This window comes from Rhizobium sp. BK602 (assembly GCF_014195095.1).
Taxonomy (GTDB): domain Bacteria; phylum Pseudomonadota; class Alphaproteobacteria; order Rhizobiales; family Rhizobiaceae; genus Rhizobium.
The window spans coordinates 111,671-165,607 of sequence record NZ_JACIBC010000009.1; the positions used below are offsets into that span (position 1 = coordinate 111,671).

The window sequence follows — 53,937 nt, forward strand, 5'->3', positions numbered from 1 at the left end:
AAGGCGGTGAAATCCCAGGTGAATTCAGGACCGGCATGAACGAAGACAATCCAGGCGGCGGAACGCGCAGTTTCCGCCTGCACAACAACGCGGTTCCCGCCCGTCCCCTCGAGCCGGCGCTCTATCTTGTCGCGACCCCGATCGGCAATCTCGGCGATATCACGCTCAGGGCGCTGGAAACCCTGGCGGGCGCCGATGTGCTCGCCTGCGAGGATACGCGCGTCACCCGCGTCCTGCTCGACCGCTACGGTATCCAGAACAAGCCTTTCGCCTATCATGAGCACAATGCCGACGAGGCCGGGCCGCGGCTGCTGCAGGCGTTGGAAGCTGGCCGCTCCGTGGCGCTGGTCTCCGATGCCGGCACGCCGCTGGTCTCCGATCCCGGCTATCGGCTGGCACAGCAGGCGATCGAGGCCGGATACCGCGTCGTGCCCATTCCCGGCGCTTCGGCACCGCTGGCGGCCCTCGTTGGTTCCGGCCTGCCGAACGACGCCTTCTTCTTCGCCGGTTTCCTGCCCGCCAAGGACAAGGGCAAGCGTGACCGTCTGGCGGAACTCGCGGCCGTCCCCGCGACCCTGATCTTCTTTGAATCGCCGCATCGCATCGCCGCGACGCTTGCCGCCGCCGCCGCTGTGCTCGGCGCCGACCGCCGTGGCGCCGTCGGCCGCGAGCTGACCAAGACCTTCGAGGAGTTCCGCCGCGGCACGCTTGCCGAACTCGCGGCCTTTTACGACACGGTCGACAACGTCAAGGGCGAGATCGTCTGGCTTGTGGGACCGCCGGCGGAAAGCGTCACGCCGGAGGCCGATATCGAGGCCATGCTCCGCGATCTCTCGAAAACCATGCCCACGGCCAAGGCTGCGGCGGAAGCTGCGCGCTTGACCGGCCTGCCGCGCAAGGATCTCTATCAGCGCTTGCTCGACATGAAGGCGCAGTCCGAGTGAGGCACTATGAGCGGTGAGACGGGCGGAAAGCTGAAGCGGCAGAAGGCCTGGCGGCGCGGCCATGTCTCGGAATATCTCGCCGCGGCTTTCCTGCTGCTCAAGGGCTACCGCATCGTCGCCATCCGGCACCGTACCAGGCTCGGCGAAATCGACATCATCGCCCGCAAGGGCGATCTCGCCGTCTTCGTCGAGGTCAAGGCCCGGCGCGGCGAGCAGGAGGCGCTCGATGCCGTCTCCTTTTCTGCGCAAAAACGCATCCGTGCCGCGAGCGACCTCTGGCTGGCCCGCCAGCCGGACTACGCCCAGCTATCGCAGCGCTACGACATCGTCGCCATCCTGCCCGGCCGCTGGCCCCGACATTTTCAGGATGCTTTTTGAGGCCGGTATCACGGAGCCGTCATGAAACGCGCCTATTGCCGGACGATCCGCGCCACGTCGCTCCAAGGCATCGGCGCATTATTCCATCTCGACAGGTTCCATCATGATCCGCGATACCGTTTCCACCTTCGCCGTCCCCTCGCAGGAAGAGCGTCGAAGCTTCATTTCCCTAGAAAAGACACCCGAGGTTCACGCCGCAACACTGGCGTCGCTTGCCTGCATGAACACGCTGCGCATCGGCGGCGCGACCGGCAGCGAACAGCCGCTGGCTTTCCCCTTCACCGTCGCGGCCTGGAACCTGGAGCGCTGCCTTTTCCCGCTCGAAGCCGCCGCCAAGCTCAAGGCAACCGGCGCGCCGCTGGTCCTGCTCTCGGAAATGGACGAGGGCATGGCCCGGACGGAGCAAGGCGACCCGACGGCCATCGTCGCCGGTGAACTCGGCATGAACTACGCCTATGGCGTCGAATTCCTCGAACTGAGCCTCGGCTCGGAAATCGAGCATTCTTTCTGCCGTGACGATGTGAACGAGAAGGGTTTTCACGGCAATGCGCTGATGGCCGCGACCGCGCTGAAGGACGTCTTCCTCTTCCGTCTGCCGGGCGAAGCCGTCTGGTTCAAGGACAGCAACGAACAGCCGCGCGTCGGCGAGCGCTGCGCCATCGGCGCCATCGTCGAGACCGAGGCCGGCCCCTTCGTCGCCGTTTCGGTGCATCTCGAAAGCGCTGCGACATCGGCCTATCGCGAGCGCCAGACGGCGGGGCTGATCGATGCCGTCGAGGCCTATGCCCCCGGCCTGCCGATCCTGATCGGCGGCGACCTCAACACCGGCAACCATACCGGCGGCGATTTCGAGACGGACACGCTCTTTGCCATGGCGGCGGCGCGCGGCTTCGAGCGCCATGGCGGTCCGCTCGAACAGGCGAGCACCCGCCCCAGCCTGATCACCCGCTTTCCCGACCGCGCCATGAAGCTCGACTGGTTCCTGAGCCGCGGCCTGCGGATCGGTGAAAGCCATCTCGTCTCCTCGCTGAACGAGGACGGCAAGCCGCTCTCCGACCATGACATGCTTGTCTGTACGGTCGAGGGTTTTGCGGCCTAAGTCCCCCAGCCGTTAAAATGCGTGGTTTTTCCTGAACCCGGCCGTTACCCCTTTCATGCCATCAAGTGCCCATTCGAATGGCATCGGGGGATTGCTATGGTTTGGAAATTGATGTTTGCGAGCGTCGCGGCCTTTACCGCGCGCGCCGTGCCGGCCGTATCGGCCTCGCCGGAGGCCCGGAATTTCGTCGCGGACGCGGCCGGCGCCCTGGAGCTGAAGCCGTCGCCGATCGAGCCCGCCTGGATCACCGCTGGTGCGCCCGTCGCGCGTCTGGCAGAACATTCGCGCGGTCGCGACGATGCGGCGATGACCGCCGTCTGGGATTGCACGGCGGGCGAATTCCGCTGGCATTTCGGCTGGGACGAAACCGTGATGATCCTCGAAGGCGAGGTGCATATCACCACCGAGGACGGCATCGAACGCCTGCTCGGCCCCGGCGATGTCGCCTATTTCGCCGGCGGCACATGGGCGACCTGGCGCGTCGACCGCTATGTCCGCAAGGTCGCCTTCTGCCGCAAGCCCTTCCCGAAGCCGCTGACCATCGCCTACCGCCTGCGCAATTTCATCCGGCAGGGCGGGGCGCAGGGTCTTGCCGCTTGACGCCATCAATAGCCGTTGCGTTTGAAGACGGGCCGACCTACATCTGTCGGCGAATTCGAGCGAGGGCAAATCATGGCGAAGATCAGGAATGTTGCGGTCCAGATGGACCATGTGAAGAGCATCAACATCGCGGGCGACTCGACTTTTGCCATGAGCCTGGAGGCCCAGAACCGCGGCTATAAGCTCTTTCACTATACGCCCGAGCGGCTGAGCATGCGCGACGGCAAGATCTATGCCTCCGTCGAGCCGATGATCCTTCGCGACGTCAAGGGCGACCATTTCGAGCTCGACGAGCCGGAGCGCGTCGATCTCTCGACCATGGATGTCGTCCTGCTGCGCCAGGACCCGCCCTTCGACATGGCCTATATCACCTCGACGCATCTGCTCGAGCGCATCCACCCGAAGACGCTGGTCGTCAACGATCCGGCCTGGGTGCGCAATTCGCCGGAAAAGATCTTCGTCACCGAATTCGCCGATCTGATGCCGAAGACGCTGATCACCCGCGATCCCGCCGAAATCCGCAGCTTCCGCGAGGAGATGGGCGACATCATCCTGAAGCCGCTCTACGGCAATGGCGGCGCCGGCGTCTTCCATTCGACCCGCGACGACCGCAATCTGTCCTCGCTGCTGGAAATGTTCGGCCAGATGTTCCGCGAGCCCTTCATTGCCCAGCAATATCTGCCCGACGTGCGCAAGGGCGACAAGCGCATCATCCTCGTCGACGGCGAGCCGGTCGGCGCGATCAACCGCGTGCCGGCCGAACATGACGCCCGCTCCAACATGCATGTCGGCGGCCGTGCCGAGGCGACCGAGCTGACGCCGCGCGAGCAGGAAATCTGCAAGCGCATCGGACCGGCGCTGAAAGAGCGCGGCTTCCTGCTCGTTGGCATCGACGTCATCGGCGATTATATGACGGAGATCAACGTCACCTCGCCGACCGGCATCCGCGAGGTCAAGCGTTTCGGCGGCGCCGATATCGCCAGCCTGCTCTGGGATGCGATCGAGACCAAGCGCGCCTGATCTGTTCTCAATTTCGGTTATGTAACAACTTGCTGATGCATGGCTGCACGCATCAGTAAGTTTGTTCGTTTATTGTTCTTGTTTTATTCTTTTTTCCGTGCAAGATTGCAACCTGCAATCCGCAAAAGCATGATCTCGTAGGGCGCAAAACGACTTTCGGAGGCATCGTGCTCGCCTGAAAATGGTGGCGGAAGGCAGGCGTAGGGGCTTTGCGGCGTGAGGGGATAGAGCATGGTGGCGCGCGTCAGCACGGTTGCGTTTCAGGGTATCGAGGGCGTTCCTGTCGAAGTGCAGGTGATGATCGCGCCCGGCAAGGTGCTGATGCATATCGTCGGCCTGCCCGACAAGGCGGTGGCCGAAAGCCGCGAGCGCGTGCAGGCCGCGCTGCATGCGTCCGGCCTGGCCCTGCCGCCGAAGAAGGTCACGGTCAATCTCGCGCCCGCCGACCTGCCGAAGGAAGGCAGTCATTTCGATCTTCCGATCGCGCTCGGGCTGATGGCGGCGCTGGGCGCCATTCCCGCCGACGCGCTGTCCGCCTATGCCGTTCTCGGCGAACTCAATCTCGACGGCACGATCGCTCCCGTCGCCGGCGCCCTGCCGGCCGCCATCGCTGCCAATGCCATGGGCAAAGGCCTGATCTGCCCGGCCGAAAGCGGGCCGGAAGCCGCCTGGGCAGGGTCCGATATCGATATTCTCGCCCCGCGCAGCCTGATCGCCCTCGCCAATCATTTCCGCGGCACCCAGGTCCTGTCGCGCCCCGAGCCGGCCGTGCGCGCAACAGCCGCGAATGTTCCCGATCTTGCCGACATCAAGGGCCAGGAAAGCGCGAAGCGGGCGCTGGAGGTGGCGGCGGCCGGAGGGCATAACCTGCTGTTCGTCGGTCCGCCCGGCTCCGGCAAGTCGATGCTGGCCTCGCGCCTGCCGTCGATCCTGCCGCCGCTGTCGACGGCGGAGCTGCTGGAAGTGTCGATGATCCATTCGGTCGCCGGACAGCTGTCCGGGGGCAAGCTCTCCGACCGCCGGCCCTATCGCACGCCGCATCATTCCGCCACCATGGCGGCGCTGGTCGGCGGCGGTCTGCGCGCCCGGCCCGGCGAGGCCTCGCTCGCCCATCACGGCATTCTCTTTCTCGACGAGCTGCCGGAGTTTTCGCCGCAGGCGCTGGATGCGCTGCGCCAGCCGCTGGAATCGGGCGAATGCATCATCGCCCGCGCCAATCATCGGGTTTCCTATCCCGCCAACATCCAGCTGGTCGCGGCCATGAACCCCTGCCGCTGCGGCATGGCCGGCGAGCCGGGCCATACCTGCGCCCGCGGCCCGCGTTGCGTCTCGGATTATCAGGGCCGCATTTCGGGGCCGCTGCTGGACCGCATCGATATCCGCATTGACGTGCCCGCCGTCTCCGCCGCCGATCTCATCCGGCCGGCGACGGCGGAAAAGAGCGCCGATGTCGCCCTGCGCGTCGCCCGCGCCCGCGAGCGGCAGCGCGAACGGTTCGAGGCGGCCGGCTTGAAAGGCATCTCCACCAATGCCCGCTGCTCGACATCGATGATCGAGGTCATCGCCGAACCGGATGCCGCCGGCCTGCAATTGCTGCGCGATGCGGCGGAAAAACTGAAATTCTCAGCGCGCGGCTACCATCGTGTCCTGAAGGTGGCGCGCACCCTTGCCGATCTCGACGACAAGCAGACGGTCGGCCGCATCCATCTCGCGGAAGCCATTTCCTACCGCATCGCCGGCGAGCGCCTGACCGCGGCGGCGTAGGATTGACGGCCCATCTTACCAGCCCCTTCGGCAAGCTCAGGAGGGCGAGATAGGGCTCCGCTTATAAGGCGTCCCGATTGCAAGGAAGTATAGGCTCTCAATAATAAAAAGGGGCGCTCGTGGCGCCCCTGGAATTTGTCCGGCTCAATATCCCGTCAGCCGCCCAGACCCTCGAACAGCGCCGTCGACAGATAACGTTCCGCAAAGGAGGGGATGATGACGACGATGGTCTTGCCTTCGCTTTCCGGGCGCTGGCCGATTTTGATCGCCGCTGTCAGCGCCGCGCCGGAGGAGATGCCGACCGGCACGCCTTCGAGCTTGGCGACCAGACGGGCCTGCTGAAAGGCCTCGTCATTGGTGACGGTGACCACCTCGTCATAGACATGGGTATCGAGGATCTTCGGCGCAAAGCCGGCGCCGATGCCCTGGATCTTGTGCGGGCCGGGATTGCCGCCGGACAGAACCGGCGAATCGGCCGGCTCGACGGCGATGACCTTGATGTCCGGCTTGCGGGCCTTCAACACCTGGCCGACGCCGGTGATCGTGCCGCCGGTGCCGATGCCGGAGACGAAGATGTCGACCTTGCCCTCGGTGTCGTTCCAGATTTCCTCGGCCGTGGTCTTGCGGTGGATTTCCGGATTGGCCGGGTTTTCGAACTGCTGCGGGATGATGGCGTCCGGCAGGGTCGCGGCCAGTTCCTCGGCCTTGGCGATCGCGCCCTTCATGCCCTTCGGCCCTTCCGTCAGCACCAGTTCGGCGCCGAGCAGCGCCAGCATCTTGCGGCGCTCGATCGACATGGTTTCCGGCATGGTGAGAATCAGCTTGTAGCCCTTGGCGGCGGCGGCGAAGGCGAGCGCGATGCCGGTATTGCCCGAGGTCGGCTCGATCAGCACGCTGCGGCCGGGGGTGATCTTGCCCTGGGCTTCCAGGCTCTCGATCATGGCGACGCCGATGCGGTCCTTGACGGAAGCGATCGGATTGAAGAACTCGAGCTTCGCCAAAAGGTTGGCCTTGACGCCCTTCTCCTTGGCCAGCTTGTCGAGACGGATGATCGGCGTGTCGCCGATGGTCTCGGTGATCGAGGCATAGACGCGGCCGCGGCCTGGTTTACGGGTGTCGGACATGGGTAGCTCTCCCTTTATTGGAATTGTGAAGGCACAATAGGATCAAACAGCGGCGGAAACCAGAGCGATCCCACGCCGGTCCTCGTCGACGCCTGGGAAATAAATCTCCCTAATGGCATCATCGCGAAAGGTTTTTTCAGGCCGCGCGGACGGCGATGAAGGCGGCCGTGCCGGCGAGGATGCCGGCGGCCGCCCGGTTCAGAACCTGCAGCGCTCTCGGCTTTTTCAGGAAGCTGCGCGCCCGCGAGGCGAGCAGCATATAGGGGATCAGCACCGCCAGCAGCACGACGAAGGTCGCGGCCAGCAGCAGGGCATAGTCTGGCAGGCCGATGCTGTCGAGATCGATCAATGTCGGCACCAGAGCCACGTAGAACAGCATGGTCTTCGGGTTGCCGAGCGTCACCAGCAGACCGGAGAGAAAGGACATGCCGGGGCTGGTCGATTTCTTGGCGCTGACATCGGTGGAGATCAGCCCGGCGGTCCAGAGCTTCCAGGCGATATAGCCGAGATAGAGCACGCCGGCGATCTTGATGGCGATGAAGATCTCGGTGAAGGTCTGCGCCACGAAGGCAAGGCCGAGAACGACGGCCGTCAGATAGGTCATATCGCCGAGCACCAGCCCGAGCCCCATGAAGAAGGTTTCGCGAAAGCCGGAACCGAGCGCGCGGGCGACGATTGCGGTAATTCCCGGACCGGGAATGGCGGCGGCGATGAAAAGCGCTCCGCTATAAGCAAGCAAGGCTGCCAGTGTCATGGCGACGTTCCTCCCGAGATAGAGGCTGCTCTATCGCACCGGTCTTGCCTTTTCAAGCAATTGCGCGAAAGACGCGAACATACTACCTAAAGGTTGATGCCCGTCGAACGATCTCGTCGAAACCCACGCTGCATAAGGCTCCCATGTCCTCCGCATTGCTCCTGATCGACCTTCAGAATGCCATTCTGGCCGGCCTCGGTTCGCCGGAACGCCAACCGGCGATCGATGCCGCCCTGGAAGGCGTCGTGTCTAGGCTCGCGGGCCTGAAGCGCGAGGCTCGTGCCGCCGGCATTCCCTCCTTCATCGTCCAGCATGACGGTCAGGGCACCCATCGTCTGGCCAAGCGCGGCGAGGGCTGGCAGTTGCGCCGTGAAATCGCGCCGGAAGCGGGCGATGTCGTGGTCCACAAGGCGAGCTGCGATTCTTTCTTCGAGACCGATCTCGAGACGCGGCTGCGCGCCCGCGGCATCACCCGTCTCGTCGTCGGCGGCTGCATGACGCAATTCTGCGTCGATACCACCGTTCGCCGGGCCGTCTCGCTCGGCTTCGACGTGACGCTGATCGCCGATGGCCACACGACCGCCGATATGGGCAGGCTGCCCTTCGATGCGATTGTCTCCCATCACAATATGCTGCTTGACGGTTTCGATGCCGGCGCGCATGAAATCAAGGTCATCCCGACAGCTCAGATCGCCTTCTGACATTCCCCCAGCCGGAGCCCCCGATGCCGCATCTCGCCAGCATGATCGCCTTTGCCTTGATCGCTCTCGGCATGGTGCTGACCCCTGGGCCGAACATGATCTATCTGGTGTCGCGATCGATCTCGCAGGGGCCTGTGGCCGGGCTGATCTCGCTCGGCGGCGTCGCTTGCGGCTTCGTCTTCTACATGCTGTCGGCCGCCTTCGGCATCACTGCTTTCGTCCTCGCGGTTCCCTTCGCCTATGATGCGCTGCGGCTGGCGGGTGCCGCCTATCTCGCCTGGCTTGCCTGGAACGCGCTGAAGCCCGGCGGCCGCTCGGCCTTCCATGTGCGCGAGCTGCCGAAGGACAGCACGCGCCGGCTGTTCAGCATGGGGTTGGTGACCAGCCTGCTCAATCCGAAAATCGCCGTTCTTTATCTGTCGCTGCTGCCGCAATTCATCGATCCCGCCGTCGGCAGCGTTTTTACGCAATCGGTCATTTTCGGCGTCGTCCATATCGCCGTCAGCCTGACCTTCAATTCCATCTTCGCGTTGACCGCCGGTTCCGTCGCGCTCTTCTTCACCCGCCGCCCGTCCTTTGCGCTGGTGCAGCGCTGGCTGATGGGCACGGTGCTGGCCGGTCTCGCGGTGCGCATGGCTTTCGAGGCACAGCGGTAATGCGGCGATTTTCGCTCCGGCTTGCCGCGGCAGGCCTGTTCGGCCTCGCATCCTGCTCCGGTTTTGCGCCGCTGGCCCTGGCGGCGGAGACGGCGACCCAGACCATCGTCTTCCTGCGCCATGGCGAGAAGCCTGAGGCCGGCCTCGGCCAATTGAGTTGCCAGGGGCTCAATCGCGCGCTGGCGCTGCCGCCGGTGCTGACCCGCCTCTTTGGCAAGCCGGCGGCGATCTTCGCACCCGATCCCTCGAAGCGAAAGGACGATTCCGGCACGTCCTATGATTATATCCGCCCGCTCGCGACCATCGAGCCCACAGCCATTGCGCTCGGCCTGCCGGTCGACACCAGCTTCGGCTACGAGGATATTGACGATCTCAAGACGGCGCTGGAAAAGCCGGAGTATCGCGGCAAGCTGATTTTCGTCGCCTGGGAGCACAAGCAGATTGTCGATCTTGCCCGTCAGCTGATGGCCGACAATGGCGGCGATGCGAAGGCGGTGCCGAAATGGCATGGCAAGGATTTCGATGGCCTCTACGTGCTGCGCATCACCCGCAACGGCTCATCGCAAAGCGCCGCCTTCGAGCGGCTGACCGAAGGGCTCGACGGTCAGCCGGAAACCTGCCCGCAACCGGCGAAATAAGCTCAGAAAACCGGCCGCATGAAGCTGCGCTCGTAGCTCAGGATGCAGCGCGTCTCTTCCGCATAGGCAAAGGCGGCGCGGCATTCGGCATCCTCGGCCATCCGGTGCCGGTAGGTCTCGTAATCGGCCAGACTCGGGAAGCTGAAGAGTGCCAGCGCGATGTTGTTGGCGCCTTCATGCGGCAGGAAATAGCCGTGATGCGTGCCGCCGAGCCGGTTGACGAGCGGGATCCAGAGCTTGGCGTAATGTTCGAATTCAGCAAGCTTGTAAGGGTCGATCGTATAGCGGAGATAGCAGGTGATCATTCGGCGGTTCCCTTGGAAAGATCACCGCTTTTAGGACGCGGCAGCGCGATCGTCCAGCCGAGGTTCATGCCGGCAGCTGCGAGCAGAATGACCACCGCGCCGATGATCTGCGCCACGCCGAGCACATGGCCGAAGGCGAAGCGATCGACGACAATGGCGGCGATCGGATAGATGAAGGACAGCGCGCCGGTCAGATGCGTCGGCAGCTTCTGGATGGCGCCATAGAGCAGTACATACATCAGGCCGGTATGGACGATGCCCATCGTCGCCAGGATCGACCATCCGCCGGCATCGTGCGGCAGCGTGGAGAAGTCGGTGAAGGGCGCCAGCATCACTATGCCCGTGGCAACCTGGATCAGCGCGATCAGATGCGGCGGCGTGCCCTTCAGCCATTTGGCGGCAATGGCCGCCAGCGCGTAGAAGAAGGCGGCACCGAGCGAAAGCAGGATGCCGATCGCATAGCTGCCGGTGCCCGCTGTCTCCGCTGGCTTGCCCTCGACGATGACGGCCATGCCGGCAAAGGCCAATCCCAGCCAGAACAGCTTGGTCAGCGTGATCTTCTCGCCCAAGAACAGCGCGCCGAGACCGAGCAGCATGAAGGGTTGCGTATTGTAGACGGTGGTCGCGATCGAGATGGAGGCATGCGAATAGGCGGCGAACAGCAGCAGCCAGTTGAGCACGATGGCGATACCGCCGCCGACGGCGATGGCAAAGGTCCTGAGGCTGAGGATACCGGGACGCAGCAGGCCCATCGCGGCGCAAACGACAAGGAGCGTCAGCGCGCCGAACAGGCAGCGCCAGAAGACGACGCCGCTCACCGGCTGCCCCGATATCAGTACCAGCCAGCCGATCGTTCCCGAAATCAGCATTGCCGCCGTCATTTCCGCAGTCCCGCGCCTTATCTCGTTCATTGCGCCAACTCCTTCTTATGTGGCTGATGATATTGCGCCGGCCGTATGGTTGATATAGTTTCAGTAAGGAGATATCGGCATTTTTCCTAATTATGTGAGGCAGAAACATGGGTGTACCTAATGCAGCCGTGGGGCTTGATGAGGTGGACCAGCGCATGCTGGAAGCCTTAGCGCGCAATGCCCGGATTTCGCTCAAGGAGCTGGCCGAAGCGGCCGGGCTGTCGTCGCCGAGCGCCGCCGAGCGGCTGCGCCGTCTGGAGGAGCGTGGCGTCATTGCGGGCTTCACCGTGGATATCGCGCCGGAGGCGGTCGGCTATTCCTTGCAGGCCATCGTCCGCATCCGGCCGCTGCCCGGTCAGTTGCATGTGGTCCAGCGGCTCATTCAGGACACGCCGGAATTCATCGAATGCGACAAGGTGACCGGCGACGATTGTTTCATCGGTCGCCTGGTGGTGCGCTCGATGGGCGATCTCGACGGCATTCTCGACAGGATAACCGAGCGTGCCGAAACGAACACATCGATGATCAAGGCCACGCCCGTCAAACGCCGCCTGCCGCCGCTGTCGCGCTAGAATTCGGCCATCGGCGAAAGCATCAGCGGGCCGGTAATATCGTCTGCTGCCTTCCCGCGTGCCATCAGCACCGTGTAACCCTCATAGGGCTCAGACGAAACCTCGCACTCCAGCCGATCCGGAGAAAAGCAGATCTCGATACGCTCGGGTTCGACATCGAGCGCAGACAGGATGGTCGCCAACGAGGGGATGGCTGTTGCCGCTATATCGAGAAGCCAGAACGTCGCGCCATCGAACGTCCAGGCAATGATCGCCTCATCCCCGAGCGCCGTCAGGCGGATCGCGGAATTGAAGGAGGCGTTCAGCAGGAACATCTCCATCTGCCTGGCGACGGCAAACTGATTGGAGACAGGTTGCCGGTTTTGCAGCAAGCTCTTGATCAGGCGCAGATCGTTCGGTGCCTCAAGAGAGAGCTGCCGGGCAGTTGAAGCGGCTTGCTGCAACTTCGGCATCTTCGCGACAAAGAGGTGCTGCGGCAAAGTGCGAAAGCCGTAACGCTCATACAGCGCCGGCTTGTCGGTGAGCAGGAGATCGAGTTCGTAACCCTCGGCCGCAGTTTGGGCGAAGGCGCGCTGCATCAGGTCGCGATAGAGTCCGCGTTCGCGCCACTCCGTCCGTACCGCGCCGGACTGATAGCCCGCCGCCTTCACCGGCTTGCCGTTGACGATCAGCGGCATGGAGAAGGCGGTGAAATTGGCGACGCAGCGGCCATCGGGATCGAAATAGCCAAACGGCATGCTTGTGGGATCGGGGCCGCCAAATCGATCCTGAATGCTGACGTCAATGGAGAACGTGTCTTCCAGCAATTCGACAAGACCCTTCCATGCAGAGGGATCGCCGAAATAGTCCTGTTGCAGCGTCAGGCCATGCTCGCGGTCAAAATCCGCCATCATACGCCGGTCGAGCCGAAGCCGCCGGCGCCGCGTGTGGTTTCGCTGATCTCCGCAATTTCGGCGACGCGTGCCTGCGTCACCGGCGCGATCACCATCTGGGCGATGCGCATGCCGCGGGTGATCTCGAACGGCTCCTCGCCGAGGTTGATCAGCAGCACCTTCACCTCGCCACGATAGTCGCTGTCGACGGTGCCGGGCGAGTTCAGGCAGGTGATGCCATTCTTGAAGGCGAGGCCGGAGCGTGGGCGGATCTGCGCCTCGAAGCCGTCCGGAATTTCGAAGATGAAACCGGTGGGAACAAGCGTCCGCTTGCCGGGCGCGAGCGTCAGCGTCTTGCCGTCCTCGACGGCCGCGCGCAGGTCCATGCCGGCTGCGCCCTTGGTCTCGTAGGCGGGCAGGTCCAGGCCTTCGCCATGCGCCAGGCGGATGAGGTTCACGGTCGGACTGATATCGGTGTGAATGGTCATGCGGCATTAGTTTGCGCGCGAATGCCAGAGGTCAATTGCATTCCGGCCTTTGACTCGCTAGATACGGCCGCAATTCACAGGATTCACACCCATGGCTGAAAGTCTCGCCGAGGCGGTCTCCCGCCGCCGCACATTCGCTATTATCGCCCACCCGGACGCGGGCAAGACGACGCTCACCGAAAAGCTGCTGCTGTTCGGCGGCGCCATCCAGCTTGCCGGCGAGGTCAAGGCCAAGAAGGACCGCATGCAGACGCGCTCCGACTGGATGAAGATCGAGCGCGAGCGCGGCATCTCGGTCGTCACCTCGGTCATGACCTTCGAATATGACGGCAATGTCTTCAACATTCTCGACACGCCCGGCCACGAGGACTTCGCCGACGACACCTATCGCACGCTGACCGCGGTCGACGCCGCCGTCATGGTCATCGATGCCGCCAAGGGTATCGAGCCGCGGACGCTGAAGCTGTTCGAAGTCTGCCGCATGCGCGACATCCCGATCATCACCTTCATCAACAAGATGGACCGCGAAAGCCGCGATCCCTTCGAGATTCTCGATGAAGTCGAAGAGAAGCTGGCGCTCGACACTGCGCCGATCACCTGGCCGATCGGCCGTTCCAAGACCTTCTGCGGCTCCTATCACCTCGCCGACAATACCGTGCGCGGTTCCGATACCGAGGTCGAGGCGACCAAGGTAAACGGCCCGCAGGCGGTTGCCGACCGGCTGCCGGAAAACGAGCGCCAGGCCTTCATCGACGAAACGGAACTGGCGATCGAAGCCTGCCGTCCGTTCGACCGGGACTCCTTCCTCGAAGGCCATATGACGCCGGTTTTCTTCGGCTCGGCCCTGCGCAATTTCGGCGTGCGCGATCTCATCAACGCGCTCGGAGACTTCGCGCCGCCGCCGCGCGATCAGGTCGCCGATGTCAGGACGGTGCACGCCACCGACGACAAGATGACGGCCTTCGTCTTCAAGATTCAGGCCAACATGGATCCGAACCATCGCGACCGCATCGCCTTTGCGCGCATCTGCTCGGGCAAGCTGGAGCGCGGCATGAAGGCACGGCTGTCGCGCACCGGCAAGCAGCTCGGCCTGACCGCGCCGCAATTCTTCTTCGCCTCGCAGCGCCAGCTTGCCGATACCGCCTATGCCGGCGACGTCGTCGGCATCCCGAACCACGGCACGCTGCGCATCGGCGATACGCTGACGGAAGGCGAATCCTTGGTCTTCCAGGGCGTGCCGAACTTCTCGCCGGAAATCCTGCGACGCGTGCGTCTTGAAGACGCGATGAAGGCGAAGAAGCTCAAGGAAGCCTTGCAGCAGATGGCCGAAGAGGGCGTCGTGCAGCTCTTCTCGCCGGAAGACGGCTCGCCCGCCATTGTCGGCGTCGTCGGTGCCCTCCAGCTCGACGTCCTGAAGGAGCGCCTGATGGCCGAATACGGCCTGCCGGTCTCCTTCGAAATGTCGCGCTTCTCCGTCTGCCGCTGGATCTCGGCCGATCAGGCCGGCGATCTCGACAAGTTCGTCACCGCGCGCCGCGGCGATATTGCCCGCGATCTCGACGGCGACCCGGTCTTCCTCGCGCAGGACGGTTTCTCGCTGCGCTACGAGGCGGAACGTTATCCGGCTATCAAGATGGTTGCGATCAAGGAGTATCACGCCGTCAAGGCGGCGTGATAGCGGGGGCATGCCGCTGCCCTCTATCGGGCGGTCTGCATGAGGCCCGCATACTGAAGCTCCGTGGCCTCATCCAGCGGAAACATGCATTCGATCCGCAACTCCTGGGTCGTGATCATCTGCGCGGTGCCGACCGTCGCGACCAGCGAGAAAAACTTCAAAACATGCCCGTCCTTGACGAAGGACAGGGGAATGAGCGGCGCATTCTCGATCGTTGGCGATGTCTGCCATTCGGAATCCACGTCGGGATAGGCCACCAGACTGTCGATGAGGTCCTTCGTCCGCGCATCGATGACGTGGCCGACGGATTCGCGGAAGACTCGTCCCAAAAGGCTCTTTGCCGTCTGACCCCAGTCCGCAATGAACGGCCGCATCCCGTCGGGATCGAACATCAGATGCAGGAGATTGCGCGGTGATGGGCGCGCGGTCATGTCGATGAACTGGCCGAAGAAGCGAGGGGCCGCATCATTGGTCATCACCACGTTCCAATAGCGGTCCATCACGACAGCCGGAAACGGCTCGTGCTGACGAAGCATGCGCTTGAGCGCATTGGTAACGCCCTGCATCTCCTGATCGTCAAAACTTCCTTCCGAATAGATCGGCGCATAGCCGGCAGCGAGCAGCAAGGTGTTGCGCTCGCGAAACGGCACGTCCAGGGCGTCGGCGAGACGCAACACGTTCTGGCGGCCGGGTGTGCTCCTGCCGCTTTCGATGAAACTGATCTGACGCTGCGAAATGCCGGTGTCGAGGGAGAGCTCGAGCTGGCTCTTGCCGCGTATGCCGCGCCAGGCGCGCAGCTGCGGGCCGAGTTCGTTTGGTCGTCTCAAAACCGCGTGGGGAGAACTCATCCTGCAAAGGCCTCGCTTTCTGATATGGCGGGGTTTCGATCGCCCCGCCAACGTCGGTTTTCGTCAGAACGCAACAGGCCCGACTGATCCATACCAATGGCGCACCTTGGTCGGATCGGCCTCGTCCATATAGAAGAAGTGCGTCATGACCGGCTTGACCGTGGCTTGTGTGCGGTCATCGGGCGTCATGGTAACGGTCCCGCGAAACACCTTTAGCGATCCGCCGTCCCAATATTCGGTGACATCATGCAGTGCGGTGAAGCCGGTGTCGATGAAGGCGCGCAGGTTTTCGCGAATGGTCTCGCGGCCCTTCCAGTCGGCAATGCCGAGATTGCATGTCGCGCCTTCCGCGAGGCAATCGAAGCCGTCGCCAAAGGTCTTGTCGTCGATTTCCCGCCAGAAGGCCAGCAGCCATTGCGGAGCTTCTTTTTGGGTGAATGAAATCGTCGTCATGGGTTTCTCCTGAGCTCGCCGTGGGGAACCGGGATATTGGCTATCGACATCGTTCCGGGCGAAGGCTCTCTGTGTTGAAGGGCTTGAAATGCTCTTCCTGCAAGAAGATGGTCGTTGGATACATCGGGACGAATGCCGTTCTCAATTACATGCGATGTAATGAGAGCCCCAATTTGGTCTCGGGTTGACGTGATCGCCGCCGGCAGGGTTCATTTCGCAATAGCGCCTTCGTGATGTTCCATCCGATATAGCGCTATGCCATAGTGCCGCTCCGGGATTTCCTCGATGGTAACGGCGGCGCTGATGATGAAATGTCTTGCGGTTTTTGCTCTGGTTTTCGTCGGCCTGCTGCCGGTTTCGGCCGGGGCGCGGATCATCACCGACGCGGCCGGGCGTAGCGTGTCGGTGCCGGACAAGATCGACCGGATCGTCGTCGCCGGTCCGCCGGCGGCGGTGCTGGTCTATGTTCTGGCGCCGGAAAAGCTGGCCGGCTGGGTTCACGCGCCCGACGATGCCGCCAAGGCCTATCTGACGCCCTCGGCACGGGCGCTGCCCACCATCGGACGCCTGACCGGCAAGGACGGTACAGTCGGCCCGCAGGCCGTCATGGACGCCAAGCCGGACATCATCCTCGATGTCGGCACGGTGGATGACGGCTACAAGGCGCTGGCCGACAGGGTGCAGGCCGAGACGCATATCCCCTATGTCCTCATCGACGGCAGTCTTGCCCGCACGTCGCTCACGCTTCGCGACGTCGGTGCCCTGATCGGCGTCGGGGACCGCGCCAACAAGCTCGCGGACTACGCCGACGCGGCGATCAAGGAACTGAACGACAAGCTGGCGACGCTGCCGAACGATCCGCGTCCGCGCGTCTATTACGGCCGCGGCGGAGACGGGCTGCAGACCGGGCTTTCCGGCTCGATCAATGTCGAGATTCTCGATGCGGTCGGCACCATGAATGTCGCGGCCGCCGCCGGCAAGGGCGGGTTGACCCGGGTGACGCCGCAGCAGGTCGCCGAGTGGAATCCCGATATCATCATCGCCGAAGATGCGCATTTCGCCGCGTCTGTGCGCAGCGACCCGCAATGGGCCGCCATCAAGGCCGTCAAGGACAGCAGGATTTTCGTGCCGCCGTCACTGCCCTTCGGCTGGTTCGAATCGCCGCCCGGCGTCAACAGGCTCATCGGCCTGCGCTGGCTGGAGAACCTGCTCTATCCGCAGCTCTTCAAGAGCGATCTCACCGCCGATGTGAAGACTTTCTACAAGCTGTTCTACCAGGTCGAGCTGACGGACGAACAGGCGGCGGCGTTGCTGAAGGACGTCAAATAGGAGAGAAGTCATGGTCCGCGAGAACGAAATCCGCGAAAACGAGGTGGCCGTCGCGCCGCCGGCGGCAAGCGATGCCGGTCTGAGCTTCATCGGCCGTATCTCGACGCCCTGGACGTCGCGCATGGAGACGCCGCGCCAGGGGCGGCATGACGGCCCGCTGTGCCGCATCGAGATTTTCGAGCCATGGGTGCCGGCGCTGAAGGGCGTGGACGCTTTCGAGCGGCTGGAAGTGCTCTATTGGCTGGATCGCTCGCGCCGCGATCTCGTGCTGCAAAGCCCGGCCAACAGCGGCAAGGTGCATGGCACCTTCTCGCTGCGCTCGCCGGTGCGGCCCAATCCGATCGGCACCTCCATCGTCAAGCTGGAGGCGGTCGAAGGGGCGGTGCTGCTCGTGCGCGGCCTCGATTGCCTTGACGGCACGCCGCTTCTGGATTTGAAGCCGGACCGGACCTTGTTCAAGCCGATCGCGCCGCCGCAGCCCGGCGATTTCCAGACCGGCGACAGCGGGACGGCGCATTATTGCCAGAAGGCGTGAGGCTCAGTCGACGGCGACCATGACGTCGGAGGCCTTGATGACGGCATAGGCTGTCGCGCCGACCGTCAGGCCCAGCTCGTCCACCGCCTCGTTGGTGATCGAGGAGGTGACGATGGAGCCGTTGCCGATGTCGATGCGGACATGCGCCGTCGTTGCGCCCTTGGTGACCTCGACGACCTTGCCCTTGAGGCGGTTTCTCGCGCTGATTTTCATGGATGTTTCTCCCTTGTGACCGGCGCGACATTATCTGCTCGACCGGTCACAGGCTATGGCTAATCCTATTCGCCGCGCGGAAACCGCTGGTTTTCCTCCAGCACGTTGAGATCCATGTGGTTGCGCATGTATCGTTCCGACGCCTTCTGCAGCGGCTGATAATCCCAGGGATAATAGGCGCCGTTGCGCAGTGCCTTGTAGACCACCCATCGCCGCGCCTGGCTCTCGCGCACTGCCGCGTCGAAATTCGCCAGATTCCAGCGCGCCATGGCCTGTGCCGTCAATTCCGCCAGCGTTTCGGCGCAGGCGGGATCGCCGGCCAGATTGGTCAGCTCCTTCGGATCGGTCTCGAGATCGAAAAGCAGTGGCGGGTCCTTGTCGCAAAGGATCAGCTTGTAGCGGCCGTCGCGCAAGGCCACGAGTGGGGCTTCGGAGCCTTCGGCCGCATATTCCATCGGCACGGGACTGCGGCCCCCGGTGCCGAGCGCCAGCGGAGTGAGGTCTTCGCCATCGGTCCAGCGGCGCAGCGATGCGATGTCGATCCCGGCGAGCGCCGCCAGCGTCGGCGTCACGTCGAGCGTCGAGACCGATTGGTCGATGCGCTGCGGTCGCCAGCCGGGTGCCGCGATCATCAGCGGCACGCGCGCCGAACCTTCGAAGAAGTTCATCTTGAACCACAGTCCGCGCTCGCCGAGCATGTCGCCATGGTCGGAGACGAAGAGCACGATGGTATCGTTCGCCATGCCGCCGCGCTCCAGCACGTCGAGGATCTCGCCGATCTTCTCGTCGACATAGGAGATATTGGCGAAATAGCCGCGCCGCGCCCGGCGTATCTGCTCGGGCGTGATGTCGAAGGCTTCGTGATCGCTCGCCTTCATCAGCCGCTGCGAATGCGGGTCCTGCTTCTCGTTGGGGATGGCGCCGACCTCGGGATCGAGCGCCGGGCAATCCTCATAGAGATCCCAGAAGCGGCGGCGGGCGACGTAAGGGTCGTGCGGATGGGTGAAGCTTACCGTCAGGCACCAGGGCCGGCGGTCGTGTCCGCGCGACAGGTCGTAGAGCTTGCGGGTGGCGTGATAGGCGACCTCGTCGTCATATTCCATCTGGTTGGTGATCTCGGCGACGCCGGCGCCGGTCACCGAGCCGAGATTGTGATACCACCAGTCGATGCGCTCGCCGGGCTTGGTGTAGTCCGGCGTCCAGCCGAAATCGGCGGGATAGATGTCGGTCGTCAGCCGCTCCTCGAAGCCGTGCATCTGGTCCGGCCCGACGAAATGCATCTTGCCCGACAGGGCTGTCTGGTAGCCCGCCGCCCGCAGATGATGCGCGAAGGTCGGGATATCAGAGGCGAATTCGGCGGCATTGTCGTAGACCCGCGTGCGGCTCGGCAATTGTCCCGACATGAAGGAGGCCCGCGCCGGCGCGCAGAGCGGGCTTGCCGTATAGCTGTTGGCGAAGCGCACGGAACGCGCCGCCAGCGCCTTCAAGACCGGCGCATGCAGGAAATCGGCCGGTCCGTCGGGAAATAGGGTTCCGTTGAACTGATCGACCATCAGGATGAGGATATTCGGACGCGCCATGCTGGAATTCCTTGGGCAGGATCGGAGGCCGGCCAGCTCTTGATCGTCTCCTGTTACCATTTGCTGATTTTATTCAACATCAGTAATATCGATCCTGTAAAGCTTGCTTTTTTCGATGAATGCCAAAAGGAAATTTTATGGCTCAGCGGCCAGTGGACCTCGGATGGCTACGGATTTTCGTCGAGGTGGGCCGCTCGGGCAGCCTGTCGGCGGCGGCCACGAGCCTGGGCTTGACGCAGCCGGCGGTCAGCTATCAGATCCGGCGGATCGAGGAGCAGATGGGTGTTGCCCTGTTTCGCCGCCAGCATCGCGGCGTCGAGCTGTCGCCCGAAGGCCGGCGGCTGTTCGAGATCGCCGAAAAGGCGGTCGGTGGCGTCGATTCCCTGGTGCGCAGCTTTCGCGCCGAGTCGGAGCGCCCGGCGGTGCGGCTGCGCACCGACTATGCCTTTTCCGCGCTCTGGCTGATGCCGCGCATGCACCGGTTCCGTCAGCTCTATCCGGAGGTGGATATCCAGATCGTCGCCACGCAGCGGCAGGAGGGCGGTCATATGCACAGCGGCGACGTTACCGTCGCTTTCGGCGCGAGGCAGGTGTTTGGATCGGACGCGTCGTTGCTGCTGCCCGAGCAAGTGGCACCGATCTGCACGCAGGGCTTCGTCGACCGATACGGTCCCTTCGACGATCCGAGCCAATTGGCGCGGGCAACGCTCGTCCATCTCGACACGGAGACGCCATCGCCCTGGTTCGACTGGAGGAGCTACCTCGCCGAGCTCGGTGTCCGCCGTGACAGTCACATCGGCCATGGCGATCTGAGATTCAACACCTATTCGCTGGTGGTGCAGGCGGCGATCGGCGAGCAGGGGCTGGCGCTCGGCTGGATGGGATTGGTGGATACGCTGCTTGCTGGCCGCATGCTGGTCACCGCCGGCCCGATGCTGGAGGCGCCGAACCGGGGTTACTGGCTCCTGCCGCCGATGTCGCCGAGCATCCATGCCGAGCGGCTGACGGCGTGGCTGATCGAAGAAGCGGCCGCGATGTAGCGGTCCGCCAGGTCAGTCGGCCCTGAGATCGGCCAGGAAGGTGTCGCACCAGCGCGAGACATCATATTCCAGCAGATGGTCCATCATGCCGCGCCAGCGTTCGCGCCGCTCATCCAGCGGCATGTTGATCGCCCGTGCCAGGGCATTGGCCGTCCCGTCGACGTCGTAGGGATTGACCAGCAACGCGCCGCCTTTCAGCTCGCGCGCCGCGCCCGCGAAGCGGGAAAGCACCAGCACGCCGGGATCGTCCGGATCCTGCGCCGCCACATATTCCTTGGCAACGAGGTTCATGCCGTCGCGCAGCGGCGTGACCAGACCGACTTTCGCCAGCCGGTAGAGGCCGGCGAGCACCGGGCGGCTGATCGAGCGGTTGATATAGCGGATCGGCACCCAGTCGACCGTGCCGATCGCGCCGTTGACCCTTCCTGCCTGTTCGGCGACAGCGTGCTGCATGGCCTCGTATTCCGGCACTTCCGACCGCGATTTCGGGGTGATCTGCAGATAGGTGACATTGCGCTGATGGGCGGGATTGTTGGTGATGAAGCGCTCGAAGGCGTCGATGCGCTGGGTGATTCCCTTGGAATAGTCCAGCCGGTCGACGCCGATGATCAGGTCGCGGCCCTCGATGCTCTTGCGTGCCTTCTGCACCATGCTGTGGGCGGCCGCCTTGCGGGCGAAATCGGCAAAGGCCGCCGTCTCGATGCCGATCGAATAGGCCTTGCCGCGAAATTCATGGCCAAGAGCGTTGAAGTGACCCGGACTATCCTCGACGCCCATGCCCTCGCGCTTCAGGCAGCCGGCGAAATTTTCGAGATCGTGGTCGGTCTGGAAGCCGAGCAGGTCATAGGAGGAGAGACCGCGCATGATCTGCTCGTGCACCGGCATGGTGACGAGCACGTCGGCGGGTGGCCAGGGGATGTGCAGGAAGAAGCCGATGCGGTTCTTCAGCCCCATCTGCCGCAGTTCCGCCGCCAGCGGGATCAGGTGATAGTCATGCACCCAGATGATGTCGTCGGGCTCGACCAGCGGTGCCAGCCGGTGGGCGAAGAAGCGGTTGACGCGGAAATAGCTGGCCATTTCCTTGCGGCCATATTCGGCGAGGTCCAGTCGGTAATGGCAGATCGGCCAAAGCACGCGGTTGGCAAACCCCTGGTAATATTCCTCGACGTCGGTCTGGGTGAGATCGGTCAGCGCATAGGTGATGTTGCCGTCCTGGGTCAGAACCAGCGGCTCGGGCTCGGCGTCGCCGCTCGACTTGCCCGACCAGCCCATCCATATGCCGCCGCGCTCCGCAAGGGCGGCTTGAAGCGCCACGGCAAGCCCACCCGCCGCCGCCGCTCCATTGTTGTCGGGGACGGAAACACGGTTGGAAACGATGATGAGACGACTCACGGGGTCGCTCCTTTCAAGAGGGCTGCTGAAGGCCAAAGTGACCGAGCGATTACTTGGCGAGCGCTGCGAGTATCTCTCTTAAACGCGCGGGTGAGGGAATGGATGCACGCGCCAACGTTTTGCCGTTGGCAGGGGCGACGCGCACGGACTGACCGCCGAGACGGTTGGCAACCTCGAACATCGTCTCGTCGGTCACGTCGTCGCCGATCGCGAGCGGCCGCCGCCCGCTGAACGGTTCCTCTTCGAGAAAGGTTTCGACGGCTTGCCCCTTGCTGGAGCGCGCCGGGCAGATCTCATAGACCAGCTTGCCGCGCTGCAGCGTCCAGTCCGGACCGGCTTCCTGCAGGTAACGCTGCATTGCCTCGGCGATCGCGTCGCCGTGCTCTGGCGCCATCCGGTAATGGACCGCGACGGCCGCGCCCTTGTCTTCCACGATGGCGCCCGGCCAGGCTTCCGCCTCGCGCGCGATGGCGCGTTTCATTTCCTGGAAGGCATGCGGGACCAATGCACGGCGCAACCGCCCGCCGTAATCGCGCTGCTCGGCGCCATGCAGGCCGGCGACCGGAAAGCGGTAGGGGGCAAAGAGCGTATCGACGAAGCCGACAGAGCGGCCGGTCACCAGCGCGAGCGCGCCGCCAAGCCTGCGGGAGAGCGTATGCAGGATGAAGGGCAGGTGAGGGGGCACGCTCACCGCTTCCGGCCTCTCGGCAAGGTCGAGCAGCGTTCCGTCGATATCGAGGAACAGGGCCCATTCCTGAGGATACATTGAGAGTGCGGTAAGCGCCGGTTCATTCGGCGGCGCCGGTTCGGCTTCGCCCGGTCTGGGCTGTTCCTGAGAAGTCATGCGCAATTAGCTAAGGCACTCTTGCCATTCGGCAAGGAAAAAAATGGCGATGCCCTCAATCAGGCCGGCCTCGCCTGACCGGAGACGCTCCTCATCGGTTGCCCCATGAACGCAAAAGGGGCCGCGCGAAGCGACCCCCCATGAGCTTTGGCCCGTAACTGGCCTGAAGCGCAAATACGCTTCCGGAAGGCGTTGATCAGAGCGAGGGCTGCCTCGCAACGTTCACAACCATTTCCATGCCCGGTACGAAGACCGAAATCTCACTAGACATTGGATCACCTTCCTTTCGTTACGTTGACGACACACCTAAGGTAGCTCAAATCGCGGGCGATGCAAGGGCCTGGCGCAAAAGGCGGCGTCACACGTGGTATCGATTTGAAATGTCGTGGATGATTCAACTTACGCGTGATATCGATTGGCGCGGTTGATGATGAAAGCAGCGCCTGTCCTGTCAGCGGCAGGATCGGGGGAGATGGGCAACCTCGACCGTGGCGATCGGCCTCGTCTTCAACAAGGAGGTGGGCTATGTGGTTTCCACTTAGCATCACGCTTTGGGTAAGGAAAACCCGGACCAGCTGGCAAGTTCAGGTCCGGGTCAATTTCTTTAGCTAAGCAAACGAGGGGTGGGCTGCAACCCGCCCCTCACTCCTGCACTATAGGCCATGCCGGTATTTTCATCAAGTTATGCGGCAAGAGGGCTCGAAAGTGCGGGCTCGCAAATGGCTTCGTTCACAAAAGAAGAATGCTGCGCTGCGGAAAAGTGATCGGATGGAGCGTCAAATAACTGTCATCCCGCTTGCCAAGTCGCCGGAAATTAACACTTTATTACCCATTCGGCAGAAGAATCGTCCTTGGATTTGACATAGTCCCGCGCGACAGAAAACCGGCGGGAATTGGAGCAAAGACATATGTGTCGCTGGGCAGCCTATCGTGGAGACCCCCTCTATCTGGAGGAGCTGGTGTCTTCGCCCGCCCATTCCCTGATCGAGCAATCCCATTGCGCCACGCGCGCCAAGACGGCGACCAACGGCGACGGCTTCGGCATTGCCTGGTATGGCGACCGGCCGGAGCCGGGCCGCTACCGCGACATCCTGCCGGCCTGGTCTGATTGCAATTTGAAGAGCCTGGCGCGGCAGATCCGTTCGCCGCTGTTTCTCGCCCATGTCCGCGCCGCGACCGGCGGCGGCACCCGGCGCGACAATTGCCATCCCTTCATCTTCGAGAACTGGTCCTTCCAGCATAACGGGCAGATTTCCGGCTTCGACCGCCTGCGCCGGCCGATGGAGGCCATGCTGGACGACCGGCTGTTCCATGCTCGCAGCGGCACGACGGATTCGGAGCTGCTGTTCCTGCTGGCGCTGCAATTCGGCCTCGCCGCCAATCCGGTTGCTGCGATTTCCGAGACCATCGATTTCGTCGAGGGCTTGTCGATCCACCTGACCGGCTCGGCGCTGGTGCGTTTCACGGCCGCGTTTTCCGACGGCAAGTCGCTGCATGCGGTGCGCTACGCCACCGACCGCAAGGCGCCGACGCTCTATGCCTCGCCGGTCGGCTCCGGCTATTGCCTGGTATCGGAGCCGTTGAACGACGATGGCGACGCCTGGACGGAAATCCCGGATGGCAGCGCCGTCTTGATCGATGACCGGGGCGTCCATGTCACGCCGTTCCAGCCGGAAAAGCGCGCCTCGGCCGGGGCGCAGACGGATACCGCTATCCCTGCTTGAACTGCTCGGCGATCAAGGCCGCCAGGCGCGTCGCCACCTCGTCCTTGTCGAGGTCGGGCCATTGTTCCACGCTGTCGTGGCGGATGAGCTTCACGCGGTTGCGCGTACCGCCCATGATGCCGGTCGCGGGCGAGACGTCGTTGGCGACGATGATGTCGGCGCCCTTGCGCTCGAGTTTCGCCTTGGCATTGCTCTCCACATCCTGCGTCTCGGCGGCAAAGCCGATGACCAGCCTCGGCCTCTGCGTGTGATGTCCCACGGTCTTCAGAATGTCCGGGTTCTCGGTGAGCGCCAGCGTCGGGATGGATTCGCCGGGATGTTTCTTGATCTTCTGGTCAGACGCGGATGCCACCTTCCAGTCGGCGACGGCAGCGACCATGACGGCGATGTCGGCCGGCAGCGCCGCCAGCACGGCATCGCGCATCTCATCCGCCCGCTCGACGTGGATGACGCGCATGCCGGCCGGGTCGGGGATGGTAACCGGTCCGGTGACCAGCGTCACGTCGGCGCCGAGGGCGGCAAGCGCCGATGCGATGGCATGACCCTGTCGGCCGGAGGAACGGTTGGCAATGTAGCGCACCGGGTCGATCGGCTCATGCGTCGGGCCGGAGGTGACGACGGCCTTTCGGCCGGCAAGCGGCTTTACGCCATCATCGAGACGCATCTCGACGGCGGCAACGATGTCCAGCGGCTCGGCCATGCGACCGGCGCCGGCCTCGCCGCTTTCAGCCATTTCCCCGACCATCGGGCCGACGAAGTGGATGCCGTCGCCCCTCAGGGCATCGACGTTGCGTCTGGTTGCGGCATTGGCCCACATCCTGGGATTCATCGCGGGGGCGGCCAGCACAGGCCGGTCGGTCGCCAGCAATATGGTCGAGGCAAGGTCGTCCGCCAGGCCATTGGCCATCTTCGCCAGCAGGTCGGCGGTCGCCGGCGCGATCAGCACCAGGTCGCAATCGCGTGCCAGCCGGATATGACCGACATCCTGCTCGTCCTGACGGGAAAACAGATCGGTGAAAACATGATCGGCGGCAAGCGCGCCGACGGCAAGCGGCGTGATGAACTGCTCAGCCCCCGCCGTCATCACCGGGCGGACGGCGGCGCCGCGCTCCCGCAACCGCCGGATCAGGTCGAGGCTCTTATAGGCGGCGATGCCGCCGGAAATGATCAGAAGAATGCGTTTTCCCGCAAGAGCCATGACCCAAACCCGCCGCTTGTTCTTATGCGCACCAGCCTAAGCCTTTGGCGTATAATAGGCAATCGCCGGCGCGACGATCCGTTCGCAGGAAGGCGGGGATCGCCGCGCGATAAAGCCGCTTAAGTGCGAGTGATCGAGAGGCCGCCATCGACGAGCGAGGCCGTGCCGGTCACGAAGCTCGCATCGTCGGAGGCGAGGTAGAGGACCGAGCGGGCGATCTCTTCCGGCCGGGAGACGCGCTTCAGCGCATGCAGGTTGGTGACGAAAGCCTGCTTCTCCGGCGTGTCGTTCATATCCCGATACATGTCGGTATCGACCGCGCCCGGCAATATGGCATTGACGCGCACGTTCTGCGGGCCGAATTCGGCGGCGAGCGCCTGCGTCAGGCCGATCAGGCCGGACTTGCTGGCGGCATAGGCGGCGACGCCGGGAAAGCCAACCGTATGGCCGACAAAGGTCGAGGTGAAGATCACCGAACCGCCGCCATGCTTGAGCATTTCGCCGATCTGGTGCTTGGCGGCCAGGAACGACGCGGTAAGGTTGATCGCCAGCGCCTCGGCAAAGCCCTGTTCCGAAACCTCGGTGCTCGGCCCGGCCTCGCCGAGCGTGCCGGCATTGTTGAAGGCGATGTCAAGCTTGCCGTAGCGCTCGACCGCAAGCGCGACCAGCGCCTTGTGATAGTCTTCCGAGCGGACGTCGCCGGCCAGTGCCGCGGCTTCACCGCCGGCGGCCTTGATCTCGGCGACGAGACTTTCCAGCTCATTGCCGCGACGGGCGCCGACGACGACCTTGGCGCCTTCGGCGGCGAAGAGTTTTGCAGTGGCGCGGCCGATGCCGGAGCTGGCGCCGGTGACGATTGCGACTTTTCCATTCAAGCGGTTCATTGTTCCATCTCCTGGGTGAGGACGTGTCCGTTGGTTCGTCCGATGCACGGAAGATGGTCTTTTTCGATCGTTCGGATTAGTCTTCAAATCGTGGAACTCGAATTCGGGATTGCCGAACGATGCTCAGGATTGAAGGGATCACCGCTTTTGTGACCGTAGCCGAGGCGGGGTCGATCAGCGAGGCGGCGCGCCGGCTGCGGCTGTCGAAATCCGTGGTCAGCGAGCGGCTGGCGGAGATGGAGAGGACGCTCGGCGCCACGCTGCTGCACCGCACGACACGCAAGCTGACCCTGACGGAAGACGGTGCCGCCTTCCTGGAACGGGCGCGGCGGATCGTGCACGAGGTGCGGGAGGCCGCGGCCGACCTCGCCGAACGGCGCGGCACGCTTGCCGGGCCGCTGCGGATCGCCGCTCCCGTCACCTTCGGCCGCATGCATCTCGGCCCGGCCCTTTATCCTTTCCTGGCCGATCACCCGGAGATCGAGCTGACGCTCGATCTCGACGACCGCCGGGTCGACGCCGCGTCCGACGGCTATGATGCCATCATCCGTCATGGCGTGATCGCCGACTCCCGTCTCGTCGCCTGGAAGCTCGCCCGCAGCCGCCGGCTCCTCGTCGCGTCGCCGGATTATCTGCGCCGCAACGGCATGCCCACTTCGCTCTCCGACCTCGAAGATCACAGGGGGATATTCTACACCAATCGCGGCATTGCCGACTGGCGTTTCGAAGGACCGGAAGGCGCCGTTCTCGTGCGGGGGAGGCTCGCGCTCGGCATCAACAATGGCGACGTCTCGCGCGATGCGGCAATCGCGGGGCTGGGCATCGCCCTGCTGCCGGCCTTCATCGCCGGGCCGTCCGTCAATCAGGGGCTGCTCGTCGAGATCGACGTTGGCTATCGGCCGGAAGCCGAATTCGTCTTCATGGCGCATCCGGAAGGACGCAACCCTTCCGCGAAGCTCCGGGCCATCGCCGATCATCTGCGCAAGGCATTCGGCGATCCGCCCTATTGGGACGTCGCCGGCTGATCAGGAAACCAGGCTCATCAGATTGGCGGTGACCGGTGAGCGCTGCGCCTTGAGCACGGCAAGCCCAAGCCGCGCCACCAGCGGCGGCCCGTCGATCTCTCGGTAGGTCACGCCATCGAGCTTGATCTGGGTGATCGAGGCGGGGACGATGGAGACGCCGAGATTGGCGGCGACGAGATTGACGACCGAAGGGATCTGCGGCGCCTCCTGCGTCACCATCAGCTCGAAACCCGCCTCGCGGCAGGCGGCGGCGATATCGTCATAGAGGCTGAGCCCCACCATGCGCGGAAAGAGGATGAAGGGCTCATGCGCCAGCGCCGCGATCGGCACGCGATCCCGCTCCGCTAGGGGGTGGTGAACGGGCAGGGCGATCAGCATCGGTTCGTCGTCGAAGCGCTTGAGCCGGACATTGCGCGGGTCTTCCAGGCCGGGGCGGATGAAGGCGGCATCGATCTCGCCGCGCATCAGCCGCTCGGTCAGGGCATTGGTGTTCATCTCGGTCAGCGACAGGCGCACCTGCGGCCAGCGATTGCGGAATTCGCGGATGGTGGAGGTGACGATCGTATTGAAAGCGGAGGAGGCGGTGAAGCCTAGCGACAGGCGGCCGATCTCGCCGCGATTGGCGCGCTGGGCCGCGAGCTTGGCTTTCTCGGCCGCGTCCACGGCCGCGCGTGCCTCGGCGCGAAAGGCTTCGCCCGCCGCCGTCAGCTCCGCCCCATGCGGCACGCGATGAAACAGGGCTGCCCCTATTTCGTTCTCCAGGTCGCGGATCTGCTGGCTGAGCGGCGGCTGGCCGATGCCGAGCTTGGCGGCGGCGCGGGTGAAATTGCCTTCGTCCGCCAGCGCCAGAAAATAGCGGATATGACGCAGCTCCATCGCTATCTCCAAAACCTATTGAAATTGTCTGTTCCATATATTGGACTAATGGAGCCGGTCTGGCTAGATTCGGGGTCAAGAAAGGTTGTGTGCCTCATGTCCCGCGCCGTCCAGCCGCAAGAATTCACCGCTTCCGAAGTTCCTTCCCGTCCTGAATTGATCCTCGTCAAGGCCGAACCGTCGCTGGAGCCCCGCCAGTTCCTGACGCGGGGCACGCCGGCCTTCCGCCGCGCGACCATCGCGCTGTTCCTGTCGGGCTTTGCCACCTTCTCGTTGCTCTATTGCGTGCAGCCGCTGATGCCGATCTTTTCCGCGGAATTCGGCGTGACGCCGGCGGCCAGTTCGTTGTCCCTGTCGCTGTCAACAGGCTTCCTCGCCTTTGCGATCTTCGGTGCGGCCGCCGTTTCCGAAAGTCTCGGCCGCCGCAGCCTGATGTTCATTTCGCTGCTGGGCGCCGCTCTCTGTACCTTGATCTGCGCCGTCGCGCCGAACTGGCATGTCCTGCTGGTCTTCCGGGCGCTTGAAGGCTTCCTGCTCGGTGGCGTTCCCGCCGTTGCCATGACCTATCTGGCCGAAGAGATCGAGCCGCGCGGCCTTGGCGGCGCCATGGGCCTCTATATCGCCGGCAATGCCTTTGGCGGCATGGCCGGGCGGGTGGTCACGGGCACGATCGCCGAATTCCTCACCTGGCGGCCGGCACTCGCCGCCGTCGGCATCCTCGGGCTGATCGCGGCAACCGGCTTTCTGTATCTCCTACCGCCGTCACGCAATTTCACGCCGCGCAAGGGGTTCAATGCCGCGTTCCATGTGGGCGCCTGGGCAAGCCATTTCCGCAATCCGGCACTGCCGCTGCTCTTCGCCATCGGCTTCCTGGTCATGGGCTCCTTCGTCACCGTCTATAATTATGCCGGCTTCCGGCTGGTGGCGGACCCCTACGATCTCAGCCAGACCGAGCTTGGCCTGATCTTCACCGCCTATCTCTTCGGCATCGTCGCCTCCTGGGCGGCAGGCCTCCTCGGCGATCGCATCGGCCATTTCACCGTCCTGCCCGCCGGGGTGCTGGTCGCCGCTCTTGGCGCGGCCGTCACCCTCGCCACGCCGTTGCCGCTCGTCATCCTCGGCATCGTTCTGGTGACCATCGGCTTCTTCGTCACCCACTCCGTCGCCAGCGCTCTCGTCGGAAGGCTGGCGCATGGGACCAAGGGGCATGCCTCCTCGCTTTACCTGCTGGCCTATTATCTCGGTTCCAGCATCGCCGGTTCGGTGGGCGGCTATTTCTGGCTTGCCGATGGTTGGTCGGCCGTGGTTTTCTTCATTCTCGCCATGCTTTCGGTTTGCCTCGTCAGCGCTTTCGCGGTGGCAAGACTGGCCCGCCGCTAAGCGGCAGAACTGGAGATCTGTCATGATCCGCATCGATCGTCTCGATCATCTGGTGCTGACGGTCGCCAGCATCGAGGAAAGCTGCACCTTCTACGCCCGCGTTCTCGGCATGGGCGTCGAAACCTTCGCAGAAGGCCGCAAGGCGCTGACCTTCGGCAACCAGAAGATCAACCTTCACCGCGCCGGCCACGAGTTCGAACCGAAGGCGAAACGCCCGACACCGGGCTCCGCCGACCTCTGCTTCATCAGCGAGACGCCGCTCGACGAGATCGTCGCTCACCTGACAGCAGAGGGCGTGGTCATCGAGGAAGGCCCGGTCCGCCGGACCGGCGCGACCGGCCCGATTCTCTCGGTCTATTTCCGCGATCCGGACGGCAATCTGATCGAGGTTTCCAACCATATTGCCGCGGGCGAAGGGCGCTAGGCCGTCTCCCAGTTCTCGAAGTGCAGGTTTTCGACGCGTTGAAATTCCCGGACATTGTGCGTGATCAGGATCAGATTGCGGGCCACAGCCTGGCCCGCGATGAGCACGTCATAGGCGCCGATCGGCGTGCCGAGGATGGCAAGCGCCGCCCGAATTTCTCCGGCTTTGCGCGCATCCTCCCTGTCGAAATCCAGTGTCTCGAATTGCAGGGCATCAACGCGGGCAATATTGTCGGCAACGCGCTGGCTTTTATAGGCGCTGTAAAACAACTCGTGCGCAACGATCGCCGGAATGGCGAAATCCTGCGGCCTGTGTCTGCGAAGCTCGCTCACGAAGCCAGGATGCCCTTTCATGAGGGCGATGACGGCATTGTTGTCGAGCAGGTATTTCACTTGAAGATATCCAGCTCAGGGCGCTGCTGCTCGGTCGCCGCCTCCGCAAAGTCTTTATCGACCGGCCCTGTCACGGCTTCCAGCCAATCCCAATCTTCGGCGATCGGCTCCAGAATGATCGCCTTTCCCTGCCGCCGGATACGCACTTCCTCGCCGTCGAGGCGGAATTCCTTCGGCAAGCGCACGGCCTGCGAGCGGCCGGACCAGAAGATTTTTGCAGTGTCCATGCCATAGCTCCTTTTGAGATATGACATTGATATATATCATTCCGAGTGCGTCCTCAATTCGAGGACATCACGACCCCGCCTTTGCCGCCAGCCAGATGACATGGCGCGCGCCCGTCTTGCCGTTGGCGCGGGTATTGACCACCTCGACTATATAACCGCTATCGCGCAGCCGTCTTGTAAAGCGCTCGTCGGGTCCGGAAGACCAGATCGCCAGCACGCCACCGGCGCGCAATGCATCGCGCGCCGCCTTGAGGCCCTGATAGTCATAGAGTCCGTCATTGGCTTCCGACGTGATACCGTCCGGGCCGTTGTCGACATCGAGCAGGATGGCGTCATAGGTCGCCTTGCGGGCGCGGATCAGCGGCCGCACATCGCCTTCGTGGATGGTGACGCGCGGATCGTCGAGGCAGCCGTCGAAGACCGTTGCCATCGGCCCGCGCGCCCATGAAACGACAGCCGGAACCAGTTCCGCGACCGTCACCTTGGCATCCGCGCCGAGTTCGGCGAGTGCTGCGCGTAAGGTAAAGCCCATGCCGAGGCCACCGATCAGCACATGCGGCGCCTTCCGGCCCTTGATCTTCTCGCAGGAGAGCGTCGCCAGCGCCCGCTCGGAGCCGCTCAAGCGGCTGTTCATCAGCTCGTTGGTGCCGAGCATGATCGAAAATTCCTGGCCGCGCTGTTTCAGCCGCAGCTCGCCGCCGCCGGGGATTTTCGCAGTGTCGAGCAAGGTCCAGGGGATCACGGGCAACTCTCCAAAGCAATTCCAGGAAAAGTGTGTAGCGGTTTTCCGTCCGGAATTGCGTGTAAAACAGGTCGTCTTAAATTGCCCGGGACCATAGTCTTTCGAAGCCGCTAAGAACAGACGTGCTCATCCAAGGCGGATATAGGGCACATCCTTTTTCGCCACTTCGTCCAGCGCTTCCTCATAGCCGGCATCGGCATAGCGCATGACGCCGAGCGCGGTGTCGTTGGTCAGTGCGTGGTCGAGCCGTTCGTCGGCTGCGGCCGTGCCGTCGGCGACCACGGTGACGCCGCAGCTGGTCATATAGCCGGCATAGCCGCCGCCGCCAGAGTGGACGACGACGAGATCGGCCATGGACGAGCAGAGCATCATGGCGTCGATCAGCGGCCAGTCGGCGATGGCGTCGGAGCCGTCCTTCATGCCTTCGGTCATGATGTTCGGATGCGCCATGGCGCCGGCATCGAGATGGTCGCGCGAGAAGGCGATCGGGCCTTCGAGTTCGCCGCCTGCCACAAGCTCGTTGACGCGGCGGGCAAGCGCGGTGCGCTCGCCATGGCCGAGCCAGGCGATCCGCGCCGGCAGGCCTTCGAAGGGCACATGCTCGCGGGCAAGCCTGATCCAGTTGGTGATGATCTTGTTGTCGGGGAACATCTCCAGCAGCAGATCGTCGATGCGGGCGATATCGCTTTCCTCGCCCGACAGCGCCATCCAGCGGAACGGCCCGATGGCGCGGCAGAAGAGCGGCCTGAGATAGGCCTCGGTGAAGATCGGAATATCGAAGGCATTGGCGACGCCGCCTTCCTTCGCCTGCGTGCGGATCAGGTTGCCATTGTCGAAGACTTCGGAGCCTTGTCTCTGGAAATCCAGCATCGCCTTCACATGCTCGACGATCGAGGCGCGGCTTGCCGCCATCAATTGTCCCTGGCCGTCGTCGCGCAGGTCCTTGACCTGGGCGATGCTCATGCCCTTCGGCACATAGCCGTAGACCAGATCGTGCGCCGAGGTCTGGTCGGTGACGATATCGGGCACGATGCCGCGCCGGGCGATCTCGGGGTAAATCTCGGCCGCATTGCCGACGAGGCCGACGGACAGCGCCCGCTTCTCCTTGACCGCCGCATCGATCATCGCCAGCGCGGCATCGAGATCGGGCGCGATCTCCTGCAGATAGCCGATGTCCTGACGCTTCCTGGCGCGCTCCGCATCGATATCGACACAGAGGATGGCGGCACCTGCCATGCGGCCGGCGAGCGGCTGCGCGCCGCCCATGCCGCCAAGCCCGGCGGTCAGCACGAAACGGCCGAGGAGGTCGCCGCCGAAGCGGCGCTCGGCGATGCGCATGAAGATCTCATAGGTGCCCTGGATGACGCCCTGGCTGCCGATATATTGCCAGGCGCCGGCCGTCAGGCCGCCCCAGCAGATCAGGCCCTTGCGCTGCAGCTCGTAGAAGACCTCGGCCTTGGCCCATTGTCCCACGATGTTGCAATTGGCCATGATCACCAGCGGCGCCTTGGCGTGGGTGCGGATGAGCCCGATGGGTTTGCCGGACTGGATCAGCAACGTCTGATCCTCCTCCATTTCGGTCAGCGCCTTGACGATGCCCCTATGCGCCACCCAGTTGCGGGCCGCCTTGCCGAGGGCGGCATAGACGACGAGATTGTCCGGATCTTCGCCGACCGAGAGCACATTTTCGAGCAGCCGCAACAGCGCTTCCTGCCGCCAGCCCTTGGCGCGCAGCACCGGGCCGCCCGGTATGGGGAATTTCGGATGACGTGGATTGGCCTTGGGCATGGAATTCCCTTCCCTGACTATTGTTATTTCGGCGGCAGGCCTTCGACGAAGTCCAGTGCGGCCAGAAGCAGGCGCTTGCGCAGCATATCGTTGCCATAGGCCTCCGGTCCGGCGCGCACCCAGCCCTGCATTTCGCGCGGGCCTAACAGCATGGGCTTGATATCAGGCAGCTCCAGCGCCCAGGTGTCGTTGCCCTTGCCGAGGCGTATCAGCAGTCCATCCTCGCGCGCGCCGCAGAGCAGGTGGCCGTTGAGCAGAAAGGCCCAGCCGCCGAACATCGCTTTCTCACTCAATCCCGGCCTTTGCCCGAGATCCTCTCTCAGCAATTCCTCAAGACCGGCGTCGCGCGCCATCTGCGCCTCCTGATCTCAGCTCTTCTTGCCGGCCAGGGCATATTTGGCGATCTCGATCCCCATCGCCTTTTCGACGGAGGGATAGACCGTGGGGTCGAGCACGCTGGCAGACAATGGAATGATGTCCATCGGCACATGCAGGATGAAGACATGCATGCCCTCGTGCAGCTGGCCGACGCTCAAGGGTTCGCCTTCCGGCGACAGCGTGGTGATGACCGAAGGGAATGTCGCCAGGCGCTTACCATCGGCATCCTCGATCGCCATATATTCGTTCATCACATGCATGATCACGGCCTTATCGCCGCTGCCGACCGTGATGGTGCCGATGTCGAAGGCTTCCTTCGTGTAGACGACGTCCTTCTTGCCGATCGTGCCTTCGGCCAGGATATGGCCGCCGGTCGTCTTGCAGATGGCGTCGATGACGGCGCTCCCGCCCTTCTTTTCCGCCTCGATAATCGCTTCACCAAGCGAAAGTGCCATGGAGATGCCGCCAAGCGCTGCGTGGGTGCGAACGTAAGAAGCGCGCAAGGGGTTGCGGCAGGAGGCGATGAAGCCGCCGGACTGGTCGGAGGCTGCACGCAGGATCGGCGAAATCTTCGCCGTCGCACCCTTGACCACCAGCTCGATATAGCGGTTTTCGGCGCGGTTGCCGCCGACGGCGGTCTGGATCATCTGTTCGGGCGAGCCTGCCATGCCGATCGAGCCCATGTCGCCCGTCGGATGGGCGCGGATATCACCGACGGCGTCAACCACTTTCGTGCCGAGGATGGCCGATGGCAGCCAGCCGTTCAGCGTCGAGGACTTGCCGTTCTGGCCGATGATCAGGCCGGAAAGCGTTTCACCGAGCGCGTCCTGCAGCAGTTGAACTGCCTTGACGTAATCGATGCCTTGCATTTCCCAGGCGGTGGTGGAGGCCGGCGCGCCGATGGCAGCGGCCGTCGCGATCCAGTCATTGTCATCGAGCTCCTCGATCGACACCAGCTGCGGCTTGCCGATATTGACGGCGGCATAGCCGAGCATGCGGCCATGATCGGCCCAGCCGCCGCCGCCGGCGGCATAGACCGAGCCGCCCTTGACGGCGGCTTCCACATCCTTGGCAACGAGTACGCGTCCCATCCGGTTACTCCTGGCTGGTTTTCCTCAGGTTCTTGTCCATGTCGCGCACTGCTTCGAACAGCACGGCGGCGCCCATGGCGATATCGTCATTCTCGGCCCATTCGTCGGCGCAATGGCTGCGGCCTTCCTTGCAGGGCACGAAGATCATGGCGGCCGGCGCGACCTTGGCGACCCACGCCGTGTCGTGGCCGGCGCCCGACGCCATGCGGCGGTGCTTGGCGCCGACCGTTTCGCAGGCGCGCTCCAGCGTTTCGAGCAGCACGGGAGCGCCCGGCGTCGGGAAGTTGTCGGAGACGCGCACCGGCGGCTTGATGGTCACTCCGTAAGCATCCGCTATCTTTTGCACGGCACCATCGATCCAGGCGAGGAAGTCTTCCATGTCGCTGCGGATTTCGGCACGGCCGTCGATCAGCAGCACCACCTTGGACGGCACGACATTGGCGGCATTCGGCTCGATGCGGAATTCGCCGACAGTCGCGGCGAAATGGCCGGGCGTCTTTGCCTGTTCAGCGGCGCGTTGGCGGATGTCGAGCACGAGCTGTGAGGCTGCCACCAGCGCATCCGCGCGCCGGTCCATCGGCGTCGTGCCGGCATGGTCGGCGCGGCCGTCGACGGTGATCTCGATGCGGGTGATGCCGGCGATCGCGGTGACGATCCCGATATCCTTGTTCTCCGCTTCCAGCACCGGGCCTTGCTCGATATGCAGTTCCAGGAAGCCGGCGAGATCCGGTCGCTTCTGTGCGAGCAGCACCGAAGGATCGCCACCGACCTCGGCAATACCCTGCGCGAGCGTACGCTCGCCGCTCGTGCGGGTGAGCCACGCCTCCGGTATCTGCCCGGTCATGCCGCGGCTGCCGATACAGGAGACGCCGAAGATGCTGACCTCCTCGGCGAGGAAATCGACGATTTCCAGATCGTGATCCAGCCGGATGTCCTGATCCTTCAGGGAGCGTGCCACTTCCAGCGCCGCGATGGTGCCGGCAATGCCGTCGAAGCGGCCGCCGTCGGGCACGGTGTCGGAATGCGATCCCAGTAGGATCGTACCGAGGCCGGGTTTCGCGCCGGCGCGGCGGCCGATCAGATTGCCGGCGGCATCCATGCGGGTTTCAAGCCCCGTCGCCTTCATCCGCGCCTCGATGTAAGCCCGGCCTTCCAGAAACAGCGGCGAGAAGGCGCGGCGTGTCCACGGATGCCCCGGTTCGGTAATCCCGGCCAGGGCATCGATATCCTCGGCGATGCGGCCGGCATTGACGGGCAGGTTGTGGCGCTTCTGTTCACTCATAAGGTCATGTCTCCAGCAATGATCCGGCGAGAGGGTGGGCGGACGAATTGGCCGCTGCCCGGCTCGGCCAGCACTTTATTTCGGTCAGTAATCTGCCTGCCCCTGAGATAGGTCGCGGACACCGTCCAGGGTAGGCGGATGCCATGATAGGGGCTCCAGCCAACGACGTTGTTGCCGCTGGAAGCGGCATCATAGACGGTTTCGTGGGGTTCCAGCACGACGATATCGGCATCCTTGCCCGGCGTCAGCGCGCCCTTGATATGATCGAGGCGGAAATGCCGGGCCGGGTTCTGCGCCATCAGCTTCGCCGCCCAGGTCAGCGGCACGCCACGCTCCAGCGCGCCCTTGACGAAGAGCGGCACCATGGCCTCCAGCCCCGGAACGCCGGAAGCATTGGCCAGCATGTCCGGATTGGTCTTGCGGTTCTCCGACCAGCTGACATGATCGGTCGAGACCAGCCAGACATTGCCTTCCGCCACCTTCCGCCACAGCGTTTCCACTTCGGCGCGTGGACGGATCGGCGGATTGATCTTGGCCTTGCCGCCCAGCCGCTTCACATCGTTTTCCTCGTCCAGCGTCAGATAATGGATGCAGCATTCCACCGTCGCCTCGAAGCCATCGCGGCGATAGGCGCGGGCAATGTCGTAGCCGCGCCCCAGCGAGCAATGCACGACATGCGCCGGGCAGCCGGTATCCGCACCCGTCTCGAAGATCGTATGCATGGCGAGCAGTTCGGTGATCGGCGGACGCGATAGGCCATGGGCGCGATAATCGGTCACGCCGCTCGCCTTCACCTGTTCCATGTAGCTGCGGACCGCCTCGTCGTCCTCATTGTGCACGCCGGCGGTCAGCCCGGTCGGTGCGATCGCCGCGAAACAGGCATCGAGCAGGGCGGGCGGAATGCGCGGGAAACGCTTCGGATCGGTGCCGAAAGTGGAGAATTTGAAGGCACTAACGCCGGCCTCGACCATTTCGGCGATCCGCGCCGGGCCTTCTTCGGGGTCGACCGTGCCGTAGAGCGCGAAATCGACGCGGGCCTGCGGCGACGCATAGTCGATCTTCTTCTTCACGGCTTGCGCCGAGCAGACGAGATTGCCTTCGTCATAGGGCATGTCGACGATGGTAGTGACGCCGCCGGCGGCGGCCGAGCGGGTCGACCAGATGAAATCCTCCTGGTCCTTCTGGGAGAGCGAATGCACCTGCGCGTCGATCGCGCCGGGCAGGATCAGCGCTCTTCCGAGCAGATGCCGCTCGCGGGCGGCCGGCGGCACGCCCATGCCGATCTCGGCGATCTTGCCGCCGCGCACGGCGACATAGCCCTGTTCGACGACGCGTTCGGGCAGCACCACCGTGCCCTGCAGGACGAGATCGAAGTCAGCCATGCGTATTGTCTCCGTTCAATGGTCAGATCGTCACGGCGTCGGGGAAAAGCCGCTCCTCGATCCGCTCCAGCGAGCCGAGGGCGAAGAAATCGTCATAGGCGAGGATCGGCTGGTGGGCGATCATCTCGGAGACGAAGGCTTCGGAAGCCAGCTCCTCCTCGATCGCCTCGACCTCGGCCGAAAGGGGACGGTCGACCTCGTAGAAGGCGGCATGCTTGCGCACGACGTCGTAGAGCATGCGGGCCACGCCTTCCGGCTTGTCGCCGAGGATATCCATTGCCTGCGCCGACAGCAGGGCTTCCAGTGCCGCAAGACGTTTCAGCGCGCGCATCTGCCGCTCGAAACGTTCGATCACCAGCGGCAGGAAGGCGGCTTCGTCCTCCATGCCGGCAGCGACCACCAGCGACTGCGCCGAGACCGGATTGGACATGGACAGCACCCGCGAGAAGATCTCGCCGGCCAGCTTGATGATCGGGCCGAAACCGGTGGCGATCCGGCCTTCCGGCACCAGATTGACCGGCAGGCCGCGCCGCTGGCCATTGCCGAGCAGGACGCAGCGATTGAAGGCATTGCGCGCCGCATGCGCCATGCAGATGACGGCGGCTTCGAGCAGGATGGTGACGTCGAGCGGCAGCGAGCCGCCCGATGTCATGACGCGGCCGTCGACGATGACGGGATTATCGTCGGAGCGGCCGGTTGCCGCCAGGATCTTGTGGCCGGCGGCCAGCAGGTTCTCGATCACCGCGCCGAAGACCTGGGCGATCATGCGCAGGCTCAGCGGGTCCTGCACATGCGTTGCCACCGGCCATGGCCATTCCTCGGAGGTATTGCAGAGCCAGGCGCCGATCAGTGCTTCCGGCGCCGTGCCGACATGGCGCACGGCAATCCAGGGATCGCGCGATGCGCCGAGCGCGCCGGCTGCCATCATGCCGGTGGCGAGCAGTACACGGATCGAGGAGGCGGCATTGCGCGTGGCTTCCGCCGCGGCGGCGAAGCTGACGGCGTTCACGCTGAGCGAGGCCAGGCTGTCGCGCGGCAACATCCTGACCGGCGCGATGCCGGCGGCCGCGAAGGCCTCGGCGGCCTGCATGCGCCGGCCACGATAGACGGCCTCGCCGACCCCGGTCAGAACCGCGCCGATCTGGCCCATCAGCCCGATATCGGCGCAGCCGATCGAGCCGGTGCGGCGGACCACGGGAATGACATCGGCATGCAGAAGCTGGAGATAGGCATCGATCAGCGCCGGCGAGCAGCCGACCCGTCCGGTCAGGGCCGTGTTGACGCGGATCGCCATGGCATTGCGCACCACCGACATGGAGAAGGGAGCGCCGGTGCCGAAATGATGGGCGCGCACAAGGCCGAGATTGAAGGCATCGAGGTCTTCCGGCGACCACTCCACGTCCTTCATCGCGCCGACGCCGGTGGTGGAGCCATAGACCGGCATGCCGGACTGGATGGTGCTTTCGAGGATTGTACGCGCCACATGCGCCCGCGCCATGCCGCTTTGCGAAGCCGAAGGCAGCACGCTGCCCGCGCCGATCCGTACCAGATCGCTGAAGCCCAGGGGCTGTCCGGTAAGTTCGATGCCGGCTTTCCTATGCTCCATCTTCGATGTTCTCCTTTGCCGCAAGCCTATGCGAGCCTCATCGATAATGGGATATCCCAAATGGCGAACACCTGTCGCATCGCTCGTATCGAAGCGCTGTTGTGGGCGCCTCAAGGCTGGCCATGGCCCGATCGTCGAAAAGGCTATTTCTTTCCGCTTGCAACCTCATGATGCGCCCAAGATGCGAATTTGTCATTGGACAGCAGTCCTCGACACGGCGATGCTCGGCCACGGCCCATTCCCGTTTCAAGGATAGCAAGAATGAAGATACCCGAACTGCCTTTCACGACAATCGATTGGGAGGCGGTTGCGCCGACCCGGCATGCCGGCGAGAGCGGCTTTGCGCTGTGGCGCAGCTTGAACATCGGCGACATTCGCGTTCGCGTCGTCGAATACTCTCCCGGCTATGTCGCGGACCATTGGTGCGACCGTGGCCACATCATCTATGTGCTCGAGGGAGAGCTGATTTCGGAGCTGAAGGACGGGCGAAGCTCCGTCCTGACGAAGGGCATGGGCTATCAGGTATCCGATTTCGGCGATGCCGCGCATCGTTCCTCGACGAAGACGGGCGCGAAGCTCTTTATTGTCGACTAAAGCAGTTCAACGCTTCATTGGAGCACTGAACCGCTCCATCTTATTGTTTAGACGTCATTCCTGACGGAAAATCGCTGCGCAGTTTTCCTGGAATTGCTCTCACGGCCAAGCGTGAAACCTGAGCCGGATGCGTGTGGCAGCCCTGGTCCGCGGCCGCCGAAACGGCTCAGCTCAGATGCCAGGCGATATAGAGCAGGGTCAGCGCGATGATCCAGAGCGCGAAGCGGCCGGAGCGGCTGTGCTTGGCTTCCGCCTTGCCGATTGCCTCCGCCGTCTGCGGGTCGAAGCGCAGGCCGTTTTCGCTCATGGCGAGGAGTTCGTGATGGAACTTCTCCGTCTTGGCGGCGATCTCGGGTGCCGCTTCCGCGAGCTTCACGGCCGCTTTCAAACCGTCCTTGAGGTCGGTTACGATGCGTTTCGGGCCGAGATTGGTGCGGATCCAGTCGCCGACGACCGGTTCCGACGCCTTCCACATGTTGAAGCGCGGATTGAGCATGCGCGACACGCCCTCGACCACCACCATGGTCTTCTGCAGCATCACCAGCTCCGGCCGCGTCTCCATGTCGAAGAGTTCGGTCACCTCGAAGAGCAGCGTCAAGAGCTTGCCCATCGAGATCGTCTCGGCCGGCTGGCCATGGATCGGCTCGCCGATGGCGCGGATCGCCTGGGCGAAACTCTCGGTATTGTGATGGGAAGGCACGTAGCCCGCTTCGAAATGCACCTCGGCGACGCGGATATAGTCGCGGGTGATGAAGCCATAGAGGATTTCGGCGAGGAAGCGCCGCTCTTTCTTGCCGAGCCGCCCGACGATGCCCATGTCGACGGCGACGATCTCGCCTGCCGCGTCGACGAAGAGATTGCCGGGATGCATGTCGGCATGGAAGAATCCGTCGCGCAGGGTGTGGCGAAGGAAGGACTGGATCAGCGTGTCTGCGAGGACGTTGAGATCGTGGCCGGCAGCCTTCAAGCCCTCGACATCGGACATCTTGACGCCGTCGATCCACTCCATGGTGATGACGTCGCGGCCGGTGCGCTCCCAATCCACCTTGGGAACGCGGAAACCGGGGTCTTTCTGGGTATTTTCGGCAATCTCGGAGAGGGCGGCCGCTTCCAGCCGCAGGTCCATCTCCACCTTGGTCGTCTGCTCCAGGGTCCGCGTCACCTCGACGGGGCGCAGGCGGCGGCTCGACGGCAGGAAGCGTTCCTGCAGATGGGCGACGAGATACATCGCCTTGATATCGTTGACGAAACGCTGGCGCACACCGGGGCGCACCACCTTGACGGCCACACGCTTGGGTCCGTCAGGGGTTTGGACTTCAGCCGGATGCACCTGCGCGATGGACGCGGCGGCAATCGGTTCGCCAAAGCTTACATAGAGATCGTCAAGCGTGCGGCCCAGTGAGGTTTCGATCGCCGCCTTCGCCGCCGCTTGCGGAAAGAAGGCCATGCGGTCCTGCAGCTGCGACAGGTCGTCGGCCATGTCGACGCCGACGACATCGGGCCGGGTTGCCAGAAACTGGCCGATCTTCACATAGGACGGCCCCAGACGTTCGACGGCCTTGGCGAGCCGATCGCTGCGCGCCTGGCTCTTGGCACGCTTGCGGGCAAACATGCCGACGAAGGTTTTGGCAAGGCTGACGGAGGGCGGCAGGCCTTCCGACGGAAGCGAAATGACCACGCCTTCGCGCACCAGCACCCAGCCGACCCTGAGCAGGCCGAAATATGCGTTGAAAGCAGTCATCGCGTCTCGATATCTCCGAGGACGCAGTCCGAATGCGGCTTCACAGTCCTAGCCGTCATGCGTCAGAGCTTCCAGCCGGAGTGCAGAGCGGCGATGCCGCCGGTATAATTGGTGAAGTTCACGCGCGAGAAGCCGGCCTCGCGGATCATGGTCGCGAAATCCTGCTGGTTCGGAAACTTGCGGATGGATTCCACCAGATACTGATAGGGTTCGGCATCGCCGGTGATCGCCTTGCCGAATTTCGGAATGGCGTTGAAGGACCAGGCGTCGTAGACGCGGTCGAGAAGCGGCAGGTCGACTTCGGAGAATTCCAGCACCAGCAGCCGTCCGCCGCGCTTCAGCACGCGATAGGCTTCCTTCAGCGCCACATCGATGCGCGGCACGTTGCGGATGCCGAAGGCGATCGTATAGGCATCGAAGGAGTTTGGCTCGAAGGGCAGCTCCTCGGCATTGGCCTCGACAAAGGTGAGATTGTCGGTGAGCTTCTTCTTTTCGGCCCGTTCGGCGCCGACACCGAGCATCGAGCCGTTGATGTCGAGCACGGTCGCATGCGCGAGGCGGTTCGAGGCTTCGACGATGCGGAAGGCGATGTCACCCGTGCCGCCGGCGACGTCGAGCACCTTGTAGGAGGGGTCCTTGCGCGGGTTGAGCGCCGAGATCATCGCATCCTTCCAGGCCCGGTGCAGGCCCATGGACATGACGTCGTTCATGATGTCGTAGCGCTTGGCGACCTTATGGAACACCTCGTTGACGAGGCCCTGCTTCTCGCCATCGGCGACTTCGCGGAAGCCATAGGATGTTTCCATGCCGCCTTCGGCGGAGGTGCGGCTTTCTGCCATCAGCTCAACTCCGTATACATAATTGCGCGGCAGACCATAGCGAAATCGCATCTGCCACGCTATCTCATCAGCCAGGTCACCGGCCGCATTGCCCATGGGCTATAGCCCAGATCATAAGCGGTTGAAACATAAAGATGGATAGCCATGCCGGAATTACCAGAGGTCGAAACCGTAAGGCGCGGGCTTGCCCCCACCATGGAGGGCGCGCTGCTGGCCGAACTGGAGCTGCGCCGCAAGGATCTGCGCTTTCCCTTCCCGGCCGAATTCTCCCGCCTCGTCTCCGGGCGCGGCATTGCGTCGCTGTCGCGCCGCGCCAAATATCTGCTGATCGATCTCGATGACGGCATGACGATCATCGCCCATCTCGGCATGTCCGGCTCCTTCCGTGTCGAAAGCGGTGCCGCCGCCGATACGCCCGGCGCATTCCATCATCCGCGCTCCAAGGACGAAAAGCACGACCATGTCGTCTTTCACCTGACGGGGGCAAACGGCGCGCAGAGAGTCATCTATAATGACCCGCGCCGCTTCGGCTTCATGGATATCGTCCGGCGCGCCGATCTTGCCAGCCACCCGTCGTTTCGCGATCTCGGCCCGGAGCCGACGGGCAATGCCCTGAGCGCCAACTATCTGGCGGAGCGTTTTTCGGGCAAGGCGCAGCCGCTGAAGAGTGCGCTTCTCGATCAGAAGAACATCGCCGGTCTCGGCAATATCTATGTATGCGAGGCACTGTGGCGCTCGCATCTGTCGCCGCTGCGCGCCGCCGGCACGCTGGTCACCGGCGCCGGCGCGCCGAAAGAGGAACTGCTGCGACTGGTCGAGGCGATCCGCGAGGTCATCGCCGATGCGATCGCCGCCGGCGGCTCTTCCTTGCGCGACCATATCCAGACGGACGGTTCGCTCGGCTATTTCCAGCATTCCTTTTCCGTCTACGATCGTGAAGCAGAGCCTTGCGGCACGCCCGGCTGCGGCGGTACGGTCGCCCGCATCGTGCAGGCGGGGCGCTCCTCCTTCTATTGCGCCGCCTGCCAGAGCTGACCGGAAGGGGAGGAACCGACTTTGAAGGGAGAGAGACATGGCTTATGAAACGCTGATCGTCGAAACGCATGGCGCCGTTGGCCTCATCCGGCTCAATCGGCCGCAGGCGCTGAACGCGCTGAACTCGACCGTGCTGGCCGAACTGAAACAGGCCTATGCGGCCTTCCATGCCGACGACGCCATCGGCGCGATCGTGCTCACCGGCTCGGAAAAAGCCTTCGCCGCCGGCGCCGACATCAAGGAGATGCAGCCGCTCGACTTCGCCGATGTCTATAAGGGCGATTTCATCAGTGGCTGGGATGAGATCGCCAAGGCGCGCAAGCCGGTTATCGCCGCCGTCGGCGGCTTTGCGCTCGGCGGCGGCTGCGAACTCGCCATGATGTGCGACTTCATCATTGCCGCCGATACCGCGAAGTTCGGCCAGCCGGAGATCACGCTTGGCATCATCCCCGGCATGGGCGGGTCGCAGCGGCTGACGCGCGCCGTCGGCAAGGCAAAAGCGATGGACCTGGTGCTGACCGGCCGGATGATGGATGCGGCGGAAGCCGAGCGTGCCGGCCTGGTCTCCCGCATCGTGCCCGCCGACAGGCTGGTGGACGAGGCGCTGGCCGCCGCCGCCAAGATCGCCTCGCTGTCGCGTCCCTCGGTGCTGATGGCCAAGGAGGCCGTCAACCGGGCGCTGGAGACGACGCTGGAAGAGGGGCTTCGTTTCGAACGCCGGCTGTTCCACAGTCTCTTTGCCACCGAGGACCAGAAAGAGGGCATGGCCGCCTTCATCGAGAAGCGCAAACCCGTCTTCAAGAACAGATGAGGGAAAGAATCCGGAATTGCGCGGGTTCCGTGAGAATCCGCGTTGACGCCGCCGCTCATTCCGGTTATATGCCCGCCACAGTTTGGAAAGCCGATCTGGTTTTCCGCAATTGCTCCCGCATTGCTGGATGAAGTGGCCGCAGGGCCCGCGCTGCAATGACGGAGTTATGTTCGAATTCTAAGAGAGGCATACATGGCCAATACCAGCTCGGCGAAAAAAGCGACCCGCAAGATCGCCCGCCGCACCGACGTCAACAAGGCTCGTCGCTCGCGCGTTCGCACGTTCGTCCGTCAGGTCGAAGAAGCCATCGCATCGGGTGACGCATCCCGCGCGAAGGAAGCCTTCCTCGCAGCGCAGCCGGAACTGGCGCGCGCAGCCACCAAGGGCGTCCTTCACGCCAACACCGCTTCCCGCAAGGTTTCGCGTCTTGCCAAGCGCGTGAAGGCGCTTTCGGCTCCGACCGCGTAATTTTTCGTTAACGATTCAATCGTTAGAGTTAAGCCCGGCCCTCGCGCCGGGCTTTTTGGATTCGGCCGAATTCTGTTCGTTTCCTCAAAATGTAGCCGGCTGATCATGTCAATGACATGACAGAAATATAAACGTAAAAACAATGGGTTGCGGCAGGATATCTCGACGCTGCGTGATCCATGTGATGCATTGCCGGCTCACAAGTGAGTCAAGGGATTTTTTATTTTTTTTGTTTTTAAACCCCAAGGAATCGCGCTGAACGGGAATCTCCTTGATTCAAAAGCGATTCTTTTTTGACGGCCTTGTGACAGTCAAAATTGGCCTCCTGAGTCAAGGACCGGCTCTTAATTTTGTGTAAAATTCATCGTTGATATCCGCCTTCGATCCTGCCTAAATGGCTTTCAACAAGGGGCGCGGACATCACCTTAAACGGCTTCGGCGAACACTGCCATTAAAGGCAGCGTGGGTGATTTTTGTTCCTTGTGACGGAGCAGTTCAGTTTCGTTTTTTCAAACAGTTGACGAGTTGAGACCGCAAGCGGCAACGGTTGCGGAATGAGAACGCTCGTCTGCCTTTACAGTCCAAGTCCCAAGCGTGGCTGTAGGGGAGGGGAGAAAAATTGACAGCCGTTTGGCGCAGTCGGTCGGAATACGAGGACCGGACGACTGCTCCAAATGCAGATACCAGGACCGAGACCGCTCGAGCAGTTGGTTTCGCCGAGGTGTCCGCTTTTGGCCCGTTTGGCTGGGCCCGGCTGATGAACCGGTATACGGGGAAGCTCACACAGCGAGCGCGACCGTTATACCATGGCGTAGACCTAAGGGCGGCGGCGCAAGTTCCGCCCTATAAGAAGAGACTCTGGAAGGCGGCACTAATGCAGATAAATACGAGGACGACGGGTGCATTGGAAAATGGGGACAATGCATCACAGGCGTTCAGCGCGGTTTGTCTTGAAGCGGCGGGGGAAAAGGGGGAGGTCCAGCATAACGTGTTGTTCGAGCGTGTCAGCGCACGCTTGAAGGCCCAGGTCGGTCCGGATGTTTATGCCAGCTGGTTTGCACGGCTGAAGCTGCATTCGGTCTCCAAGAGCGTCGTTAGGCTGACTGTCCCGACGACATTCCTGAAGTCCTGGATCAACAATCGTTATCTGGAGCTCATCACCGGCCTGTTCCAGGCGGAAGATGCGGAAATCCTGAAAGTCGAGATCCTGGTGCGCACGGCGACCCGTCCGGGAGCAAAGCCATGCGCGGACGAGCAGGCGGCCATTCCCGATGCGGCTTCAGTAGCGCCGATCCGCCGCCCGGTGGCCCAGCCCGCCGGTCAGGTCGTGGCCCAGGCCGTCAGCGCGGCCGCCGCCGCCCGTCCGGCGACCGCGGGTACGCCGCTGTTCGGCTCGCCGCTGGATTCCCGCTTCACCTTCGACACCTATGTCGAGGGCAGCTCGAACCGGGTCGGCCTTGCCGCCGCCAAGACCATCGCGGAGGCCGGTTCCGGCGCCGTGCGGTTCAATCCGCTCTTCGTCCATTCGACGGTCGGCCTCGGCAAGACGCATCTCCTGCAGGCGATCGCCAACGCTGCCGTGCAGAACCCGCGCGGACTGCGCGTCGTCTATCTGACGGCGGAATATTTCATGTGGCGCTTTGCGACCGCGATCCGCGACAACGACGCGCTGACGCTGAAGGATTCGCTGCGCAACATCGATCTGCTGATCATCGACGACATGCAGTTCCTGCAGGGCAAGATGATCCAGCATGAGTTCTGCCATCTGCTGAACATGCTGCTCGACAGCGCCAAGCAGGTCGTGGTTGCTGCCGACCGCGCCCCCTGGGAGCTGGAATCGCTCGATCCGCGGGTTCGCTCGCGCCTGCAGGGTGGCGTTGCCATCGAGGTCGAGGCGCCGGATTACGAGATGCGTCTCGAAATCCTCAAGCGCCGGCTGGATGCCGCCCGCCTGGAGGACCCGTCGCTGGAAATCCCGGCCGAGCTCCTCTCGCATGTCGCCCGCAATGTGACGGCAAGCGGCCGCGAGCTGGAAGGCGCGTTCAATCAGCTGATCTTCCGTCGCTCCTTCGAGCCGAACCTGACGGTCGAGCGGGTCGACGAGCTGCTGGCGCATCTGGTCGGCTCCGGCGAGCCGCGTCGCGTCCGCATCGAGGATATCCAGCGCATTGTCGCGCGGCATTATAACGTCTCGCGCCAGGAGCTGGTTTCCAACCGCCGCACCCGCGTTATCGTCAAGCCGCGCCAGATCGCCATGTATCTGTCGAAGACGCTGACGCCGCGCTCCTTCCCGGAGATCGGCCGCCGCTTCGGCGGGCGCGATCACACGACGGTGCTGCATGCGGTGCGCAAGATCGAGGAGCTGATTTCCGGCGACAGCAAGCTGTCGCACGAGATCGAGCTGCTGAAGCGCCTGATCAACGAATAATTCGCGGTCCTTATCCGTGTCTTATCGACGGCCGGCTTCATCGCCGGCCGTTTTCCTTTATGCGGCGTTTATTCTATAAATATCTGAAATGCTGAGTCGGATGCCCGGCTTCCCGCGGCCGGCGGCGCCAGTCTGGGAGGATATCGATGGGCTTCGACAGGATCGCCGTTCTCGGTCTCGGCAAGGTCGGCCGGCTTGCCGCCACCTTGCTGCAGGAAAGCGGCTTTGCCGTCACCGGCGTCGATGCGCGCCTGCCTGGGGATGCCCTGCCCTTCGCCTGCGAGACGGGCGATGTCGCCGATCCCGCGCTGATCGGCAATCTCTTCTCCCGCGTCGATGCCGTGCTCTCCTGCCTGCCGTTTCACCTGAACGCCGCGCTGGCACGTCTCGCCCATGCCGCCGGCATCCATTATTTCGACCTCACGGAAGATGTTTCGACCACCAACGGCATCATCGCGCTTGCCGGCAGCGCCCGCGGCCTGATGGCGCCGCAATGCGGCCTGGCGCCCGGTTTCGTCGGCATTGTCGGCGCGAGCCTTGCTGACGCCTTCGACCGCTGCCGCTCGATCCGTATGCGCGTCGGCGCATTGCCGCAAAATCCGACGGGATTGCTCGGTTACGCGTTCAACTGGTCGCCGGAGGGTGTGGTCAACGAATATCTGAACGATTGCGAAGTGATCGAGGGCGGCGTGCGCAAGCTGGTCTCGCCGATGGAATGGCACGAGACGCTCTATGTCGACGGCGTCAAGCTCGAGGCTTTCACCACCTCGGGCGGGCTTGGAACCATGTGCGCCACTATGCTCGGTCGCGTGGAAAACCTCGACTACAAGACCATGCGCTATCCCGGCCACATGGAGCTGATGAATTTCTTCTTCCACGAGTTGCTGATGCGCGACCGCCGGGCTCTTGCCGGCGAGATTCTTACCGAGGCGAAGCCGCCGGTCGAGGACGATGTCGTCTATGTCCATGTCTCGGCGGAGGGTACGATCAACGGCAATCTGCGCCGCAAGGAGTTCGTCCGCGCCTATTATCCGGTCGAGATTGCCGGCGAGAACCGCACGGCCATTTCCTGGACCACCTCGGCCTCCGTCGTCGCCGTCATCGAACTGGTGCGCGCCGGGCGGCTGCCCTCCACCGGCTTCCTGCATCAGGAGCATATTCCGCTCAGCCTCTTCCTGGAGACGCGGACCGGCAGCCTGTTCAAGGGCGGGGCCACCCATCGCCAGTGATGCGCTCGCCTATGCCGGTGGCGTCGGCTGTGCAACCTCGGAAAACAGCCAGGCGCGGAAAGCGACGATCGCCGGACGCTCCAAGGCCGCCGGCGGATAGACCAGATGATAGGCGAGCGTGCTGGCAAGTCCCATCGGGAAGGGCGCGACCAGCGTAGCGTCGGCCAGTTCCTTCCCGACGAAGGAACGGCGCATCAGCGCGATGCCGAGACCGGCTTTCATCGCGTGATAGGCGCCCGTGCCGTCGGTGAAGATCGGACCGCGCGTGGCATCGACCCTCTTCGCGCCCGCCGCTTCCAGCCAGAGCTGCCAATCGCGCCGATAGACGTCATGGATCAGGGTCAGACCCGCCAGCGCATCGGGCGAAGGGGAGGAGCCGAGAGTGGCGGCGATCTCGGGCGTACAGACCGGCACATATTCGTCGTCGAGCAGCCGCTCGCTCGCCAGGCCCTCATAGCCGCCGAGACCATGGCGAATGGCGATATCGATACCATCCCGCTCGAAATCCATCATCCGGTGCGAGGCGCTGATGCGCAGGTCGATGTCCGGATGCGCCTGCTCGAAGCGCATGAGGCGCGGCACCAGCCAATGCGTGGCGAAGCCGGCCGTGCAGGTGACGGTCAGCACGCTGTCGCGCGCCCGCCGCGTCAAGGCCGAGGTCGCCTCGCGGATCAGCCGGAAGGCCGTGCGCATGGTCGCGAAATAATCCGCGCCCTCGGCCGTCAGCGCCAGACTGCGCGGCCGGCGGTCGAAAAGCCGGACACCAAGCGCTGTTTCGAGGTCGCGGATCTGCAGGCTGACGGCACCGGGCGTGACATGCAGCTCCTTGGCGGCGGCCGTCATGCTCAGGTGCCGGGCGGAAGCTTCGAAGGCGCGCAGCGCCGAGAGAGAAGGCAGATAATCCATGACGATTGAGTTCAGCTAAAGCATATGGTGAAAAAGACTCGTTTGCCTACGGCGTCGGATCGGCGGATTATTGTATTTGTATCAATGGTTGGCAAGAAATAACGTCTTTGCCTCCGTTGAGTGTAACTCAATCGATCGGGAGAGGTATTCATGGCGCAGAAATCCATGGGCGTGGCGGAATGGGGCATGCTGTTTGCCCTGTCGCTGCTCTGGGGCGGCTCGTTTCTGTTCAACGGCATTCTCGTGCGCGAGCTCCCTCCCTTCACCATCGTCACGGCGCGCGTCGCGCTGGCGGCGATCGCCCTGCACCTCATCGTCCGGATGACCGGGCAGGCGATGCCGCGTGACCGTCAGGCCTGGGCTGCCTTCTTCGGCATGGGCTTCCTCAACAACGTCATTCCCTTCCTGCTGATCGTCTGGGGCCAGACGCATATCGCCAGCGGTCTCGCCTCGATCCTGAACGCCACGACGCCACTCTTCGCCGTGGTGGTGGCGCATGTTCTGACGACGGACGAGAAGATGACCGGCAACCGCCTGATCGGCGTCATCGTCGGCTTTGCCGGTGTGGCGCTGATGATCGGTCCATCGGTGCTGGGTAGCCTCGGTTCGAACGTGCTGGCGCAGCTTGCCGTGCTGGGCGCCGCCTTTACCTATTCGCTCGCCGGCATTTTCGGCCGCCGCTTCCGCCGCATGGGCCTTGCGCCGATCATCCCCGCGGCCGGGCAGGTGACGGCCTCGACCATCCTGTTGCTGCCGGTCGCCCTTTTCGTCGATCATCCGTGGACGCTGGCGATACCCTCGACGGAAACCTGGCTGGCGCTGGCCGGTCTGGCGATCCTGTCGACCGCGATCGCCTATGTGCTGTTCTTCCGCATCCTGGCGACGGCGGGGGCCACCAATCTGATGCTGGTCACCTTCCTCATCCCCGTCAGCGCCATCCTGCTCGGCGCGCTGATCCTCGGCGAGCAATTGCAGCCGAAGCATTTCATCGGCATGGCATTGATCGCCCTCGGCCTGGCGGCGATTGACGGGCGGCTGTTGGCTTTCAGGAAGAAAGGCGTGGCGGCATGATGAAACGACAGGCCGAGTGTCTTAGAGCAATTCCAGGAAAAGTGCGCAGCGGTTTTCCGTCCGGAATTGCGTAACAACAAATGTATAGAGCGTTTTCGCGATTCGAAGAAACGCGGAAACGCTCTAGCGTGCCAGATCCGCCACGACGGAATCGAGGATCAGCATGCCTGCCGGCGTGCAGCGCAGGCGGGAATTGCCGAGACGCTCGATGAAGCCGTGTTCCAGCAGGAAGCCTTCGCGCTCCGGGTCGAGATCGCGGCCGGAAAACTGCCGCCAGCGCACGAGATCGATGCCCTCTTTCAGGCGCAGGCCCATCAGCAGCAATTCGTCCGCCTGTTCGTCATAGCCGAGCATCTCCTGATCGGCGATGCCGTGACCGTCACTTTCCACCAGCTCCAGCCAGGTCTCCGGCTTGCGCTCGGTGGCCGTTGCCAGTTTCTTAGGACCGTGGGTCAGCCGGCCATGGGCGCCGGGGCCGATGCCGGCATAGTCGCCATAGCGCCAATAGGTGAGGTTGTGGCGGCTCTCGGCGCCGGGGCGGGCGTGGTTGGACACCTCGTAGGCCGGCATGCCCTCGCGCTCGGTGATCTCCTGCGTCGCCTCATAGAGCAGTGCCGACTGGTCTCCATCCGGCACGATCAATTTGCCGGCCTTGTGCAGGCCGTAGAAGGGCGTTCCCTCCTCGATGGTTAGTTGGTACAGCGAAAGGTGGTCGACCGCGTAGGAGATCGCCTGCCTCAGCTCGCGCTCCCATTCCTCGACGGTCTGGTTCGGGCGGGCATAGATGAGATCGAAGGACATGCGCGGAAAAATCTCGCGCGCCAGCCTGATCGCCTTCAGCGCGTCATCGACATTGTGCAGCCGTCCGAGGAACTTCAGGTCGCGGTCGTTCAGCGCCTGCACGCCCATCGACACGCGGTTGACGCCGGCTGCCCGATAGCCGCGGAAACGTTCGGCCTCGACGCTGGAGGGATTGGCCTCCATGGTGATTTCGATGCCGTCGGGCACATGCCAGTGCCGGGCGATGCCGTCGAGAATGGCGGAGACCGTCTCCGGCTTCATCAGCGACGGCGTGCCGCCGCCGAGAAAGACGCTGGTCACCGTCTTCGGGCCGCTGAGCGCCCGCATCGACGCCATCTCCTTCAGGAAGGCGGCGGTAAAGCGCTCCTGATCGACCGGCTGATGGCGGACATGGCTGTTGAAATCGCAATAGGGACACTTGGCCGCGCAGAAGGGCCAATGCACATAGACGCCGAAACCGGGTTCGCCGGTATCGGGCAGCAATTTGGCGTCGCGCGTCATGCTCTGCGGTTCCATGATGTCCACGGGCTTGAGCTTACGCCTCCAGGCAGGTTTCGACAAAGCGCTTGAAGGCGCGGGCGCGATGCGACAGCGCTTGCGGTTCGCCCGGCTTCCAGCCGTGCTTTTCCTCGGCGCTCATCTCGCCGAAGGTCGTCTCGTAACCCTGCGGCTGGAAGACGGGATCGTAGCCGAAGCCTTGGGTGCCGCGCGGCGGCCAGGCGACGGTGCCCTCGACCTCGCCGCGGAACAGTTCGGTGTGACCGTCCGGCCAGGCCAGGCAAAGCACGCTGACGAAGCGGGCCGTGCGGCTTTCCGGCGTCTTGGCGCCGACCTTTTCCAATGCCGTTTCGACCTTCTGCATGGCCATGGCGAAATCGCGGGTGCCGTCGGCCGTTTCGGCCCAGTTGGCGGTATAGACGCCGGGATCGCCGCCGAGCGCGTCGATCACCAGCCCGGAATCATCCGACAGCGCCGGTAGGCCGGAGGCATTGGCCGAAGCGAGCGCCTTGATCGTCGCATTTTCCTCGAAGGTCGTGCCGGTCTCGTCCGGCTCGATGAAATTCAGATCGGCGGCGGATTTGGCGGTGAAGCCGAACGGGCCGATCAGGTCCTGGATCTCGCGGATCTTGCCGGCATTGTGGCTGGCGACGACGATGGTCTTGGTGTCGAGCTTGCGCATGTCCTGTCCTGTCAGATGCCCCAGATTTTGGGTTCGGCGCATTCCAGGCTGTTGCCGGCCGGATCGCGGAAATAGATCGAACGGCCGCCGCTCGGCCAGTGGAAATCGGCCTCGATGGCAATGCCGGCAGCTTTCAGCTTCTGCGCCATCGCCTCGATATCATTATTGCTCACCCGAAAGCAGACATGACCGTTGCCCTTCGTGCCGTGCGCGGGCACGGGCAGGGCGCCGGGCTCCGGCGGCTTGATGGTCTCTTGGCTGTTGAAGATCAGCAGCACGCCTGGACCGCAGCGATAGAAGACATGGCGGTTGCCGCCGCGCGAGATTTTCGCGAGCCCGAGAATGCCGCCATAAAAGGCCTCGGCCGCATCGAGATCGTCGGCATAGAGCGCCGTTTCCAGAATGCCTTCGAGAGCCGTGTCGACCATTGCCGCTTGTCCTTAGGCGATCGCCTGCTTCTGCAAAGCCACCAGTTCGGCGACGCCGTTCTTGGCGAGCTGCATCAGGCTGGCGAATTCCTCTTCGCTGAAGGGGGCTCCCTCGGCCGTGCCCTGGATCTCGACGATGCCGCCGGTGCCGGTCATGACGAAGTTGGCGTCGGTTTCAGCCGAGGAGTCCTCAAGATAATCGAGGTCGATCACCGGCTGGCCGGCGAAGATGCCGCAGGAAATCGCGGCGATATGGTCCTTCAGCACGCGCTCGACCTTGATCATATTGCGGCTTTCCATCCACTTCAGGCAGTCGTAGAGCGCGATCCAGCCGCCGGTGATCGAGGCCGTGCGGGTGCCGCCGTCGGCCTGGATGACGTCGCAGTCGACGGTGATCTGGCGCTCGCCGAGCTCCTTCAGGTCGACGACGGCGCGCAGCGAGCGGCCGATGAGACGCTGGATTTCCTGGGTGCGGCCGCCCTGCTTGCCGGTGGCGGCTTCGCGCTTCATGCGCTCGCCGGTGGCGCGCGGCAGCATGCCGTATTCGGCCGTGACCCAGCCCTTGCCGCTGTTGCGCAGCCATGGCGGCGTCTTGTCCTCGAGGCTTGCCGTACAGAGCACATGCGTATCCCCGAACTTCACCAGGCACGAGCCTTCCGCATGCTTGGAAAAATTGCGCTCGAAGGACACCTTGCGCATCTGGTCGGTTTTTCTGCCTGAAGGCCGCATTCCAATCTCCTGAACGTTGATGGACCGCTTCTACGATCCACCGGCGGCTTTTGCAAAGGAAAAGCAGGCGCGGGCACCCCGATAGGGTCACGTCGGCATTTTTCCCTTTTGCCAAGGCTAACTGAATGATTATATTTTGCCTAAGGCTCAACAGAATGGATTTGACAGCGAAATGGGGTTCACGACGTCGTCGGTTTCGGATGCCATTGCCGCATTGGACGAGCGTTCCAAGGAAATCTTCCGCCGTATCGTCGAAGGTTATCTCGAGAACGGCGAGCCGCTCGGTTCGCGCAATCTCTCGCGCCTGTTGCCCATGTCGCTGTCGCCGGCCTCGGTGCGCAACGTCATGAGCGATCTCGAGGAGCTCGGCCTGATCTATTCGCCGCATATCAGCGCCGGCCGCCTGCCGACGCAGGTGGGCCTGCGCTTCTTCGTCGATGCCTTCATGCAGGTCGGCGATCTCTCGGCGGAAGACCGCGCCACCATCGACCGGCAGGTGCGCGGCAGCAATCGCGATCATCCGATGGAATCGGTCATGACCGA

Annotated in this window: 57 protein-coding genes (1 of these 57 running past the window's edge); 26 read left to right on the forward strand and 31 right to left on the reverse strand. The window is 63.5% G+C overall.

Annotated elements, in window-relative coordinates:
- Window positions 1-35: 35 nt before the first annotated feature.
- The 6 genes from rsmI (at window position 36) to FHX11_RS25405 (ending at window position 5,805) form a co-directional block, all read left to right on the forward strand.
- Window positions 36-944 carry a 16S rRNA (cytidine(1402)-2'-O)-methyltransferase gene (gene rsmI / locus FHX11_RS25380; protein ID WP_184362672.1) on the forward strand — a complete coding sequence of 303 codons (909 nt, stop codon included), beginning with the start codon at window positions 36-38 and terminating at the stop codon, window positions 942-944.
- 6 nt (window positions 945-950) lie between these two features.
- A complete protein-coding gene (locus tag FHX11_RS25385) occupies window positions 951-1,322 on the forward strand; it encodes a YraN family protein (protein ID WP_184362675.1) in 372 nt (123 codons plus the stop codon).
- A gap of 103 nt (window positions 1,323-1,425) precedes the next feature.
- Window positions 1,426-2,421, forward strand: a complete 996-nt coding sequence (locus FHX11_RS25390; RefSeq protein WP_184362678.1) for an endonuclease — start codon at window positions 1,426-1,428, stop codon at window positions 2,419-2,421.
- A 96-nt stretch (window positions 2,422-2,517) separates the two neighbouring features.
- Window positions 2,518-3,021: a cupin domain-containing protein gene (locus FHX11_RS25395; protein ID WP_184362681.1), complete on the forward strand. Its 504-nt coding sequence runs from the start codon at window positions 2,518-2,520 to the stop codon at window positions 3,019-3,021.
- Between the two features lie 72 nt (window positions 3,022-3,093).
- Window positions 3,094-4,041, forward strand: a complete 948-nt coding sequence (gshB, locus tag FHX11_RS25400) for a glutathione synthase (protein WP_184362682.1) — start codon at window positions 3,094-3,096, stop codon at window positions 4,039-4,041.
- Window positions 4,042-4,272: 231 nt separating this feature from the next.
- Window positions 4,273-5,805, forward strand: a complete 1,533-nt coding sequence (locus FHX11_RS25405) for a YifB family Mg chelatase-like AAA ATPase (protein WP_184362685.1) — start codon at window positions 4,273-4,275, stop codon at window positions 5,803-5,805.
- Between the two features lie 155 nt (window positions 5,806-5,960).
- Here the strand turns inward: FHX11_RS25405 and cysK are convergent, their stop codons facing one another.
- Window positions 5,961-6,929: a cysteine synthase A gene (gene cysK, locus FHX11_RS25410; protein WP_184362688.1), complete on the reverse strand. Its 969-nt coding sequence runs from the start codon at window positions 6,927-6,929 to the stop codon at window positions 5,961-5,963.
- A 136-nt stretch (window positions 6,930-7,065) separates the two neighbouring features.
- A complete protein-coding gene (locus FHX11_RS25415) occupies window positions 7,066-7,683 on the reverse strand; it encodes a LysE family translocator (protein WP_184362691.1) in 618 nt (205 codons plus the stop codon).
- A 143-nt stretch (window positions 7,684-7,826) separates the two neighbouring features.
- On the opposite strand from FHX11_RS25415, the gene FHX11_RS25420 reads away from it, so the two are divergent.
- From FHX11_RS25420 to FHX11_RS25430, 3 genes are read left to right on the forward strand one after another with little or no spacing between them, the layout of a single operon-like run.
- On the forward strand, window positions 7,827-8,384 hold the full coding sequence (locus FHX11_RS25420) for a cysteine hydrolase family protein (protein ID WP_184362694.1): 558 nt from the start codon (window positions 7,827-7,829) through the stop codon (window positions 8,382-8,384).
- Between the two features lie 23 nt (window positions 8,385-8,407).
- Window positions 8,408-9,040 carry a LysE family translocator gene (locus FHX11_RS25425; RefSeq protein ID WP_184362697.1) on the forward strand — a complete coding sequence of 211 codons (633 nt, stop codon included), beginning with the start codon at window positions 8,408-8,410 and terminating at the stop codon, window positions 9,038-9,040.
- The gene (locus tag FHX11_RS25430) at window positions 9,040-9,678 is read left to right on the forward strand and encodes a hypothetical protein (protein ID WP_184362700.1); all 639 of its coding nucleotides are present in this window, start codon (window positions 9,040-9,042) and stop codon (window positions 9,676-9,678) included. Before FHX11_RS25425 ends, FHX11_RS25430 begins: the two co-directional genes overlap by 1 nt.
- Window positions 9,679-9,680: 2 nt before the next feature.
- On the opposite strand, the gene FHX11_RS25435 is transcribed toward FHX11_RS25430, so the two are convergent.
- On the reverse strand, window positions 9,681-9,983 hold the full coding sequence (locus tag FHX11_RS25435) for an NIPSNAP family protein (RefSeq protein WP_184362703.1): 303 nt from the start codon (window positions 9,981-9,983) through the stop codon (window positions 9,681-9,683).
- Complete coding sequence (locus FHX11_RS25440; protein WP_184362705.1) at window positions 9,980-10,894, reverse strand: DMT family transporter; 915 nt, start codon at window positions 10,892-10,894, stop codon at window positions 9,980-9,982. The genes FHX11_RS25435 and FHX11_RS25440 overlap by 4 nt, the downstream gene beginning before the upstream one ends.
- A gap of 107 nt (window positions 10,895-11,001) precedes the next feature.
- Here FHX11_RS25440 and FHX11_RS25445 point away from each other — a divergent pair, with 107 nt between their 5' ends.
- Window positions 11,002-11,466 (forward strand): Lrp/AsnC family transcriptional regulator, encoded by a 465-nt coding sequence (locus FHX11_RS25445; RefSeq protein WP_184362708.1) that lies wholly within the window; start codon window positions 11,002-11,004, stop codon window positions 11,464-11,466.
- On the opposite strand, the gene FHX11_RS25450 is transcribed toward FHX11_RS25445, so the two are convergent.
- On the reverse strand, window positions 11,463-12,359 hold the full coding sequence (locus FHX11_RS25450) for a GNAT family N-acetyltransferase (protein WP_246781142.1): 897 nt from the start codon (window positions 12,357-12,359) through the stop codon (window positions 11,463-11,465). The genes FHX11_RS25445 and FHX11_RS25450 overlap by 4 nt on opposite strands.
- Window positions 12,356-12,826: a dUTP diphosphatase gene (gene dut / locus FHX11_RS25455; RefSeq protein WP_184362711.1), complete on the reverse strand. Its 471-nt coding sequence runs from the start codon at window positions 12,824-12,826 to the stop codon at window positions 12,356-12,358. The genes FHX11_RS25450 and dut overlap by 4 nt, the downstream gene beginning before the upstream one ends.
- Window positions 12,827-12,917: 91 nt before the next feature.
- Between dut and FHX11_RS25460 the strand changes: the two genes are divergently transcribed.
- A complete protein-coding gene (locus tag FHX11_RS25460; RefSeq protein WP_184362714.1) occupies window positions 12,918-14,501 on the forward strand; it encodes a peptide chain release factor 3 in 1,584 nt (527 codons plus the stop codon).
- A 23-nt stretch (window positions 14,502-14,524) separates the two neighbouring features.
- On the opposite strand, the gene FHX11_RS25465 is transcribed toward FHX11_RS25460, so the two are convergent.
- Both FHX11_RS25465 and FHX11_RS25470 read right to left on the reverse strand, forming a co-directional pair.
- Entirely contained in the window at window positions 14,525-15,349 is an 825-nt protein-coding gene (locus FHX11_RS25465; RefSeq protein ID WP_184362717.1) for a helix-turn-helix transcriptional regulator, read from the reverse strand.
- Between the two features lie 63 nt (window positions 15,350-15,412).
- Window positions 15,413-15,802 (reverse strand): nuclear transport factor 2 family protein, encoded by a 390-nt coding sequence (locus tag FHX11_RS25470; RefSeq protein ID WP_184362720.1) that lies wholly within the window; start codon window positions 15,800-15,802, stop codon window positions 15,413-15,415.
- Between the two features lie 285 nt (window positions 15,803-16,087).
- Between FHX11_RS25470 and FHX11_RS25475 the strand changes: the two genes are divergently transcribed.
- Complete coding sequence (locus tag FHX11_RS25475; RefSeq protein WP_246781143.1) at window positions 16,088-17,131, forward strand: iron ABC transporter substrate-binding protein; 1,044 nt, start codon at window positions 16,088-16,090, stop codon at window positions 17,129-17,131.
- Between the two features lie 10 nt (window positions 17,132-17,141).
- A complete protein-coding gene (gene tsaA / locus FHX11_RS25480) occupies window positions 17,142-17,666 on the forward strand; it encodes a tRNA (N6-threonylcarbamoyladenosine(37)-N6)-methyltransferase TrmO (protein WP_184362723.1) in 525 nt (174 codons plus the stop codon).
- Between the two features lie 3 nt (window positions 17,667-17,669).
- Here tsaA and FHX11_RS25485 read toward each other — a convergent pair whose 3' ends face one another.
- Entirely contained in the window at window positions 17,670-17,879 is a 210-nt protein-coding gene (locus tag FHX11_RS25485; RefSeq protein WP_184362726.1) for a molybdopterin-binding protein, read from the reverse strand.
- A gap of 65 nt (window positions 17,880-17,944) precedes the next feature.
- The gene (betC, locus tag FHX11_RS25490) at window positions 17,945-19,459 is read right to left on the reverse strand and encodes a choline-sulfatase (RefSeq protein WP_184362729.1); all 1,515 of its coding nucleotides are present in this window, start codon (window positions 19,457-19,459) and stop codon (window positions 17,945-17,947) included.
- Between the two features lie 137 nt (window positions 19,460-19,596).
- Here betC and FHX11_RS25495 point away from each other — a divergent pair, with 137 nt between their 5' ends.
- Window positions 19,597-20,499: a LysR family transcriptional regulator gene (locus tag FHX11_RS25495; protein WP_184362732.1), complete on the forward strand. Its 903-nt coding sequence runs from the start codon at window positions 19,597-19,599 to the stop codon at window positions 20,497-20,499.
- Window positions 20,500-20,511: 12 nt separating this feature from the next.
- On the opposite strand, the gene otsA is transcribed toward FHX11_RS25495, so the two are convergent.
- Together otsA and otsB are read right to left on the reverse strand one after the other, a co-directional pair.
- Window positions 20,512-21,891 (reverse strand): alpha,alpha-trehalose-phosphate synthase (UDP-forming), encoded by a 1,380-nt coding sequence (otsA, locus tag FHX11_RS25500; RefSeq protein ID WP_184362735.1) that lies wholly within the window; start codon window positions 21,889-21,891, stop codon window positions 20,512-20,514.
- Window positions 21,892-21,940: 49 nt separating this feature from the next.
- Window positions 21,941-22,735 carry a trehalose-phosphatase gene (gene otsB / locus FHX11_RS25505; protein WP_184362738.1) on the reverse strand — a complete coding sequence of 265 codons (795 nt, stop codon included), beginning with the start codon at window positions 22,733-22,735 and terminating at the stop codon, window positions 21,941-21,943.
- A gap of 908 nt (window positions 22,736-23,643) precedes the next feature.
- Between otsB and FHX11_RS25510 the strand changes: the two genes are divergently transcribed.
- On the forward strand, window positions 23,644-24,459 hold the full coding sequence (locus FHX11_RS25510) for a class II glutamine amidotransferase (RefSeq protein ID WP_184362741.1): 816 nt from the start codon (window positions 23,644-23,646) through the stop codon (window positions 24,457-24,459).
- On the opposite strand, the gene coaBC is transcribed toward FHX11_RS25510, so the two are convergent.
- Together coaBC and FHX11_RS25520 are read right to left on the reverse strand one after the other, a co-directional pair.
- The gene (coaBC, locus tag FHX11_RS25515) at window positions 24,446-25,657 is read right to left on the reverse strand and encodes a bifunctional phosphopantothenoylcysteine decarboxylase/phosphopantothenate--cysteine ligase CoaBC (RefSeq protein ID WP_184362744.1); all 1,212 of its coding nucleotides are present in this window, start codon (window positions 25,655-25,657) and stop codon (window positions 24,446-24,448) included. The genes FHX11_RS25510 and coaBC overlap by 14 nt on opposite strands.
- A 119-nt stretch (window positions 25,658-25,776) precedes the next feature.
- The gene (locus FHX11_RS25520; protein ID WP_184362748.1) at window positions 25,777-26,541 is read right to left on the reverse strand and encodes an SDR family oxidoreductase; all 765 of its coding nucleotides are present in this window, start codon (window positions 26,539-26,541) and stop codon (window positions 25,777-25,779) included.
- 119 nt (window positions 26,542-26,660) lie between these two features.
- On the opposite strand from FHX11_RS25520, the gene FHX11_RS25525 reads away from it, so the two are divergent.
- Window positions 26,661-27,566 carry a LysR family transcriptional regulator gene (locus FHX11_RS25525; RefSeq protein ID WP_184362751.1) on the forward strand — a complete coding sequence of 302 codons (906 nt, stop codon included), beginning with the start codon at window positions 26,661-26,663 and terminating at the stop codon, window positions 27,564-27,566.
- Here FHX11_RS25525 and FHX11_RS25530 read toward each other — a convergent pair whose 3' ends face one another.
- Window positions 27,567-28,442, reverse strand: coding sequence for a LysR family transcriptional regulator (locus FHX11_RS25530; protein ID WP_184362754.1), 876 nt, complete (start codon window positions 28,440-28,442; stop codon window positions 27,567-27,569).
- Window positions 28,443-28,538: 96 nt separating this feature from the next.
- Here FHX11_RS25530 and FHX11_RS25535 point away from each other — a divergent pair, with 96 nt between their 5' ends.
- Window positions 28,539-29,822, forward strand: coding sequence for an MFS transporter (locus FHX11_RS25535; protein ID WP_184362755.1), 1,284 nt, complete (start codon window positions 28,539-28,541; stop codon window positions 29,820-29,822).
- 22 nt (window positions 29,823-29,844) lie between these two features.
- Window positions 29,845-30,246, forward strand: a complete 402-nt coding sequence (locus FHX11_RS25540) for a VOC family protein (RefSeq protein WP_184362758.1) — start codon at window positions 29,845-29,847, stop codon at window positions 30,244-30,246.
- Here the strand turns inward: FHX11_RS25540 and FHX11_RS25545 are convergent.
- The 9 genes from FHX11_RS25545 to FHX11_RS25585 form a co-directional block, all read right to left on the reverse strand.
- Window positions 30,243-30,638 (reverse strand): type II toxin-antitoxin system VapC family toxin, encoded by a 396-nt coding sequence (locus FHX11_RS25545; protein ID WP_184362761.1) that lies wholly within the window; start codon window positions 30,636-30,638, stop codon window positions 30,243-30,245. The genes FHX11_RS25540 and FHX11_RS25545 overlap by 4 nt on opposite strands.
- Window positions 30,635-30,865 carry a type II toxin-antitoxin system VapB family antitoxin gene (gene vapB / locus FHX11_RS25550; protein WP_184362764.1) on the reverse strand — a complete coding sequence of 77 codons (231 nt, stop codon included), beginning with the start codon at window positions 30,863-30,865 and terminating at the stop codon, window positions 30,635-30,637. Before vapB ends, FHX11_RS25545 begins: the two co-directional genes overlap by 4 nt.
- A 67-nt stretch (window positions 30,866-30,932) precedes the next feature.
- A complete protein-coding gene (locus tag FHX11_RS25555) occupies window positions 30,933-31,607 on the reverse strand; it encodes a hypothetical protein (RefSeq protein WP_184362767.1) in 675 nt (224 codons plus the stop codon).
- A 126-nt stretch (window positions 31,608-31,733) separates the two neighbouring features.
- Entirely contained in the window at window positions 31,734-33,395 is a 1,662-nt protein-coding gene (locus tag FHX11_RS25560; RefSeq protein ID WP_184362770.1) for a urocanate hydratase, read from the reverse strand.
- 23 nt (window positions 33,396-33,418) lie between these two features.
- Window positions 33,419-33,748, reverse strand: coding sequence for a TfoX/Sxy family protein (locus FHX11_RS25565; protein ID WP_184362773.1), 330 nt, complete (start codon window positions 33,746-33,748; stop codon window positions 33,419-33,421).
- 15 nt (window positions 33,749-33,763) lie between these two features.
- Entirely contained in the window at window positions 33,764-34,864 is a 1,101-nt protein-coding gene (locus FHX11_RS25570; RefSeq protein ID WP_184362776.1) for a DUF917 family protein, read from the reverse strand.
- A 4-nt stretch (window positions 34,865-34,868) separates the two neighbouring features.
- A complete protein-coding gene (locus FHX11_RS25575; protein ID WP_184362779.1) occupies window positions 34,869-36,146 on the reverse strand; it encodes a Zn-dependent hydrolase in 1,278 nt (425 codons plus the stop codon).
- Entirely contained in the window at window positions 36,143-37,528 is a 1,386-nt protein-coding gene (locus FHX11_RS25580) for an amidohydrolase family protein (RefSeq protein WP_184362781.1), read from the reverse strand. The genes FHX11_RS25575 and FHX11_RS25580 overlap by 4 nt, the downstream gene beginning before the upstream one ends.
- Window positions 37,529-37,550: 22 nt before the next feature.
- On the reverse strand, window positions 37,551-39,134 hold the full coding sequence (locus tag FHX11_RS25585) for an aromatic amino acid lyase (protein WP_184362783.1): 1,584 nt from the start codon (window positions 39,132-39,134) through the stop codon (window positions 37,551-37,553).
- 261 nt (window positions 39,135-39,395) lie between these two features.
- Between FHX11_RS25585 and FHX11_RS25590 the strand changes: the two genes are divergently transcribed.
- A complete protein-coding gene (locus FHX11_RS25590; protein WP_184362785.1) occupies window positions 39,396-39,728 on the forward strand; it encodes a DHCW motif cupin fold protein in 333 nt (110 codons plus the stop codon).
- Window positions 39,729-39,894: 166 nt separating this feature from the next.
- Here the strand turns inward: FHX11_RS25590 and ubiB are convergent, their stop codons facing one another.
- Both ubiB and ubiE read right to left on the reverse strand, forming a co-directional pair.
- The gene (gene ubiB / locus FHX11_RS25595) at window positions 39,895-41,469 is read right to left on the reverse strand and encodes a 2-polyprenylphenol 6-hydroxylase (RefSeq protein ID WP_184362787.1); all 1,575 of its coding nucleotides are present in this window, start codon (window positions 41,467-41,469) and stop codon (window positions 39,895-39,897) included.
- 62 nt (window positions 41,470-41,531) lie between these two features.
- Entirely contained in the window at window positions 41,532-42,308 is a 777-nt protein-coding gene (gene ubiE, locus FHX11_RS25600) for a bifunctional demethylmenaquinone methyltransferase/2-methoxy-6-polyprenyl-1,4-benzoquinol methylase UbiE (protein WP_184362789.1), read from the reverse strand.
- A 144-nt stretch (window positions 42,309-42,452) separates the two neighbouring features.
- Between ubiE and mutM the strand changes: the two genes are divergently transcribed.
- The 5 genes from mutM to FHX11_RS25625 all read left to right on the forward strand — a co-directional run bounded on the left by mutM (window position 42,453) and on the right by FHX11_RS25625 (window position 48,279).
- Window positions 42,453-43,343, forward strand: a complete 891-nt coding sequence (gene mutM, locus FHX11_RS25605; protein ID WP_184362792.1) for a bifunctional DNA-formamidopyrimidine glycosylase/DNA-(apurinic or apyrimidinic site) lyase — start codon at window positions 42,453-42,455, stop codon at window positions 43,341-43,343.
- Window positions 43,344-43,380: 37 nt separating this feature from the next.
- Complete coding sequence (locus FHX11_RS25610; protein ID WP_184362795.1) at window positions 43,381-44,154, forward strand: enoyl-CoA hydratase; 774 nt, start codon at window positions 43,381-43,383, stop codon at window positions 44,152-44,154.
- Between the two features lie 192 nt (window positions 44,155-44,346).
- Window positions 44,347-44,622, forward strand: coding sequence for a 30S ribosomal protein S20 (rpsT, locus tag FHX11_RS25615; protein ID WP_184362798.1), 276 nt, complete (start codon window positions 44,347-44,349; stop codon window positions 44,620-44,622).
- A gap of 874 nt (window positions 44,623-45,496) precedes the next feature.
- The gene (gene dnaA, locus FHX11_RS25620; RefSeq protein WP_184362801.1) at window positions 45,497-47,050 is read left to right on the forward strand and encodes a chromosomal replication initiator protein DnaA; all 1,554 of its coding nucleotides are present in this window, start codon (window positions 45,497-45,499) and stop codon (window positions 47,048-47,050) included.
- Between the two features lie 146 nt (window positions 47,051-47,196).
- Window positions 47,197-48,279 carry a saccharopine dehydrogenase C-terminal domain-containing protein gene (locus FHX11_RS25625; protein ID WP_184362804.1) on the forward strand — a complete coding sequence of 361 codons (1,083 nt, stop codon included), beginning with the start codon at window positions 47,197-47,199 and terminating at the stop codon, window positions 48,277-48,279.
- A gap of 9 nt (window positions 48,280-48,288) precedes the next feature.
- Here FHX11_RS25625 and gcvA read toward each other — a convergent pair whose 3' ends face one another.
- Window positions 48,289-49,185 (reverse strand): transcriptional regulator GcvA, encoded by an 897-nt coding sequence (gcvA, locus tag FHX11_RS25630; RefSeq protein ID WP_184362807.1) that lies wholly within the window; start codon window positions 49,183-49,185, stop codon window positions 48,289-48,291.
- 150 nt (window positions 49,186-49,335) lie between these two features.
- Between gcvA and FHX11_RS25635 the strand changes: the two genes are divergently transcribed.
- Window positions 49,336-50,256, forward strand: a complete 921-nt coding sequence (locus tag FHX11_RS25635) for a DMT family transporter (RefSeq protein WP_184362811.1) — start codon at window positions 49,336-49,338, stop codon at window positions 50,254-50,256.
- A gap of 123 nt (window positions 50,257-50,379) precedes the next feature.
- Here FHX11_RS25635 and hemW read toward each other — a convergent pair whose 3' ends face one another.
- The 4 genes from hemW to rph are packed head-to-tail and all read right to left on the reverse strand — an operon-like array spanning window position 50,380 to window position 53,394.
- Complete coding sequence (hemW, locus tag FHX11_RS25640; protein ID WP_184362814.1) at window positions 50,380-51,558, reverse strand: radical SAM family heme chaperone HemW; 1,179 nt, start codon at window positions 51,556-51,558, stop codon at window positions 50,380-50,382.
- 34 nt (window positions 51,559-51,592) lie between these two features.
- Window positions 51,593-52,237: an RdgB/HAM1 family non-canonical purine NTP pyrophosphatase gene (gene rdgB / locus FHX11_RS25645; protein WP_184362817.1), complete on the reverse strand. Its 645-nt coding sequence runs from the start codon at window positions 52,235-52,237 to the stop codon at window positions 51,593-51,595.
- An 11-nt stretch (window positions 52,238-52,248) separates the two neighbouring features.
- Window positions 52,249-52,665 (reverse strand): VOC family protein, encoded by a 417-nt coding sequence (locus tag FHX11_RS25650; protein WP_184362820.1) that lies wholly within the window; start codon window positions 52,663-52,665, stop codon window positions 52,249-52,251.
- A 12-nt stretch (window positions 52,666-52,677) separates the two neighbouring features.
- Window positions 52,678-53,394, reverse strand: coding sequence for a ribonuclease PH (rph, locus tag FHX11_RS25655; protein ID WP_184362823.1), 717 nt, complete (start codon window positions 53,392-53,394; stop codon window positions 52,678-52,680).
- Window positions 53,395-53,566: 172 nt separating this feature from the next.
- On the opposite strand from rph, the gene hrcA reads away from it, so the two are divergent.
- Window positions 53,567-53,937: the beginning of a heat-inducible transcriptional repressor HrcA gene (hrcA, locus tag FHX11_RS25660; RefSeq protein ID WP_184362826.1), read on the forward strand. It continues 718 nt past the right edge of the window; 371 of the gene's 1,089 nt are visible here — the first part of the coding sequence; its start codon is at window positions 53,567-53,569; its stop codon lies off the right edge, out of view.

What these genes read in the sequence shown, in the direction of transcription:
- rsmI (WP_184362672.1), top strand. Translation starts at nt 36, where the DNA reads ATGAACGAAGACAATCCAGGCGGCGGAACGCGCAGTTTCCGCCTGCAC.
- FHX11_RS25385 (WP_184362675.1), top strand. Translation starts at nt 951, where the DNA reads ATGAGCGGTGAGACGGGCGGAAAGCTGAAGCGGCAGAAGGCCTGGCGG.
- FHX11_RS25390 (WP_184362678.1), top strand. Translation starts at nt 1,426, where the DNA reads ATGATCCGCGATACCGTTTCCACCTTCGCCGTCCCCTCGCAGGAAGAG.
- FHX11_RS25395 (WP_184362681.1), top strand. Translation starts at nt 2,518, where the DNA reads ATGGTTTGGAAATTGATGTTTGCGAGCGTCGCGGCCTTTACCGCGCGC.
- gshB (WP_184362682.1), top strand. Translation starts at nt 3,094, where the DNA reads ATGGCGAAGATCAGGAATGTTGCGGTCCAGATGGACCATGTGAAGAGC.
- FHX11_RS25405 (WP_184362685.1), top strand. Translation starts at nt 4,273, where the DNA reads ATGGTGGCGCGCGTCAGCACGGTTGCGTTTCAGGGTATCGAGGGCGTT.
- cysK (WP_184362688.1), bottom strand. Translation starts at nt 6,929, where the DNA reads ATGTCCGACACCCGTAAACCAGGCCGCGGCCGCGTCTATGCCTCGATC.
- FHX11_RS25415 (WP_184362691.1), bottom strand. Translation starts at nt 7,683, where the DNA reads ATGACACTGGCAGCCTTGCTTGCTTATAGCGGAGCGCTTTTCATCGCC.
- FHX11_RS25420 (WP_184362694.1), top strand. Translation starts at nt 7,827, where the DNA reads ATGTCCTCCGCATTGCTCCTGATCGACCTTCAGAATGCCATTCTGGCC.
- FHX11_RS25425 (WP_184362697.1), top strand. Translation starts at nt 8,408, where the DNA reads ATGCCGCATCTCGCCAGCATGATCGCCTTTGCCTTGATCGCTCTCGGC.
- FHX11_RS25430 (WP_184362700.1), top strand. Translation starts at nt 9,040, where the DNA reads ATGCGGCGATTTTCGCTCCGGCTTGCCGCGGCAGGCCTGTTCGGCCTC.
- FHX11_RS25435 (WP_184362703.1), bottom strand. Translation starts at nt 9,983, where the DNA reads ATGATCACCTGCTATCTCCGCTATACGATCGACCCTTACAAGCTTGCT.
- FHX11_RS25440 (WP_184362705.1), bottom strand. Translation starts at nt 10,894, where the DNA reads ATGAACGAGATAAGGCGCGGGACTGCGGAAATGACGGCGGCAATGCTG.
- FHX11_RS25445 (WP_184362708.1), top strand. Translation starts at nt 11,002, where the DNA reads ATGGGTGTACCTAATGCAGCCGTGGGGCTTGATGAGGTGGACCAGCGC.
- FHX11_RS25450 (WP_246781142.1), bottom strand. Translation starts at nt 12,359, where the DNA reads ATGATGGCGGATTTTGACCGCGAGCATGGCCTGACGCTGCAACAGGAC.
- dut (WP_184362711.1), bottom strand. Translation starts at nt 12,826, where the DNA reads ATGACCATTCACACCGATATCAGTCCGACCGTGAACCTCATCCGCCTG.
- FHX11_RS25460 (WP_184362714.1), top strand. Translation starts at nt 12,918, where the DNA reads ATGGCTGAAAGTCTCGCCGAGGCGGTCTCCCGCCGCCGCACATTCGCT.
- FHX11_RS25465 (WP_184362717.1), bottom strand. Translation starts at nt 15,349, where the DNA reads ATGAGTTCTCCCCACGCGGTTTTGAGACGACCAAACGAACTCGGCCCG.
- FHX11_RS25470 (WP_184362720.1), bottom strand. Translation starts at nt 15,802, where the DNA reads ATGACGACGATTTCATTCACCCAAAAAGAAGCTCCGCAATGGCTGCTG.
- FHX11_RS25475 (WP_246781143.1), top strand. Translation starts at nt 16,088, where the DNA reads ATGGTAACGGCGGCGCTGATGATGAAATGTCTTGCGGTTTTTGCTCTG.
- tsaA (WP_184362723.1), top strand. Translation starts at nt 17,142, where the DNA reads ATGGTCCGCGAGAACGAAATCCGCGAAAACGAGGTGGCCGTCGCGCCG.
- FHX11_RS25485 (WP_184362726.1), bottom strand. Translation starts at nt 17,879, where the DNA reads ATGAAAATCAGCGCGAGAAACCGCCTCAAGGGCAAGGTCGTCGAGGTC.
- betC (WP_184362729.1), bottom strand. Translation starts at nt 19,459, where the DNA reads ATGGCGCGTCCGAATATCCTCATCCTGATGGTCGATCAGTTCAACGGA.
- FHX11_RS25495 (WP_184362732.1), top strand. Translation starts at nt 19,597, where the DNA reads ATGGCTCAGCGGCCAGTGGACCTCGGATGGCTACGGATTTTCGTCGAG.
- otsB (WP_184362738.1), bottom strand. Translation starts at nt 22,735, where the DNA reads ATGACTTCTCAGGAACAGCCCAGACCGGGCGAAGCCGAACCGGCGCCG.
- FHX11_RS25510 (WP_184362741.1), top strand. Translation starts at nt 23,644, where the DNA reads ATGTGTCGCTGGGCAGCCTATCGTGGAGACCCCCTCTATCTGGAGGAG.
- coaBC (WP_184362744.1), bottom strand. Translation starts at nt 25,657, where the DNA reads ATGGCTCTTGCGGGAAAACGCATTCTTCTGATCATTTCCGGCGGCATC.
- FHX11_RS25520 (WP_184362748.1), bottom strand. Translation starts at nt 26,541, where the DNA reads ATGAACCGCTTGAATGGAAAAGTCGCAATCGTCACCGGCGCCAGCTCC.
- FHX11_RS25525 (WP_184362751.1), top strand. Translation starts at nt 26,661, where the DNA reads ATGCTCAGGATTGAAGGGATCACCGCTTTTGTGACCGTAGCCGAGGCG.
- FHX11_RS25530 (WP_184362754.1), bottom strand. Translation starts at nt 28,442, where the DNA reads ATGGAGCTGCGTCATATCCGCTATTTTCTGGCGCTGGCGGACGAAGGC.
- FHX11_RS25535 (WP_184362755.1), top strand. Translation starts at nt 28,539, where the DNA reads ATGTCCCGCGCCGTCCAGCCGCAAGAATTCACCGCTTCCGAAGTTCCT.
- FHX11_RS25540 (WP_184362758.1), top strand. Translation starts at nt 29,845, where the DNA reads ATGATCCGCATCGATCGTCTCGATCATCTGGTGCTGACGGTCGCCAGC.
- vapB (WP_184362764.1), bottom strand. Translation starts at nt 30,865, where the DNA reads ATGGACACTGCAAAAATCTTCTGGTCCGGCCGCTCGCAGGCCGTGCGC.
- FHX11_RS25560 (WP_184362770.1), bottom strand. Translation starts at nt 33,395, where the DNA reads ATGCCCAAGGCCAATCCACGTCATCCGAAATTCCCCATACCGGGCGGC.
- FHX11_RS25565 (WP_184362773.1), bottom strand. Translation starts at nt 33,748, where the DNA reads ATGGCGCGCGACGCCGGTCTTGAGGAATTGCTGAGAGAGGATCTCGGG.
- FHX11_RS25570 (WP_184362776.1), bottom strand. Translation starts at nt 34,864, where the DNA reads ATGGGACGCGTACTCGTTGCCAAGGATGTGGAAGCCGCCGTCAAGGGC.
- FHX11_RS25575 (WP_184362779.1), bottom strand. Translation starts at nt 36,146, where the DNA reads ATGAGTGAACAGAAGCGCCACAACCTGCCCGTCAATGCCGGCCGCATC.
- FHX11_RS25580 (WP_184362781.1), bottom strand. Translation starts at nt 37,528, where the DNA reads ATGGCTGACTTCGATCTCGTCCTGCAGGGCACGGTGGTGCTGCCCGAA.
- FHX11_RS25585 (WP_184362783.1), bottom strand. Translation starts at nt 39,134, where the DNA reads ATGGAGCATAGGAAAGCCGGCATCGAACTTACCGGACAGCCCCTGGGC.
- FHX11_RS25590 (WP_184362785.1), top strand. Translation starts at nt 39,396, where the DNA reads ATGAAGATACCCGAACTGCCTTTCACGACAATCGATTGGGAGGCGGTT.
- ubiB (WP_184362787.1), bottom strand. Translation starts at nt 41,469, where the DNA reads ATGACTGCTTTCAACGCATATTTCGGCCTGCTCAGGGTCGGCTGGGTG.
- ubiE (WP_184362789.1), bottom strand. Translation starts at nt 42,308, where the DNA reads ATGGCAGAAAGCCGCACCTCCGCCGAAGGCGGCATGGAAACATCCTAT.
- mutM (WP_184362792.1), top strand. Translation starts at nt 42,453, where the DNA reads ATGCCGGAATTACCAGAGGTCGAAACCGTAAGGCGCGGGCTTGCCCCC.
- FHX11_RS25610 (WP_184362795.1), top strand. Translation starts at nt 43,381, where the DNA reads ATGGCTTATGAAACGCTGATCGTCGAAACGCATGGCGCCGTTGGCCTC.
- rpsT (WP_184362798.1), top strand. Translation starts at nt 44,347, where the DNA reads ATGGCCAATACCAGCTCGGCGAAAAAAGCGACCCGCAAGATCGCCCGC.
- dnaA (WP_184362801.1), top strand. Translation starts at nt 45,497, where the DNA reads ATGCAGATAAATACGAGGACGACGGGTGCATTGGAAAATGGGGACAAT.
- FHX11_RS25625 (WP_184362804.1), top strand. Translation starts at nt 47,197, where the DNA reads ATGGGCTTCGACAGGATCGCCGTTCTCGGTCTCGGCAAGGTCGGCCGG.
- gcvA (WP_184362807.1), bottom strand. Translation starts at nt 49,185, where the DNA reads ATGGATTATCTGCCTTCTCTCTCGGCGCTGCGCGCCTTCGAAGCTTCC.
- FHX11_RS25635 (WP_184362811.1), top strand. Translation starts at nt 49,336, where the DNA reads ATGGCGCAGAAATCCATGGGCGTGGCGGAATGGGGCATGCTGTTTGCC.
- hemW (WP_184362814.1), bottom strand. Translation starts at nt 51,558, where the DNA reads ATGACGCGCGACGCCAAATTGCTGCCCGATACCGGCGAACCCGGTTTC.
- rdgB (WP_184362817.1), bottom strand. Translation starts at nt 52,237, where the DNA reads ATGCGCAAGCTCGACACCAAGACCATCGTCGTCGCCAGCCACAATGCC.
- FHX11_RS25650 (WP_184362820.1), bottom strand. Translation starts at nt 52,665, where the DNA reads ATGGTCGACACGGCTCTCGAAGGCATTCTGGAAACGGCGCTCTATGCC.
- rph (WP_184362823.1), bottom strand. Translation starts at nt 53,394, where the DNA reads ATGCGGCCTTCAGGCAGAAAAACCGACCAGATGCGCAAGGTGTCCTTC.